The sequence below is a fragment of the Streptomyces sp. NPDC001868 genome, from assembly GCF_040297125.1.
Taxonomy (GTDB): Bacteria; Actinomycetota; Actinomycetes; order Streptomycetales; family Streptomycetaceae; genus Streptomyces.
In genome coordinates this window covers 1-57,671 of sequence record NZ_JBEOYO010000021.1, presented here as the reverse complement: position 1 = coordinate 57,671, position 57,671 = coordinate 1, and the positions used below count along the sequence as shown (strand labels likewise).

The 57,671-nt window shown below is 70.0% G+C and carries 40 protein-coding genes, 1 other RNA gene and 2 pseudogenes (1 of these 43 running past the window's edge); 21 read left to right on the top strand and 22 right to left on the bottom strand.

The genetic code is table 11. From position 1 onward, the window contains the following. On the bottom strand, window positions 1-949 hold the 5' portion of the coding sequence (locus ABT147_RS24245; protein WP_351409513.1) for a DNA/RNA helicase domain-containing protein. Its footprint begins 917 nt before the window's first position; 949 of the gene's 1,866 nt are visible here — the first part of the coding sequence; the start codon lies at window positions 947-949; its stop codon lies off the left edge, out of view. Window positions 950-1,108: 159 nt separating this feature from the next. Beyond that, window positions 1,109-2,200, bottom strand: a complete 1,092-nt coding sequence (locus tag ABT147_RS24240; RefSeq protein WP_351409510.1) for a beta family protein — start codon at window positions 2,198-2,200, stop codon at window positions 1,109-1,111. 297 nt (window positions 2,201-2,497) lie between these two features. Between ABT147_RS24240 and pglW the strand changes: the two genes are divergently transcribed. Both pglW and pglX read left to right on the top strand, forming a co-directional pair. Beyond that, window positions 2,498-7,201, top strand: a complete 4,704-nt coding sequence (pglW, locus tag ABT147_RS24235; protein WP_351409508.1) for a BREX system serine/threonine kinase PglW — start codon at window positions 2,498-2,500, stop codon at window positions 7,199-7,201. Continuing rightward, window positions 7,198-10,830, top strand: a complete 3,633-nt coding sequence (pglX, locus tag ABT147_RS24230; RefSeq protein WP_351409506.1) for a BREX-2 system adenine-specific DNA-methyltransferase PglX — start codon at window positions 7,198-7,200, stop codon at window positions 10,828-10,830. The genes pglW and pglX overlap by 4 nt, the downstream gene beginning before the upstream one ends. A 59-nt stretch (window positions 10,831-10,889) precedes the next feature. On the opposite strand, the gene ABT147_RS24225 is transcribed toward pglX, so the two are convergent. Next, on the bottom strand, window positions 10,890-11,099 hold the full coding sequence (locus ABT147_RS24225) for a DUF397 domain-containing protein (protein WP_351409504.1): 210 nt from the start codon (window positions 11,097-11,099) through the stop codon (window positions 10,890-10,892). Further along, window positions 11,081-11,923, bottom strand: a complete 843-nt coding sequence (locus ABT147_RS24220) for a helix-turn-helix domain-containing protein (RefSeq protein ID WP_351409501.1) — start codon at window positions 11,921-11,923, stop codon at window positions 11,081-11,083. Before ABT147_RS24220 ends, ABT147_RS24225 begins: the two co-directional genes overlap by 19 nt. A gap of 208 nt (window positions 11,924-12,131) precedes the next feature. On the opposite strand from ABT147_RS24220, the gene ABT147_RS24215 reads away from it, so the two are divergent. From ABT147_RS24215 to ABT147_RS24180, 8 genes are all read left to right on the top strand, one after another. Continuing rightward, on the top strand, window positions 12,132-12,383 hold the full coding sequence (locus tag ABT147_RS24215) for a hypothetical protein (protein ID WP_351409499.1): 252 nt from the start codon (window positions 12,132-12,134) through the stop codon (window positions 12,381-12,383). Next, window positions 12,380-12,610 (top strand): hypothetical protein, encoded by a 231-nt coding sequence (locus ABT147_RS24210; protein ID WP_502983145.1) that lies wholly within the window; start codon window positions 12,380-12,382, stop codon window positions 12,608-12,610. The genes ABT147_RS24215 and ABT147_RS24210 overlap by 4 nt, the downstream gene beginning before the upstream one ends. 185 nt (window positions 12,611-12,795) lie before the next feature. After that, window positions 12,796-14,688: a DNA/RNA helicase domain-containing protein gene (locus ABT147_RS24205; protein WP_351409497.1), complete on the top strand. Its 1,893-nt coding sequence runs from the start codon at window positions 12,796-12,798 to the stop codon at window positions 14,686-14,688. Window positions 14,689-14,780: 92 nt separating this feature from the next. Continuing rightward, the gene (pglY, locus tag ABT147_RS24200; protein WP_351409495.1) at window positions 14,781-18,671 is read left to right on the top strand and encodes a BREX-2 system ATPase PglY; all 3,891 of its coding nucleotides are present in this window, start codon (window positions 14,781-14,783) and stop codon (window positions 18,669-18,671) included. After that, window positions 18,668-21,568, top strand: coding sequence for a BREX-2 system phosphatase PglZ (pglZ, locus tag ABT147_RS24195; protein ID WP_351409493.1), 2,901 nt, complete (start codon window positions 18,668-18,670; stop codon window positions 21,566-21,568). Before pglY ends, pglZ begins: the two co-directional genes overlap by 4 nt. A gap of 40 nt (window positions 21,569-21,608) precedes the next feature. Next, entirely contained in the window at window positions 21,609-23,360 is a 1,752-nt protein-coding gene (locus ABT147_RS24190; RefSeq protein ID WP_351409491.1) for an AIPR family protein, read from the top strand. Window positions 23,361-23,406: 46 nt separating this feature from the next. Continuing rightward, window positions 23,407-24,732: a BREX system ATP-binding protein BrxD gene (gene brxD, locus ABT147_RS24185; protein WP_351409488.1), complete on the top strand. Its 1,326-nt coding sequence runs from the start codon at window positions 23,407-23,409 to the stop codon at window positions 24,730-24,732. Then, on the top strand, window positions 24,732-26,882 hold the full coding sequence (locus ABT147_RS24180; protein ID WP_351409486.1) for a DEAD/DEAH box helicase: 2,151 nt from the start codon (window positions 24,732-24,734) through the stop codon (window positions 26,880-26,882). The genes brxD and ABT147_RS24180 overlap by 1 nt, the downstream gene beginning before the upstream one ends. Before the next feature lie 161 nt (window positions 26,883-27,043). Here ABT147_RS24180 and ABT147_RS24175 read toward each other — a convergent pair whose 3' ends face one another. The 10 genes and pseudogenes from ABT147_RS24175 to ABT147_RS24130 form a co-directional block, all read right to left on the bottom strand. Next, window positions 27,044-28,711: an SWIM zinc finger family protein gene (locus tag ABT147_RS24175; RefSeq protein WP_351409484.1), complete on the bottom strand. Its 1,668-nt coding sequence runs from the start codon at window positions 28,709-28,711 to the stop codon at window positions 27,044-27,046. Further along, window positions 28,608-28,901: a hypothetical protein gene (locus tag ABT147_RS24170; RefSeq protein ID WP_351409688.1), complete on the bottom strand. Its 294-nt coding sequence runs from the start codon at window positions 28,899-28,901 to the stop codon at window positions 28,608-28,610. Before ABT147_RS24170 ends, ABT147_RS24175 begins: the two co-directional genes overlap by 104 nt. Before the next feature lie 366 nt (window positions 28,902-29,267). Continuing rightward, a complete protein-coding gene (locus tag ABT147_RS24165; RefSeq protein WP_351409482.1) occupies window positions 29,268-30,692 on the bottom strand; it encodes a DUF6177 family protein in 1,425 nt (474 codons plus the stop codon). 184 nt (window positions 30,693-30,876) lie between these two features. Next, complete coding sequence (locus ABT147_RS24160; RefSeq protein ID WP_351409480.1) at window positions 30,877-31,332, bottom strand: hypothetical protein; 456 nt, start codon at window positions 31,330-31,332, stop codon at window positions 30,877-30,879. 26 nt (window positions 31,333-31,358) lie between these two features. Beyond that, window positions 31,359-33,611, bottom strand: a complete 2,253-nt coding sequence (locus ABT147_RS24155) for a hypothetical protein (protein ID WP_351409478.1) — start codon at window positions 33,609-33,611, stop codon at window positions 31,359-31,361. Next, on the bottom strand, window positions 33,611-34,000 hold the full coding sequence (locus tag ABT147_RS24150) for a DUF6507 family protein (protein ID WP_351409475.1): 390 nt from the start codon (window positions 33,998-34,000) through the stop codon (window positions 33,611-33,613). The genes ABT147_RS24155 and ABT147_RS24150 overlap by 1 nt, the downstream gene beginning before the upstream one ends. A gap of 320 nt (window positions 34,001-34,320) precedes the next feature. Continuing rightward, an RNA gene (gene rnpB / locus ABT147_RS24145) (RNase P RNA component class A) lies at window positions 34,321-34,733 on the bottom strand. Window positions 34,734-34,887: 154 nt separating this feature from the next. Beyond that, window positions 34,888-35,667, bottom strand: a pseudogene (locus ABT147_RS24140) (DMT family transporter); the annotation flags it as partial. An 87-nt stretch (window positions 35,668-35,754) separates the two neighbouring features. Next, window positions 35,755-36,591 carry a helix-turn-helix domain-containing protein gene (locus tag ABT147_RS24135; protein ID WP_351409474.1) on the bottom strand — a complete coding sequence of 279 codons (837 nt, stop codon included), beginning with the start codon at window positions 36,589-36,591 and terminating at the stop codon, window positions 35,755-35,757. Window positions 36,592-36,686: 95 nt separating this feature from the next. Next, window positions 36,687-37,262 carry a Uma2 family endonuclease gene (locus tag ABT147_RS24130; protein ID WP_351409472.1) on the bottom strand — a complete coding sequence of 192 codons (576 nt, stop codon included), beginning with the start codon at window positions 37,260-37,262 and terminating at the stop codon, window positions 36,687-36,689. Window positions 37,263-37,438: 176 nt separating this feature from the next. Here ABT147_RS24130 and ABT147_RS24125 point away from each other — a divergent pair, with 176 nt between their 5' ends. Further along, a complete protein-coding gene (locus tag ABT147_RS24125; protein WP_351409470.1) occupies window positions 37,439-38,218 on the top strand; it encodes a MerR family transcriptional regulator in 780 nt (259 codons plus the stop codon). After that, entirely contained in the window at window positions 38,215-38,865 is a 651-nt protein-coding gene (locus ABT147_RS24120) for a hypothetical protein (RefSeq protein WP_351409467.1), read from the top strand. Before ABT147_RS24125 ends, ABT147_RS24120 begins: the two co-directional genes overlap by 4 nt. On the opposite strand, the gene ABT147_RS24115 is transcribed toward ABT147_RS24120, so the two are convergent. After that, entirely contained in the window at window positions 38,816-40,309 is a 1,494-nt protein-coding gene (locus ABT147_RS24115) for an RNB domain-containing ribonuclease (protein ID WP_351409465.1), read from the bottom strand. The two genes, ABT147_RS24120 and ABT147_RS24115, sit on opposite strands and share 50 nt — an antisense overlap. A gap of 177 nt (window positions 40,310-40,486) precedes the next feature. Here ABT147_RS24115 and yaaA point away from each other — a divergent pair, with 177 nt between their 5' ends. Continuing rightward, entirely contained in the window at window positions 40,487-41,293 is an 807-nt protein-coding gene (yaaA, locus tag ABT147_RS24110; RefSeq protein WP_351409686.1) for a peroxide stress protein YaaA, read from the top strand. Window positions 41,294-41,411: 118 nt separating this feature from the next. Further along, window positions 41,412-42,056, top strand: a complete 645-nt coding sequence (eda, locus tag ABT147_RS24105; protein WP_351409463.1) for a bifunctional 4-hydroxy-2-oxoglutarate aldolase/2-dehydro-3-deoxy-phosphogluconate aldolase — start codon at window positions 41,412-41,414, stop codon at window positions 42,054-42,056. A 37-nt stretch (window positions 42,057-42,093) separates the two neighbouring features. Here the strand turns inward: eda and ABT147_RS24100 are convergent, their stop codons facing one another. Genes ABT147_RS24100 through ABT147_RS24090 form a run of 3 tightly spaced genes read right to left on the bottom strand, consistent with a single transcriptional unit; the run spans window position 42,094 to window position 45,113 of the window. Next, window positions 42,094-43,464 (bottom strand): bifunctional RNase H/acid phosphatase, encoded by a 1,371-nt coding sequence (locus tag ABT147_RS24100; RefSeq protein WP_351409460.1) that lies wholly within the window; start codon window positions 43,462-43,464, stop codon window positions 42,094-42,096. A gap of 33 nt (window positions 43,465-43,497) precedes the next feature. Further along, on the bottom strand, window positions 43,498-44,241 hold the full coding sequence (locus ABT147_RS24095) for a zinc ribbon domain-containing protein (protein ID WP_351409683.1): 744 nt from the start codon (window positions 44,239-44,241) through the stop codon (window positions 43,498-43,500). Continuing rightward, window positions 44,238-45,113 carry a Nif3-like dinuclear metal center hexameric protein gene (locus ABT147_RS24090; protein ID WP_351409458.1) on the bottom strand — a complete coding sequence of 292 codons (876 nt, stop codon included), beginning with the start codon at window positions 45,111-45,113 and terminating at the stop codon, window positions 44,238-44,240. The genes ABT147_RS24095 and ABT147_RS24090 overlap by 4 nt, the downstream gene beginning before the upstream one ends. A 229-nt stretch (window positions 45,114-45,342) precedes the next feature. On the opposite strand from ABT147_RS24090, the gene ABT147_RS24085 reads away from it, so the two are divergent. The 3 genes from ABT147_RS24085 (at window position 45,343) to ABT147_RS47375 (ending at window position 47,431) form a co-directional block, all read left to right on the top strand. Beyond that, window positions 45,343-46,839 (top strand): hypothetical protein, encoded by a 1,497-nt coding sequence (locus tag ABT147_RS24085; RefSeq protein ID WP_351409456.1) that lies wholly within the window; start codon window positions 45,343-45,345, stop codon window positions 46,837-46,839. A gap of 131 nt (window positions 46,840-46,970) precedes the next feature. Further along, window positions 46,971-47,135, top strand: coding sequence for a hypothetical protein (locus ABT147_RS24080; RefSeq protein WP_351409453.1), 165 nt, complete (start codon window positions 46,971-46,973; stop codon window positions 47,133-47,135). A 53-nt stretch (window positions 47,136-47,188) separates the two neighbouring features. Next, window positions 47,189-47,431 carry a hypothetical protein gene (locus ABT147_RS47375; RefSeq protein WP_502983144.1) on the top strand — a complete coding sequence of 81 codons (243 nt, stop codon included), beginning with the start codon at window positions 47,189-47,191 and terminating at the stop codon, window positions 47,429-47,431. Window position 47,432: 1 nt separating this feature from the next. On the opposite strand, the gene ABT147_RS24070 is transcribed toward ABT147_RS47375, so the two are convergent. After that, complete coding sequence (locus ABT147_RS24070; protein ID WP_351409451.1) at window positions 47,433-49,703, bottom strand: MMPL family transporter; 2,271 nt, start codon at window positions 49,701-49,703, stop codon at window positions 47,433-47,435. A gap of 175 nt (window positions 49,704-49,878) precedes the next feature. Between ABT147_RS24070 and ABT147_RS24065 the strand changes: the two genes are divergently transcribed. Both ABT147_RS24065 and ABT147_RS24060 read left to right on the top strand, forming a co-directional pair. Then, on the top strand, window positions 49,879-51,051 hold the full coding sequence (locus ABT147_RS24065; protein WP_351409449.1) for a sensor histidine kinase: 1,173 nt from the start codon (window positions 49,879-49,881) through the stop codon (window positions 51,049-51,051). Continuing rightward, entirely contained in the window at window positions 51,026-51,688 is a 663-nt protein-coding gene (locus ABT147_RS24060) for a response regulator (RefSeq protein WP_351409447.1), read from the top strand. The genes ABT147_RS24065 and ABT147_RS24060 overlap by 26 nt, the downstream gene beginning before the upstream one ends. Before the next feature lie 119 nt (window positions 51,689-51,807). On the opposite strand, the gene ABT147_RS24055 is transcribed toward ABT147_RS24060, so the two are convergent. From ABT147_RS24055 to chsH3, 3 genes are all read right to left on the bottom strand, one after another. Next, on the bottom strand, window positions 51,808-52,767 hold the full coding sequence (locus ABT147_RS24055) for a 3-oxoacyl-ACP reductase (RefSeq protein ID WP_351409445.1): 960 nt from the start codon (window positions 52,765-52,767) through the stop codon (window positions 51,808-51,810). Window positions 52,768-52,803: 36 nt separating this feature from the next. Next, entirely contained in the window at window positions 52,804-53,880 is a 1,077-nt protein-coding gene (locus ABT147_RS24050) for a Zn-dependent alcohol dehydrogenase (RefSeq protein ID WP_351409443.1), read from the bottom strand. 84 nt (window positions 53,881-53,964) lie between these two features. Next, window positions 53,965-54,825, bottom strand: a complete 861-nt coding sequence (gene chsH3 / locus ABT147_RS24045) for an enoyl-CoA hydratase ChsH3 (protein ID WP_351409441.1) — start codon at window positions 54,823-54,825, stop codon at window positions 53,965-53,967. 363 nt (window positions 54,826-55,188) lie between these two features. Between chsH3 and ABT147_RS24040 the strand changes: the two are divergent. Beyond that, window positions 55,189-55,719 (top strand): annotated as a pseudogene (locus tag ABT147_RS24040) (response regulator); the annotation flags it as partial. Between the two features lie 237 nt (window positions 55,720-55,956). Further along, window positions 55,957-57,510, top strand: coding sequence for an MFS transporter (locus ABT147_RS24035; protein ID WP_351409439.1), 1,554 nt, complete (start codon window positions 55,957-55,959; stop codon window positions 57,508-57,510). Window positions 57,511-57,671 lie beyond the last annotated feature (161 nt).

Genomic DNA, 57,671 nt, shown 5'->3' with positions numbered 1-57,671 from the left:
GGAACAGGTTACGGACTCGGGCGTCGTCTCCTCCCGCGACCTCCTGCAGCGTCGTGGTGAAGGACTTGGATCCGGTGGCGTGCAGGGCGGAGAGGCCATTCCGGTACAGCTCTCCCAGCAGTTCGAGGGCTATGACACTCTTTCCGGATCCGGGCCCGCCAATGACGACGATGACTTCCTTGACCTCGGACTGCCTGGCCTTCTTCACCGCGCGCATGACGAGGGAGTAGGCGATCTGCTGCTCGTTGAGCAGGTTGAAGTGGCCACGCTCCGCGATCTCCTCGGCGGCGACGGCCATGAGCCGCTTGCTCGGGGAGACGGATTCCGGACGCAGGCCATCGGCCGCCTCCGCCCCGGAAACGGGCGCGAGCCGCTCGGCGAGGTACCTCTGGAACTTCGCTCGACTGGAGCCCGTGAAGAGTCGCCCGTGCGCGTCGGCGAGGAAGGTGAAGAGCTGGTGGACACCGTCGTCCGTGGCGTTGTGCAGATAGGCGGCACCGCTGATCCGGTGCTCGTGGCCGTGCAGCGACTCGGTGAAGTCGGCGATGTGGTCGCAGTAGCGTCGGACTTGGGCGACGGGGTGCAGACGGGCCACGTTGTCACGCATGCTCTCGATCAGCACGAGGTCTTCGGTGTCGGCGATGGAACTGGCTTCGGACCACTGCTTGAGTTCGACTGCCACATACGACGGTTCCCCGGTCGCGGGGTGGACGCCGCAGAGGAGGGCATCCACCCGGTAACTGGACAGCGGGACCGGGTATTCGACCAGGACCTCGACGTCTCCGAGCCCGGCGTCCACGAGCGTGTCGGCGAGAACGGGAAGGCTGTTCCGCCAGGATCGCTGCTCGCTCTCGCTTGTCTCGTATCCGTGCGCGACTCGGAATCGCCAGGACAACTTCTCCCCGAGTGTGCCGGCGGCGGATTCCTTGACGAGGTCATGGGCGGACATACGCAGCAAAGACAATGGAGGTTCCCGGCAGGATGAAGAGACCTGTGCGGGCCAAGGCGTGGCGCACATCCGTGCGAAAGCCCGGCGGGCCGCAAGAACGAGATTCACCCTAACGGGTGAAACCTCGATCGAGGGTGCGATAAACAGCCTGTGGCTGACTCATCGGGCCAGACTGTGCGCGACAAGACTCAGATGCTGGATATGCCCGATCTGAATCCATTTCTCAGCGCTGCCCGCATGGCGCGGCCCACTGCCGTACGCGCATGCGTGCAGCCAGCGCTCCGCCTCACTGACACCGGAGCCGCCCAGGCCCCGGAAGTCGTCCGACTCCACGATCCAGCGGGTCATGGCGCGAGCCCGCTCGACGTGGTCCGGACCTCTCGTGGGCGCCCTGGCGATGAGAAAACCGTCGGGTGTCGTATAGCGCAGCAGGCCCCATCCCGGGCCCGGCTGCCTGATGGCTGGGATGTTCGCTCGGCAGGCGTGCTCCACCGAATAGTCCCCGTAGTCGATGGTTCTCGGGAACTCGGGGCGGGCTTCTCGCAGCGAACGGTGGAGTTGCCGCTCGTATCGCTCGGCAGCACGGGTGGGCTGCACGTCGAGATCTTGCACGGCGCGAGGAAACGCGCCGGCGGCAAGGACTATCCGGCGCCATGCGACCAGGGAGCCGAAGAGGTCGAGGCCCGCGAGAGCTCTCTTGCCGGATTCGACCGCGTCCGCGATCGGACCCACGTCGAGGAGGAGATCGAGTCGTGAGGGAGGCAGGCACAAGCGGTCGATCAACTGCGAGAGCCGCGCTTGCCGGCCATCGTCGGGCGGTTCATCGAGCTGGACCCGTATGCCCAGACCCAGGCCGCTCAGGAAGGCAAGGTCGGCGGCGGACCGCTGGTGTTCCGGCGCTCGTTCCGGGCCGGTGACGAGCCGAAGGCTGCTCCTGGTCGCCAGCCGCCACAGGCTCTGGGCGGAGCCGTCGACGAGGCGTTCGACATGGGTCGCGTCCAGCCAGCCGCCCAGACCGTCCATGGCCTCGATGAGACCGTCGATGCGCGGAGTCAGCCAGCGTTCCAGTTCCAGTTCGTCCGGGTCGGGGTCGGGCACCATCGGTCGTCCTCGGGGACGCTCTGGCCCGGTGCGCGGCACGACCGTCCACAGGGGTGCCATCCGTCGCCTCAGGTGAAGATCCACGTGCGAGTAAGCCGTGACTGCTGCTCGTGTCAATGGCAGTACCGGTACATAGATCGGCTCGACCACCGCGGCGCCCCCGTCGATTCCGCTGTTCTGCCGTATCGCCCCTGATCGAAAGGGTGAGGTGCGTCAGTTGAAACGGAAAGAGCGCAATTCAGGCCAGGGATTCACATTTCTCCGCGATCCGCGTACGGCAGTTGGTCGAAGGACGCGCACATGTCCCGCAGTCGGGGCTCATCCGCAGGAGGTACCCGCTGTCGGTGGCCGCAGCTAGGATTCACCGGGTCCGCGACGTGGCGAAACGGTACGTAAGGCCGGGAGCGGACAGGTACGCGAGTCGGAGTCAAGAGGCGGGGACGGCGCATGCGGCAAGGCCGGTGGACCACGGTCACCGAGTCCGAGTTCGACCATGAACACCGTGGCCTGGAAGCCATCCGGGAGAAGCTGCCGGACGCCGATCCCTGGCGGGCGTGGTCGAACTTCACGTTCACCGCCCACACCGGTCACGTCCGCGAGGTCGACCTCCTCGTCGTCGCCCCCGGCGGCGTCTACATGATCGAGCTCAAGGACTGGCACGGATCCGTGACCAGTGAGAACGGCACCTGGGTGCAGACCACCCCTGGTGGCCATCGTCGCCCGCACGGCAACCCTCTCCACCTCGTCAACAAGAAGGCGAAGGAGCTGGCCGGCCTGCTCGGCCAGAACGGCAGGAGGGTGTGGGTCGGCGAGGCCGTCTGTTTCACCGACGGCGGACTGCGCGTCCGCCTGCCCGCCCACGACCAGAACGGCGTCCACACCGTGGACGAGCTGGTCACGATGCTGAAGCAGCCGCCGCGTGACGAGCGGCGCCGCATCACGGCCGTCGAGTCCCGCGAGATCAGGACCGCCCTCGAACGGATCGGCATCCGGCGCAGTGACGCCGAGTACAAGGTCGGCCCGTACCAACTGGACCGCAAGTCCTTCGACTCCGGCCCGACCTGGGCCGACTACAAGGCGGGCCACAGCGAGCTGCCCGAGGTCGCCCGCGTCCGCGTCTACCTCAGCGAGCGCGGATCGGACGCGTCGATCCGGCGTTCGGTGGAGAACGCGGCCCGCCGTGAGGCCGCCGTACTGCAACGGTTCAAGCACCCCGGCGTCGTCCAGCTCAAGCAGTACTACCCGTCCGGGCACACCGCGGGCCCCGCCCTGATCTTCGACTACGACCCGCGCACCCTCCGCCTGGACGAGTACCTGCTCCAGCACGGCAAGAGCCTCGACATCCTCGGCCGGATGGCGCTGGTCCGCCAGCTCGCCGAGACGATGCGCTCCGCGCACTCCGCCCGCATCCACCACCGGGCGCTGGCCGCCCGTGCCGTTCACGTGATACCCCGCGACCGTGGCCACCGCGGGCAGACGGTCGGTGAGGACGCCGCCTGGCTCACCCCGCGCCTGGAGATCTCCGACTGGCAGATCGCCACCCAGCGCGCCTCCGGTACGGACGGCGACAGCGGGCAGGGCATGACCCGCTTCGCGCCGACCGCCCTCTCGGCGATGCACCTGGCGGAGGGCTCCGACCCGTACTTCGCCCCGGAACTGACCGCTCTCAAGGCCGACCCGGTCTACCTGGACGTGTACGGCCTCGGCGTCCTCACCTATCTCCTGGTCACGGGCAAGGCTCCGGCCGCGAGCCAGGCCGAGCTGCTGGCGCGGCTGGAGGCCGGCGAGGGGCTGCGCCCCAGTTCGCTGGTCGACGACCTCTCCGAGGACATCGACTTCCTGGTGCAGGCGGCGACCGCCTACCGTCCCGGACAGCGCCTGTCCTCCGTGGACGAGTTCCTGGAGATGCTGGAGATCGTCGAGGACGGCCTGACCGCGCCCACCTCTCCGCCCGAGCCCGAACAGGCCGAGGAGGACTCGGAGAAGGACCCGCTGGAGGCCGTGGCGGGCGACGTGCTCGGCGGGCGCTGGGAAGTCCGCCGCCGCCTCGGCACCGGCTCCACCAGCCGGGCCTTCCTCGTCCGCGACCTCCAGGCGGAAGCGCGCAAGACCCGGCCGCTTGCCGTCCTCAAGGTGGCTCTCTCGGACAGCAGGGGCCAGACCCTGGTTCACGAGGCCGAGGTGATGAACCGGCTGCGCCCCGACTCCCGGGTGATCCGGCTCGTCGAGCCGGAACCCCTGCGCATCGGGCCCCGTACGGTCCTCGCGCTGGAGTACGTGGGCGACGAGCGCGAGGCCACCGACCAGGACGCCGAGACCGCCGACTCCGGCACCGGCACGCGTACCCGCCGCCGCGAGGAGACGGTCGCACGCCAGCTGCGTGAACACGGCCGTCTGAAGATGGACCAGTTGGAGGCGTACGGCGACTACCTGTTCGGCGCCGTGGACTTCCTGGAGGGCGAGAGCGTCTGGCACCGCGACATCAAGCCGGACAACATCGCCATCCGCATCCGCCCCAACCGCACCCGCGAGCTGGTCCTCATCGACTTCTCGCTGGCCGGCTACCCGGCGAAGGACTACGAGGCGGGCACCGACGGCTACCTCGACCCGTTCATCGGCACCCTGACCCGCACCGCGTACGACTCGCACGCCGAGCGGTACGCGATCGCCGTCACCCTGCACCAGATGGCCTCGCGCGAGCTGCCCAGGTGGGGCGACGGTTCGGTGCCGCCGAGGATGACGGACCCGAAGGAGTTCCCGTACCCGACCGTCCAGGCCGACGCCTTCGAGCCCGCCGTACGGGACGGTCTCGTCGCCTTCTTCCGCAAGGCACTCCACCGGGACGCGGCGAAGCGCTTCCCCGAGCTGAAGCCGATGCGGGACGCCTGGAAGAAGATCTTCCTGGACGCCTCGCAGACGGTGCCGTCCAGCCACCGCTCCCGACACCCTGAACCCACGCCGCAGGAGACTGTGGCGGGCGAGCGCGCGGCGACGATCGCGGACGCGGAGCCGCTCACCGCCGACGAGCAGCGCGAACGCCTGGCGGCGGCGGTCACCCGCGAAACCCACCTGTCCGCCGCCGGTCTCACCCCGGCGGCGGAGGCCTTCCTCTACAGCCTCGAGATCACCACCGTGGGCGGCCTCCTCGACTACAGCCGCAGCAAGCTCCTCAACGCCCCCGGTCTCGGCACCAAGACCCGCACCGAGGTGCAGCGCCGCCAGCGCCAGTGGGGCAAGCTGCTGCGCGAGGCACCGCTCTCCCCGCTCACCCCGAAGGGCCGCGCGGAGGCAAAGGAGGAACTCGCCCAGCTCACCGCCACCGAGTCGGCGGTCGCCGGAGCCCTGGCCGTGGGCGAGGGAGCGGCGGGTCTGAGCGAGTCCGCGTTGCGGTCGCTCAGCCTCGACCTCCTCGCCACGCTCTTCGTCCCGGAGCTGAACAACAACCGCTCCAACAGCAACAAGGTCGAGATGGTACGGCTGTTGCTGCGCCTGCCGGACGAGCGCGGCGAGCTGCCCGGCATCGGTGTCTGGCCCAAGCAGAAGGACGTCGCGGAAGCGCTCGGCCTGTCCGCCGGGCGCATCCCGCAGATGCTGAAGGAGGAGCGCAAGCGCTGGAAGAAGCACCCGGCGGTCCAGTCCCTCCGGGACGAGATCGTCGGCCTGCTGGTGGGCCTCGGCCGGGTCGCCTCCGCCGTGGAGATCGCCGACGCCCTCGCCGTACGGCGCGGTACGCAGCTGGCGGGCCGCGAACAGCGGCGCGCGCTGGCTCTGGCCGCTGTCCGGGCCGTTGTGGAGGTGGAGCAACTCCAGCCGGAGGAGGCGGAGTTCCAGCATCAGGCCAACCGCAAGGCCACAGAGGACGTCCTGGCGGCGGGCCTGCTCGCGCTGGACGTGCGGGAGGTCGACGCCCCGGACACCCCGACTGCTCCAGGACTCCTCGACTACGCGACCCGCCTGGGCAAGACCGCCGACCGGCTGACCCGCCTGGAGACCCTGCCGACGGCTACGACCGTGCTGAGCGAGCTGAGCGCGCTGACCCCGCCGCCCGGTGTCGTGGACTGGGACGAGCGCCGACTGGTCGAACTGGCCGCCGCCGCGTCGGTGAACGCGGCGGCCACGCCTCGCCTGGAGATCTACCCGCGCGACCTGTCCCTGGTACGGGCCCTGCGCCTCACCCAGGCCGGCCTGGTACGGCTGATCCCGGGCGTACCGGAGGCCCGTCAGCCGGGTCTGACGGGCGAGGACGTCCACGAGCGGGTCCGGGCCCGCTTCCCGGAGCTGGTCATCAGGACGGTCCGGGGCACGAGCACGCACGAGCTGCCAACCGGCGGCCCGCTGACCAAGGCACTGCGTGACGCCGGCTTCGACCTCACCCTGTCGACGCGCGAGGACACGCGGACGCTCCGCTATCTGCCGACGCGGATGGACAGCGCGTCCAGCTATCTGACCGGCGGGAACTGGCGTCAGTCGACGCAGGCCGGCGCGGTGACGCGCTACTCGGACGACCCGCTCGTGGCGAGCGGGGTCCGCGCGGACGAACGGCTGCTGGCCTCTGCCCGGCGCGACGGCTACCGGGTCCTGACCGTGCACCACGGCCGTACGGTCGAAGCGGTGCGGAGGCTGGCGGGCCACCGCATCGGCGCACAGGCGGTGTCCGTGACCGAACTCTTCCTGGAGTCGATGCACGCGCTGGTCCCCGCGGGTACCAAGCCGACGTGGGAGACGCTACTGAAGGCGGATGTGGCCAAGCCGGGCTCGCGGGGTGCGCTGAAGTTCGGCGAGTACGCGCGGACCGCGTGGGGCACGGTGGAGCCACAGGTACGGGAGCTACTCGCGCCGGGTGCGGGATCGGGTCCGGTCCTGCTGACCGAGGTGGCTGTGTTCGCCCGGTACGACGGGATGGGCGTCCTCGACCGGCTGGCGGAGGCTGCTCGCCAGGGCGGACGCGGGCTGTGGCTCCTGGTGCCACAGGCGGACCCGGGGCGTGAGCCGAAGCTGGGGCACACGGCGGTGGCGTACCAGGCCGGCCTGGGCGAATGGATCGACCTGCCGGACTCGTGGGTGAAGAAGGACTACCTGTCCGGGGTGACGGGCGTGAGTGTTGTGGGCGCGAACGTGAATGTGAACGGCAACGAGGGGGACGACAAGTGATCGACCGCAAGGCTCTGTTGGAAGACCTGAAGCAGCAGGTCAAGGCGGTCGAGACCGACCTCGGCAAGCAGGTCAAGGTGGTGGCGGAGGGCGAGAAACTCCGCGCCGAGTACGACCGCGCGCGCAAGCTGGGCCGTACGGCCGCCACCTGGAACTCCTGGCTGGACGAGCGGGTCACGCAGGTCGCGGTGGCGTGGGTACTGGGGACTGTCTTCGTGCGGTTCTGCGAGGACAACCGGCTGATTCCGGAGCCGTATCTGACGGCGCCGAAGGGGGATCGGCGTGACCTGGCGCTGGCTCGGTTCGAAGAGTACGTCGCGAGGTCGGACGACCCGACCTACCGGGGTTGGCTTGAGCAGGCGTTCGAGGAGCTGGGGGCAGGGCAGGCGGGGCGGTTGCTGTTCGACAAGCGGCACAACCCGCTGTTCCAGATTCCGTTGTCGCACGACGGTGCGCGGGAGTTGGTGGACTTCTGGCGAGGGCGTGATGAGCACGGTGTCCTCGTCCACGACTTCACGGACCCGCTGGAGGAGGACGGAGACGGTACGCGGGGCTGGGACACGCGATTCCTGGGTGACCTGTATCAGGACCTGAGCGAGGCCGCTCGGAAGACGTACGCACTGCTTCAGACGCCGGAGTTCGTGGAGGAGTTCATCCTCGACCGGACCATGGATCCGGCGGTGCGGGAGTTCGGGTACGAAGGCCTGAAGATGATCGACCCCACGTGCGGGTCGGGGCACTTTGTGCTGGGGGCGTTTCGGCGGCTGGTGCGGCTGTGGGGGGAGGGGCGGCCGGGCAAGGACGTGCATGAGCGAGTGCGGGAGGCGCTTGATTCCGTGCACGGGGTGGACTTGAACCCGTTCGCGGTGGCTATTGCTCGGTTCCGGCTGCTGACAGCGGCTATGGCTGCGAGTGGGGTGCCGACGCTGGCGGAGGCGGCCAAGTATGAGTGGCCGATCCATTTGGCGGTGGGTGACTCGCTCATCAAGCACCGGCACAAGCAGGGGAATCTGTTTGATGACTTGGAGGAGGAGGGCGCGGATGAGCTAGCCGACTTCAAGTATGCGACTGAGGATGTGCATGAGCACCCAGATATTTTGGGGCCGGGGCGGTATCACGTAGTGGTGGGGAATCCGCCATATATCACAGTAAAGGACAAGAAGCTTAACGAGCTTTATCGTGGGCTGTACGACGCATGTTCAGGGAAGTACGCCTTGTCGGTTCCCTTTGCTCAGCGGTTTTTTGAGTTGGCGAAGGCGGGGGACGCGGAGAGCGGGCTCGGGTACGGCATGGTCGGGCAGATCACCGCGAACTCCTTCATGAAGCGGGAGTTCGGTACGCGGCTGATCGAGACGTACTTTGGTCATGAGGCAGAGCTGACGGAGATCGTCGATACGTCGGGCGCACATATTCCAGGGCATGGGACACCAACAACAATCTTGGTTGGCAGGCGACGCGGAGGAAGCAACCGGTCAACAACCATCCGCGTCGTGCGCAGCGTGCAAGGCGAACCGTCAACGCCGGAGAATGCTGAAGAGGGCCATGTGTGGCGATCTATCGTCAAGCAAATTGACGCGCCCGGCTCTAACAGCCAGTGGGTCTCCGTTGACGACTTGAGCCGCGAACGCTACTTCGGGAAGCAGCCATGGATCCTGGCTGCTGGCGGTTTGGAGATCAATCAGGCGATCGAATCGAGTGGGGTAAACCGACTTGCAGTCGCCTTGCCCCGTGATATCGGTTTCGCCAGCTTTTCTGGAGCAGATGACGTCTTTTACCTGCCAACTGACTGGCATCGACGATTTTCGACACCCGAAGTTCTGAAGCGCCCAATGGTTGTAGGTGAAGATATCCGCGAATGGAGCACAGACCCTGGATCAGTGGCGCTCACTCCATACACACCTGCAGGCAAACTTGTAGAGCTAGACTCCGCTTCTCCGTGGGGGCGCCATACATGGATTTACAAGCAGATCATGGGACGTCTCACTGACTTCTCCGGAAAATCGCGCTTTGAGGCCAACATCCCGTGGTGGTCTTGGTACCGCTGGGTAGCAGATCGCTACAAGAATCCGAACACGATTGCATTCAGTCATGTCGCTACGCACATGCATGCATCATTTGACGATTCAGGTTTTGCTTACAATCAGCATGCACCAGTGATCAAGTTGCGGGAAGATGCCAGCAAGCAAGAGCATCTCGAACTAGTTGGGCTACTCAACAGCTCTACCGCTGGCTTCTGGCTCAGAATGGTGTGCCATGACAAAGGAAATCGGGGTGGCGAGCGCGGGACAGGGCGGTACGCGTGGGAAAGTTTCTTCGAGTTCAGTGGCACCAACCTCGAGAACTTTCCCTTGCCCGCTTCCTACCCCACGCCCCTTGCCATCGCGCTAGGCACCCTCGCGCAGCAACTCGCCGCATCGAGCCCCTCCGCTTTCGCCACCATGGCCACGCCTACTGCTTCCGCGCTCCGCGAGACCAGCGCCACATGGCACTCCATCCGCGCCCGGATGATCGCCCTCCAGGAGGAGCTGGACTGGCAGGTCTACTCGCTCTACAACCTGTATCTAGAAGACTTGCGTGTCTCAGAGGACCCCGAGTCACCCGACATCCCCGACCTCGCCCTCGGTGAGCGCGCCTTCGAGATCGTGCTCGCGCGGCGCGTAGCAGCAGGCGAGGCCAGTGATGAGTGGTTCAAGCGGCACGGGTCCACGCCCATCACCGAGATCCCCCTCCGCTGGCCTGCCGCCTACCGCGAGGCCGTCCAGAAGCGGATCGATGTCATCGAATCGTCCCGCGCCATCGGCATGGTCGAGCGGCCGGAGTACAAGCGGCGTTGGGCCACCGAAGGGTGGGACGCGCTCCAAGACAAGGCGCTCCGGAGCTGGCTGCTCGACCGCATCGAGGACCGTGCGCACTGGTTCGACGAGAACGGAATGCCCACCCTCGTCACGCTCTCTCGCCTCACCGACAACCTTTCCCGCGACGAGGACTTCGTCTCCGTCTCCAAGATCTACGCGCCCCACAAGGAACTGCCCTCCGTCGTCGCCGAGTTGGTGACCGACGAGCACGTGCCGTTCCTCTCGGCCCTGCGCTACAAGCCCGCTGCCCTCAAGAAGCGCGCGGACTGGGAGCACGTCTGGGATCTTCAGCGGCAGGAGGACGCCGCTCCGGACGAGCCGGCCAAGCGGAAGATCCGGGACACCATCCCCGTACCGCCGAAGTACACCTCGGCCGACTTCCTGCGCCCCTCTTACTGGCGGGCACGCGGCAAGCTGGACGTTCCCAAGGAACGGTTCATCTCCTACGCGCGCACGAACGTGCCGACCCCCGACCTGTACGGCTGGGCGGGCTGGGACCACCGGGAGCAGGCGATCGCGCTCGACACGTACATCGCCACCCACGAGGGCCTGACCACCGAAGAGGTCACCCCGCTCCTCACCGGGCTGCTGGAACTCCAGCCGTGGCTGAACCAGTGGCACAACGAGCCCGATCCGCTCTTCGCCCCGACGCCCGCCAAGTTCTTCGAGAGTGACCGGCAGATGGAGCAGGGCAAGCACGGCCTCACCGACGATGACCTGAGCGCCTGGCGCCCCGCCGCCGCGACCCGAGGACGCCGTACCGCCAAGAAGTAGCCCGCCAACTACGCCAACGGCCCGCGACCCGCGCAGATCGCGGGCCGTTGCCGGTCTGTTCAGTTGCCCAACTGTCCGCTTCTGACTGCCGTAACAAAGAAGGACCAGTCAGCAGCCGGGAACACGAGCACTGGGCCATGCGGAACCTTGCTGTCCCGCACTGGCACGGCAGCGGCGAAGTCATCAGAGACCTCGACGCACGCGCCACCGTCCTGGTTGCTGTAGCTGCTCTTGCGCCAGGAGGCGGCAGTCAGGTCGATGGATCGCACGTTGCTTCCTCCAACATCCGCAGGATGAACTTGCGCGACTCAGCCGGGGTGAGTGCCAGGTCGCGCACCGCATCGTACGTCTTCTGCAAACGCACAACTGGTCCTGATTCCTCGATGAGTTCGCCCCGGTATCCATTCTCGGTATACGCCACAGTCCTGCCCTCCGGAAGCAGCAGGTACCACATGTCGGCGCTCATGAGACCGTGCAGCCCTGCGCTCTGAAGAAGCACATGGACCGTCACGTTGGGACGCTCCGCAGCTTCCCCCAGGTACTCAAGCTGTGCCCGCCACTCCCCCACACCCCGCAACGGAGTCCGCAGCACCGCCTCCGACAGGATCGTCCGGAACGGCGGCGCATCCTCCCCCTCCAACAACTCCCGCCGCCCCATCCGAGCCTCGACCTGCTGCTCAAGCTCCTTCCCCTTGAGCCCGCCCGCCGCCAACACCTCCCGCGCATACCCCGGCGTCTGCAACAACCCCGGCAACACGCTCACCGCGAAGTGCCACAGGCTCACCGCCTCCGCCTCCAGCGCCATGTACCGCCGATACCGCTCGCGGAACTGCGTATGGTCCCCGGCGGCCAGCTCCCACAGCGCTAGCAACAGCCCCGGCGTCCCGTAGTGCTGGTCGAGGGCCTGGACGACCTCCGGGCTCCCCAGGGTCTCGCCCTTCTCCATCTTGCCGAACAACGACCAGTCCCAGCCGAGCCGTTCGCCGAGGGCCCGCAGGCTCGTCCCGCTCCCCGCCCGTAGGGTCCGCAACTCCTCGGCGAACCGCTGACGGGGTTCCTGGCTGCGGCCGGTGATGACGCGTCGCTGCGGCATACCGCTCCCTCCGGGACGTTCGCGTGACCGATGTGGAACGTGTGGAACCACCTCGGCACGACGGGGAAGCACGGTCCCGTCCACAGCCCGGTCGCCCACATCCGGACGCATCCTCGTAACGCCCGGACTACTCAGCGTAATTGGCCCAGCGCGGCCGCAACAAGAAATCAGTGGAAGCGCACCAACAACCACACCGACGAGGACCCACATGCCCCCCACACCCCACGCTCCCCACACCCCCAAGACCCAGGAAGCCCTCGACGCCCGCGACGCCCTCGCCGCCGCCCTCACTCAGGCCGGCATCCAGCTCCCCGCGATGGACATCCGCACCCCCTGGGCGGACGACCGCAAGGATGACCACAACGGCGAAGCCCCGTACGCCCTCGTCCACCTCGGCGTGTGCTCCGCCCCCGTCGCCCACTTGCTCGCGGACGTGATCACGAAGGGAATCACCGGGTGACGGGCGACGCCGACGGGATTCCCGGCGTCGGCGAGACCGTCCACGACACCGCCCGCGACCGCGTCGGGCAGGTCATGGGCCACGTAGGCCCGTACGTCCAGCTCCGTCCCCTCGCCGGTGGCCGCGAATGGGACGCCCACCCGAACCACCTCCGCGCCCTCACCCCGTCCGAGCTACTCAGCGCCCTCGTCGCCGAAGCGAACGCCCGCAGCAGACAACCCCGATGACAGCCCCAACCTGGCCGACTCCGTACCGACCCCCTCCCGGTGATCAACACGCTCACCTAGGATGACGAGAACCATCTCAGCGGCCCGACGGGCTTCCTGATCCGCCTCGCGAGAGTGCGCGGCGGGCCTCGAAGGACATGCCCCCACCCGCACGAGTCTTCTTCGTGCTGCCTGGGGGCATTTTCTTGCTGTTCCGTGAGTCCGCGTCGTCCGTGGCCGCTCGCATCCTCGAAGGGTCGCTGGCGCTGCATCTGACCGAGAACTTCCGTCACCTGCACGGCCGTAACGCCGGGCAGTCGGAAATAAGGTCCTGGGAACGCAGCCTCCCGGCTCTCGTCAACGCCCTCATGGACGCCGGGCTCGGCGACGTCGACGTCCTCATCGAATACAGCCTGCCCCTCACCAGCAAGCGCGCCGACGCCGTACTCGCGGGCGTGCACCCGACCACGGGCGAGCCGTCGTACGTCATCGTCGAACTCAAGCAGTGGAGCGCGGCCTACCCGGAGGAGGACGAGCCGCTGCTGTGCCGTATCGACGCGTATCCGAATCCCGTGCTCAACCCGGTCGAGCAGGTCCGGGGCTACTGCGAGTACCTGCTGTCGTTCAACGGCGCGCTGGAGCGGATGCCGAAGGCCCTGGCCGGGGTGGCGTTCCTGCACAACGCGACCGAATCCCGCATCGCGGGGCTGCGGGGCGTCAAGGAGGACCAGCACGGCCGGATGTACACCGGCGAACAGCGCGGCGCCTTCCTGGACTTCCTACGCTCCCGGCTCGCCGCGAAGCCCGGCGCGGAGGCGGCGGACGTACTGCTCGCCGGCAAGATCCGGCCGTCCAAGCAGCTCATGGCCGTCGCGGCGGCCGAGATCCGCGACCGCGAGCAGTTCGTCCTCCTCGCCGAGCAGCGGGTCGCCTACGAGATGGTGATGTCCGCCGTACGCAAGGCCAAGCGGTCCAACCACAAGCAGGTCGTCGTCGTGACCGGCGGTCCCGGTTCCGGCAAGAGCGTGGTCGCGCTCTCGCTCCTCGGCGAGCTGTACCGACGCGGGATGACCGCGTTCCACGCCACCGGGTCCGCGTCGTTCACCAAGACCATGCGCAAGATCGCCGGGGCGCGGAAGCCCGCCGTGCGGGACCTGTTCAAGTACTTCAACAGCTTCATGGACGCCGAGCCGAACGACCTCGACGTGCTGATCTGCGACGAGGCCCACCGGCTGCGCAAGACCTCCGCCAACCGCTATACCAAGGCGGAACTGCGCACGGGCCGACCGCAGGTGGCGGAGCTGATCGACGCGGCCAGGGTGCCGGTGTTCCTGCTCGACCAGCACCAGGTCGTGCGGCCCGGCGAGATGGGCACCAAGGCGGAGATCCAGCGGGCCGCCGCCGCCCAGGGCCTCGAGTGCACGGTCGTGGAACTGGACGGACAGTTCCGGTGCGGCGGCAGTGACGCGTACGAGAAGTGGGTCGTCGACCTGCTCGGACTGGAGGGCGGCACACCCAGTCCGTGGGAGCCGGACGGCAAGCTGGATCTACGGACCGCCGAGAGCCCGCAGGAGCTGGAGGACTTCCTCGTCGCCCGCCGGGCGGACGACTACAGCGCGCGGATGTCGGCCGGCTACTGCTGGAAGTGGACCAGGGAGGTCACTCCCGGCATGACCGAGCTGCCCACCGACGTCGTCATCGGACAGTGGGCGCGGCCCTGGAACGTGTACGGCGACCGGTCCGTGCTCGGTGCGCCGGGCTCGCCTCTGTGGGCCACCGATCCGGGCGGTTTCGGCCAGGTCGGCTGCGTCTACACCGCGCAGGGCTTCGAGTACGACTGGTCGGGCGTCATCATCGGGCCCGACCTGGTGTGGCGTACGGACCACTGGGTTGTAGAGCGGTCGGCGTCGAAGGACCCGATCTTCACGAAGGCGACGCCGGACAGCGAGATCAACCGACTGATCCGCAACACCTACAAGGTGCTGCTGACCCGGGGCATGGTCGGCACGATCATCTACTCGACGGACCAGGAGACGCGCGACAAGCTGCGCTCGCTCGTGCAGCCGGCGTCCGGGGTGGAGGCGCCCGCCCTCGTGTAGTCGCTCGTGTGCGAAAAGTGGTCATCCGTTGTCAGTGGTACGCCATACGATCGGATGAGCCCGCGCAGCCGCCCGTCGGAGAGTGATCGTTCATGGTCCAGCAGCCGCCCCTGCTCCGCGATGTCATCGACATCAAGGAGTCCATCTCCACGTCGGACTTCGTGCTTCAACTCTCGGAGGCGACGACCCCGGAGGGTGCCGAGCGCGCGCTGCGGGACTACGTGGTCACGGAACGGCTGCTGGAGAACTTCGACGAGGCGCTCGGGCTGATCCGGTCCGCGCTCGACGGGCACACATCGAAGGCGTCCTACCTGCACGGGTCGTTCGGTTCCGGTAAGTCGCACTTCATGGCGGTGCTGCACGCGCTGCTCAGCGGGGCCCCGGCGGCCCGTGGGCGGACGGACCTGGACCCGGTGCTCACCAAGCACGAGTGGCTGGGCACGGAGGGGAAGCGGTTCCTGCTCGTGCCGTACCACATGCTCGGGGCGAAGGCCCTGGAGCAGCGGGTCCTGGGCGGGTACGTCAGCCATGTCAAGAAGCTGCACCCCGAGGCGCCGACGCCACAGGTGTACCGGACGGACGCCCTGTTCGAGGACATCCGGGCGATGCGATCCCGCCTGGGGGACCAGGCGGTGATCGGGGGCCTCACCTCGGCGGACGGCGGCGACGGCGCGGCGGACGAGGAGGACGAGTGGGGCGAGGCGTTCGGCTGGACACCTCAGCTGCTCGACACCGCCCTGGCCGCCGAGGAGATCCACGAGGGCGGTCAGGCGCTCAACCTGGTCAGCCCCTCGACGCCGGCCGAGCTGCGGGCGCGGTTGGTCCAGGACGCGAGCACGCACCTGCTGCCGGGCTTCGCGAAGAACGCCGCCGAGGACGAGCACGGATTCGTCTCGCTCGACGCCGGCCTGTCAGTGATCGCCGAGCACGCCAAGGCGCTCGGTTACGACGGGCTGATTCTCTTCATGGACGAGCTGATCCTGTGGCTCGCGACCCTCATCCACGACCAGAAGTTCGTGGCCCGGGAAGCCGGCAAGATCACCAACTTCGTGGAGGGCGGCGACGCCCGCCGTGCGGTCCCGGTGATCTCGTTCATCGCCCGCCAGCGTGACCTGCGCGAGCTGGTCGGCGAGGAGGTGTCGGGGGCGGCCGAGGCGTCCATCCAGGACACGCTCAACCTGGCCTCGGGCCGGTTCGACAAGATCACGCTGGAGGACCGCAACCTTCCCCAGGTCGCCCACGCCCGCCTCCTCAAGCCCAAGGACGACGAGTCCGCCGCTCTCGTCACCGCCGAGTTCGAGAAGACCCGCAGGATCCGCCAGGAGGTGTGGGACACGCTCCTGGGCTCCGACCGCGGCGCGGATGGCATCGGCGCGGACGAGGAGAGCTTCCGGCTGACGTACCCCTTCTCGCCGGCGTTCATGGACACCCTCGTGCACGTGTCGTCCGCGCTCCAGCGCAACCGGACCGGCATGAAGCTGATGGGGCAGCTGCTCGCCGACCATCGGGCCGAGCTGCGACTGGGCGACCTCATCCCGGTCGGTGACCTGTACCCGCTGATCACGGCGGGTGGCGACAAGCCGTTCACCGACAGCCTGAAGGTGGTCTTCGAGGCGGCCGACAAGCTCTACCGGACCAAGTTGCGGCCGTATCTCCTCCTCACGCACAACGTGACGGAGGAGGACATCGAGCAGTACGCCCACCGGCCCGACAGCGTCACCGAGCCGGACCTGCTCACCCGGATCAAGCAGTTCGTCGGTGACAACCGGATCGTCGGCACGCTGCTGCTGTCGGCCCTCGCCCCAAGCGTCCCGGCCCTGTCGGACCTGACCATCCGCCGCCTGTCCGCGCTCAACTACGGCTCGGTGGTCGCCCCGATCCCGGGCCGCGAGTACGGCATCCTGAAGAACAAGGTCGCCGAGTGGGCGGGCCGCTTCCCCGAGATCAAGGAGACCGGCACCGAGGCCAACCCCGGTGTCCGGCTCGAACTGTCCGGCGTCGACGTCGACTCGGTGATCGCCAACGCCAACGTCAACGACAACCCCGGCAACCGTGAGGCCCTCGCCAAGCGGATCCTCGTCGAGGAACTCGGCATCGACCAGTCACAGTTGATCAACGAGTTGCAGTTCGCGTGGCGGGGCACCGAGCGCGGTGTCGAGGTGGTGTTCGGCAATGTGGCCGACGAGGACACGCTGCCGGACCACGACCTGATGCCCCAGCAGGACGGTCACTGGCGGATCGTCATCGACCTCCCGTTCGACGAGAGCGAGTGGGGACCGCGCGAGGACGCCAACCGGATGCAGCGACTGCGTGAGCGGCAGGGCGAGCCGTCCCGCAGTGTCGCCTGGCTGCCCACCCACCTCTCCCACCAGCGGTACGCCGACTTCCGTCGCCTCGTCGTCATCGACAAGGCCCTCTCCGACAGCCAGCGGTTCGACGGCCAGTACGCGGGCCATCTGAGCCCCGACAACCGGGCCCGTGCCAAGGGGCTCCTGGAGACCCAGCGGGAGTCGCTGCTCAAGAACGTGAAGGCCGCCTTCAAACAGGCGTACGGCCTCGCGGACAAGAAGGCCACCGATGTGGAGCTCGGCTTCGGCGAGCATCTGCAGTCGCTGCGCGAGGTCGAGGGGCTGACCCTGTCCTTCGGCCAGTCGCTGCGGGACGGCATCCGGCACATCGCCGGCAAGCTGCTCGCGAGCCAGTATCCGGACCACCCGGTACTTGAGGCGGGCGGCAGCAATCCGGTTGTCAAGCCTGCCGACGCGAGGAGGGTGTTCACCCATGTCCGGGCCGCTGCCGAGGCCCGCGACGGGCGGGCCGAAGTTCCCGCCGCCGACCGGCACCTGATGCGGGGTGTGGCCGCTCCCCTGCGGCTGGGACAGCAGAAGGAGGCGTACTTCGAGCTGTCGCACTACTGGGCGGACCACTTCCGGCAGCTCGCCAGCGGCCAGGGCGTCACCGGCGACCTCAGCCTGATCACCCTCACCGACTGGACGGACCGGCCGACGCCGCGCGGTCTTCCAGCCTTCCTCGCCCGGCTGGTCGTGGCCTCGTTCGCCGAGATGGACGACCGGGTGTGGGTGCGCAACGGCACCCCGCTCGACCCGGCACCCGCGCTGAACGAGATCAAGGACCATGACGCGCTGCGCAGCCAGCCACTGCCCTCGGAGGAGGACTGGGCGTCCGCCCGGCAGCGGTTCACGGCGGTCTTCGGCGAGCCGGCCCCCACGCTGCGGCGTGGCCGCATGGTCAACCAGCTCGCCCGGCAGATCGCCCAGCAGGCGGGCGCCCACCAGGAGGCGGCCCGTGAGCTGGTGACCCAGCTGGAGCGGCACGCCGGCTTCCTCAAGCTCGACGAGACCGCCGAGGGCGGGCGCCTCGCCCTCGCACGGCGGGCCGTCGAACTGCTCCAGGAACTCACGCGCTCGGCCGGTCAGGGTGCCGCCGGAGCCCGGAAGACCGTCGAGGCCCTGGCCGGCTTCGACTTCGGCGAGGTCGGCGCGGACCGGTTCGGGACCTCGATCAAACAGGCCCGAGCGGTGGCGCAGGCGCTGGACTCGGCGTCCTGGACCACCCTCGACCTGGCGACCTCGGAAGGCCCAGAGGGAGAGGCTCTGCTGGAGTCCCTGCGCAACGCCGCGCAGAGCGACCAGCGGACCAACGACCTGAAGGAGGCGCTGACCCGGACGCAGCGCGAGGTGCTGGCGCTGGTGAAGCGCAACCGCGCGACGCCGACTCCGCCGCCTGCTCCCCCGGCTCCGCGCCCCGGAGACGTACCGCTCGACACCCCGAGCAGTCACCCACCGGTCTCCGAGCAGACGCCGAGCACGACTCCGTCCACCCCGGGACGGGTGAAGCGCTCCGGCGGCGGGCGGACCACGGCGGCCCGCGCGGTGGCCGAACTCCAGGCGGAGATCGCGGAGCTGGCAGCTCGTGAGCCCGGCACCGCGGTCGAGATCACCTGGCGGGTCGTCGAAGGATGAGCACCGCGACGACCAGCACGGTGGCGGTGCGGCTGAACCTCGCGACGATCACCCAGTACCTCTCCGCCCAGAGCTCCCTCGCCGACGCTCTCGCGGGCCGGGACCGGCGGCGGGCCGTCCTGCTGCGCTCCACACCGCAGTGGGACGGACCCGCCGAACACGCCTGGGGCGACGGGCAGTCCGCCCGTATCGCGGCGGCGCCCTCCCCGCTCGCCGTGCACGAGCTGCTGCTCGGCCATCTGTCGGAAACGGCGACCGGGCCCACCCTGCTCGTCGTCCTGACCGACCGCGAACAGAACGAACTCGACCCCGCCATCCTGGCCCGCGCCCACAAGGCCCGCATCGACACAGTGGACAGCTGGGACGTGGTGCGGGACGCGTTCGGAGCGCATCAGGTCGACCAGCGGCTCAGGGACGACAAATGGGCCGCGGAGGCCCTGCTGGACGCGGCGCCGCCGAGAGGTGGCTGGCCCCGGCTGGGGGGCGGCATCCTGTCGCGCGGCACCGCGCTGTCCGCGCTCGCGCTGCGACGCCTGAGGCTGGGCAGCTACCAGGACGAGGCGGCCCGTCAGGACCACACCACGTCCGCCGACCGGCTCGACACGCACGCGCTGCTGGGCTGGTCCCTGCTTCCGGGACGTCCGGAGCTGTTTCTGGCGCTGCGCGGCCCCGAACGCGGCGGCCTGGCGCAGTTCCTGGGCGAGGACGACCGCGCCGGACTTCCGGGACGGGCGCTCCTGGCCCTGGTCGAGGCCGAGCACGGACCGGACGCCGTGGCGTTCGGACTCGTCTGCGCCGCGCTGTGGTGCCATGCCGAACCGGACGCAGCCGTCTACACGGCGCGCGGTCGCGCGGAGCGCTGGTTCGGAGAGCGCCCGCCGGCTCGGGGCGAGCAGCTCGACGCCATGGCGGCCGCCTTCGGCCGGGCCTCGGAGGACTACGTCGGCACGCTCCTCGCCGGAGCCGCCAGAGACGGTGGCGCAGGCGCGGAAGCAGCCCGCGAGGCCCGCCGGACCAGCGACACGGTACTGGAGCGTGCCTCGCTGCTGGTCCGCCAGTTCGGTGCGGAAGCCGCCGCCAGGACCAGCCCCCTCCTGCCGGCCGGTCTGGACGCAAGGTTCACCGCGGTCGGGGCGGCCCTGGCAACCGGTGAGCCGGGACCGCTCGACATGGCCGTGCGTTCCCTGAGCGAGCACCGGCGTGCGCAAGGACCGGAGGTCCGGTCACGGATCGAGCGGACCCGCATGGCGCAGCGGCTCGTCCTGTGGCTGGGCACCGAGCCGACGGTGGACGCGGCTCACGTCGGCGCGGCCATAAAGCGCCATGTCGACGAGACCGCATGGGTCGACCGGGCCCTGGAGCACATCGAGGCCGGCGGGGACCCCGACGACCGGCTGAGGGCCGCCTACGACACGCTGGCCGAGCGTGTACGGGAACACCGACACGAGATCGACCGCGACTTCGCCCGCGTCCTGGCGACCTGGACCGCCGCGGGCACCGATCCCGGCGGAATGCTGACGGTGGAGACGTTCCTGGAGCGGGTGGTGAAGCCGGTGGTGCGGAGCACCGACCGGCGCGTGCTGCTGATCGTCCTGGATGGGATGAGCGCGGCCATCGCCACCGAGCTGGGCGAGGAACTGCGTGCTTCCTGGGCCGAGTTCGATCCGGTGGCCGAGGTGGGGAAACCTCCGCGACGCCGTGCCATGGCCGCGGCTCTTCCCACTCTCACCTCCGTGTCCCGTACTTCGCTGTTCGCGGGCAGACTGACGCAGGGATCGCAGAACGACGAAGCGCAACTGTTCCCCGCCCTCCCGCTCTGGGGCGGGGCGCCCGCGGCCGTGTTCCACAAGGACGACCTGCGGGCCGAGAGCGCGGGAGACACGTTCGGACCCGCGCTCACCGAGGCGCTCATGGACGGCCGTACGCATGTCGCGGTCGTCCTCAACGCGATCGACGACCGGCTCGCCAAGGAACAGAAGCTGGGTGACGGGGCCTGGCAGACCGGGCACATCCCGGGCCTTCCGGACCTGCTGCGGATCGCCGCCTCGCAGGGGATGGCCGTGGTCATCACCAGCGACCACGGCCATGTCGTCGACCGGCACGGGGTGAAGGTGGACACCGGCTCGCCGTTGTCCGCCCGACACCGCGCCCCGGACGGCGAGACGGGCCCCGCCGAGGTCGCGTTGCACGGCACCCGGGTGGTCGCGCCGCAGCCGGGAGGATCGATCGTCGCCCTGTGGGACGCCGACTCTCGGTACACGGCTCGCAAGGCCGGCTATCACGGCGGTGCGTCCCTCGCCGAGTTCACGATTCCGGTCCTGGCCTTCCTGCGGTTCGAAGCGTCCCCTCCTCCGTCCTGGCGGGAGTTGGGGGATCAGCGACCGACCTGGTGGCTCCTGGAGGAGCCCACGCCGCTCCCCGCCACCGTCTCACCCGCCCCGGCGGCCACCGCGAAGCGGCCGACCCGGCAGAAGCCGACGAAGGTCCAAGCCCAACTGGCGCGTACGCACGACTCGTTGTTCGAAGTCGCCGTGGTCCCGGCGTCCGCCGAGGAGGAGACACTGGTGACCGCCACCCTCGTCGGTCCCGACGACGCACTCGTATCGGCCCTCTTCGCCTCGGAGGCGTTCCAGGGGCAGATCGGTCTGCTCGCGCGCAAACCGCCGATGGACAAGGTGGAAGGAGCGATCCGGGCCCTGCTCGACGCCGGGGGCACGCTGCCGGTGACAGCCCTCGCCCAGCGCGTGTCCTACCCGACCACCCGCGCCGACGGGTTCGCCGCCATCCTGCGCCAACTACTCAACTACGACGGAGTGCAGGTCCTGGAGACGCTGCCGGACGGGCGGACCGTCCGCCTCGATCTCCCCCTGCTCCGCGTGCAGTTCGACCTAGCCTGACGTTTCATCAGTCCTGTCGCCCACCGATGAGCCGGGAGCCATGAGCGCCAACGACCGTGTATTGATCAACCAGATGATCGAGGAGCGCCGCACCGCCCGCGCCGTCCCTCTCTCGTTCGACGCGGCCTTCGAGAGGTTCGCCAGTGAACACGCGCTGCACGGCTTCGGCCTCTCGGAGGAGGAGATCGAAGCCGGTGTGATCGGTGGGGCGAACGACGGTGGCATCGACGGCGCGTACGTCTTCCTCGGCGGCCGGCTCCTGCACGAGGACAGTGAGATCCTCCAGCCGGGTTCACCCGTCTCGAACATCGAGGCCGGAACCCAGCTGACGCTCTGGCTCGTCCAGGCCAAGACCAGCCCCGGCTTCTCCGAAGTCGCCTTGGACAAGGTGGCGTCCACCTGCGCGAACCTCCTGGACATGGAGGTCGACGAGGCCACCGTCGGGATCCTGTACACCGAAGACCTGCTCGCCCGCTTCAGGTTGTTCAGGACGGCGCTGCTGCGACTCCTCACCCGTCATCCGACCGTCCTGATCAAGTTCTCGTACGTGACGCGCGGCGAGGCGAGCGAGGTCCATCCCAAGGTCCAGGCGAAGGCCAAGATCCTGGAGGCGCAGTTCTCGAACGCCTTCGCCATCTCCACCGGCGAGGTGGAGTTCCTTGGCCCCGCGGAACTCTGGAAGCGTGCCAGCACCCTCCCCTCGTACACCCTGGAGCTCCCCTACCGGGAGAGCATCACCCACGGGACCAGCCATATCGCACTCGTCTCCCTGGGCGAGTACATCGACTTCCTCAGCGACGAAACAGCGGCGATCAAGTCCCACATCTTCGACTGGAACGTCCGCGACTACCAGGGAAACGTCGAGGTCAACCGGGAGATCACGGCATCTCTCCAGAACCCCGGAGCACCCGAGTTCTGGTGGCTGAACAACGGCATCACCATCGTGTGCTCACAGGCCACCTCCATCGGGAAACGGCTCAGCCTCTCCGACGTACAGATAGTCAACGGTCTCCAGACCTCGTACACGCTCCACGAGACGCTCAAGGAGCTCTACCTGAGCGATCCCGCCGACCCCGTCTTCGACAGGCTGGTGCAGGTCCGCATCCTCGTCACGGTGGACCAGGCGGCCCGTGACTCCGTCATTCGCGCCACCAACCGGCAGACCAGCGTGCCGGTCGCCTCGCTCCGCGCCACGGACGACATCCAGCGGCAGATCGAGTCGTACTTCCTCGAACACGACTGGTTCTACGACCGGCGCAAGAACTTCTACCGAAACCAGGGCAAGTCGGCCGACCGTATCGTCAGCATCCCCCTGCTGGCGCAGTCCGTGATGGCCATGGCGCTGGGTCAGCCCGACTATGCCCGCGCCCGGCCTTCGAGCCTGCTCAAGTCGGACACCGACTACCGCCGCGTCTTCTCCGACAAAACAGAACTCCCCGTCTATCTGTGGCTGGCCAAAGCGCAACGGCAGGTGGACGAGTTCCTGCAGTCGGCATCGGATCCCGTCGCCCGTTCACTGCACACCAACCTCCGCTTCCACCTCGCCCTGCTCGGTGCCGTGGACCTCGTGGGACGTGTGTTCAGCAAGCCGGAAGCCCTGAACAACGCCGCCCGGGAGGACGTCTTCCCGACCTCCACGCGCCTTGAGTCGTTGTGGACATCACTCCAGGAACAGTTCGACACATTCCAGCGGGAGAGCCGGTCGGGGCCTGACAAGACCGCGAAGAGCAGCGACTTCGTCACCTACCTCACGGCGAACCTGGGATACGGCAGCCTCCGCCGTCCCCGGTGACCTAGGAGCACGGTCCGCAACCCGGCGCAGATGGGACAATGAGCGAGTGATCGATCCGCGCCCTTCTCCCGTCTCCGCCGCCCGGCGGCGCACCGCCCTCGACGCGCTCCGGCGCGGCGCGGTGCCCGAGAGCGGCCTGGATCTCCTCGCCACCGGCCTCGACCGTTTCGAGGCCGCGCTCGACGCGGAACTCGACGCGGTCGCTTCGGGAGCCTCGGTCTTCAAGGCCGTGCGAGGCGAGTACGGTTCCGGCAAGACGTTCTTCATCCGTTGGCTCGGGGAACGCGCCAAGCAGCGCAACTTCGCCGTCTCCGAGATCCAGATCTCGGAGACGGAAACTCCGCTGCACAAGCTGGAGACTGTCTACCGGCGCCTCACTGAGCGGCTGTCCACCCCGAGCTTCCCGCCGAGTGCCCTGCGACCCGTGGTGGACGCCTGGTTCTACGCCCTGGAGGAGGACGCTCTCGCCGCCGGCGCTGACGAGGACGATCTGAGCAGCGCGGTGGAGGAACTGCTGGCCGCCCGGCTGACCGAGGTGTCGCGGCACGCCCCGTCCTTCGCGGCCGCACTGCGCGGATACCGGTCCGCGCTGGCGGAAGGGGACGAGTCGACGGCGGCCGCCGTCCTCGCCTGGCTCGGCGGCCAGCCCCACGTGGCGGCGGCGGCCCGCCGGTCCGCAGGGGTGCGCGGCGACCTGGACCACTTCGGGGCACTTGGCTTCCTGCAAGGGCTACTCACCGTCCTACGGGACTCCGGCCACCGGGGACTGTTCGTCGTACTGGACGAGGTGGAGACCCTCCAGCGAGTCCGGTCGGACGCCCGAGACAAGGCGCTCAACGCGCTGCGGCAACTGATCGACGAAGTCCATTCCGGGCGGTTCCCCGGCCTCTATCTGGTCATCACCGGCACACCCGCCTTCTACGACGGTCAGCAGGGCGTGCAGCGGCTCCCACCTCTCGCCCAGCGACTCGCCACGGACTTCACGACCGATCCTCGGTTCGACAACCCCCGGGCGGTCCAGCTGCGCCTGTCCGGGTTCACCCTGGAGTCGCTGACCGGCCTCGGGGTGACCATCCGTGATCTCTACGCGTCCGGGGCGGACTCCCCCGACCGGATCAAAGCCCTGGCGGACGACACGTACATCACGGCTCTCGCCCGTGCGGTGGGCGGAGCCCTCGGCGGCAAGGTGGGCGTCGCGCCCCGGCTCTTTCTCAAGAAGCTGGTCGGCGACGTCCTCGACCGTATCGACCAGTTCCCGGACTTCGACCCCCGGCAGCACTACCGGCTCACCGTAGGCGGCAGTGAACTCACCGACGTCGAACGGAACCTCGCCGCATCGTCGTCGGCCGACGACATCGACCTGGACCTGTGATGACGTCGGCCGCGGACCCCGTCGACAGGCTCGACCCCGTCATCCTGCATCACGTGGTCAACACCCTGGGCTGGCCCGACCTGCGACCTCTGCAACGAGCCTCGATCGATCCGGTGATGGACGGTGAGGACGCCGTGCTGCTCGCGCCCACGGCCGGTGGCAAGACCGAGGCAGCCTGCCTGCCAATCCTCTCGGCCATGTCCGCCCAGGGCTGGACCGGCACCTCGGTCCTCTACCTCTGCCCGCTCAAGGCGCTTCTCAACAACCTGGTGACCCGCGTCGACGGATACGCCCAGTGGCTCGGCCGCAGCGCGGCCCTGTGGCACGGGGACACGAAAGAGTCCCAGCGCCAGCGCATCCGTACCGACAGGCCCGACATCCTTCTGACGACACCCGAGTCGCTGGAAGCGATGCTGATCGGTGTGAAGACGGACCACGCACACCTGCTGGGCGGGATCCGAGCCGTCGTCGTCGACGAGGTCCACGCGTTCGCCGGCGACGACCGGGGCTGGCACCTCCTGGCGGTGCTCGAGCGTCTGCAACGCGTCGCGGGGCGTCCGATCCAGCGGATCGGACTGTCCGCAACCGTTGGGAATCCGCAGGAACTGCTCATCTGGCTGCAAGGGTCCGGCACAGGCCGACGCCCGGGACGGGTCGTCGCCCCGGACATCACGAGCCACGCGTCCGGCGAGGGCTCCGCGAGCGGCGTGACCGCGTCGCCGCCAGGAGACATCGAACTCGACTACGTGGGCTCCCTTTCCAACGCGGCCAAGGTTCTCGCAGTCCTGCACAAGGGCGAGAAGCGACTGGTGTTCTGCGACTCCCGACGGCAGGTCGAGGAACTGGGCGCCGCGCTCCGGGCGCGTGAGGTGACGGTGTTCCTTTCGCACGCGTCACTCTCGGCCGACGAGCGAGCAAGGTCAGAACAGGCCTTCGCCGAGGCACGGGACTGTGTCATCGTCGCCACCTCCACCCTGGAACTGGGCATCGACGTCGGCGACCTGGACCGGGTCGTCCAGATCGATTCGCCCGGCACTGTCGCCTCGTTCCTCCAACGCATCGGCCGTACAGGGCGTCGGCCGGGGAGTACCCGAAACTGCCTGTTCCTGGCCACGCGCAAGGACACCTTGCTGCAGGCTGCTGGTCTGCTCCTCCTCTGGGGCCGCGGCTGGGTCGAACCAGTCGTCCCGCCGCCCGAACCACGCCACCTGGTCGCTCAACAGTTGCTCGCCGCAACACTCCAGGAACACAAACTCGGCGACCAGCTGTGGTCCGAGCAGTGGAACGGCCTCGCGCCCTTCGACCGTTCGGCCGCCCCCATCCTGCGTCACCTGACGGAGGAGGGTTTCCTGGACACAGACGGCGGCATGCTGTTCATCGGCCCCGAGGCCGAGCACCGTTTCGGGCGTAGGCATTTCATCGAGCTGACCGCCTCATTCACCGCGCCACCGCAGTTCACGGTGCTGTCCGGGCGCACCGAGATCGGCCGGATGGATCCCTCCGTACTCACCGAGGAACGTCCAGGCCCACGACGGCTGCTACTGGCCGGCCGTAGCTGGCAGGTGACGTTCATCGACTGGGGACGGAAACGTGTCTTCGTGGAACCCGTCGAGAGCGGCGGAATCGCCAAGTGGTCGGGAGGCACGCTCGCCGGCCTGTCGTACGCGCTGACGCGGGCCATGCGGGATGTCCTCCTGGGTGCGGATCCGCCTGTCTCCCTCACCCGGCGAGCCGAGGCCTGCCTTCAGGAATGGTGTGACGAGGATGCGCCGCACTTGGTCCATCCCGGTGGCACGCTGGTGGCTCGGCAGGGCAATGACGTCCGTTGGTGGACGTGGGCGGGATATCGCGCCAACGCGACGCTGGGCGCAACGCTGCCGTCGATCGCCGACCCGGTACAGCGCCCGACGGACTGCTACCTGCGTCTGCGGGAGAACCTGAACCCGCATATGTGGCGCGCCGCGCTCGATTCCGCGAAGGCCGGACCCTCGCTGGTCCTCCCCGATGTCGACCAGAGAGCAGTGCGCGGGTTGAAGTTCTCGGCCGCGCTTCCCCAGCGTCTGGCCGTAGCCACATTGTCGGCTAGGCTCGCCGACTTCGACGGTGCACAGGCGGTGCTGTCGGAACCCGTGCGCTTCACCACGAATTAGACACGAGTCGCATCGTCACCCACTCACTCTGATGGGTGGCGAGCCGGGTCGGACAGCCGCTCCGTCGACACCGAGTCTCCACCGTCTCCGAGCATGTGTGGAGCGGCTCGCCGACCCATGCCGCACGTTGACCAGTTCTCCGCCATCGCCGATCCCCCGGCTCATAGCCCCTGTGCGTCCATCAGCCGCATCAAATTTCGCTTGCGCCTCTGGGAGGCGCGCAGGGCGGCGACGTACGCGGTGAACGAGTCCGGTGTGCCCAGGTGGCCGTGGCAGTCCCGGATACTCAGCAGCAGGCCGACGAATTGCTCGTAGACCGCGTTGCCGGTCTGCGTGGTCAGCGGCTCGGTCAGGCGGAGATAGACGTCGAGCGCGTCGGAGGGGCGGTCGGCGCGAACCTGGTCGGCGAGAGTGAGCCACTGTCGGTCGTCGGCGCCGATGTCGGTGGCGGCCTGCCAGGCAGCGGCCGCGTCCTTGTCGTCGAGCAGGGCGTCGACCAGAACGGAGCCGCCGTACCCGCCGTGTCGCCGTCGCTCCGCGTCAGCGCGCAACAGAGCCAGCGCGCCAGCGCGCTCGGCCGGCCAGCAGCCGGCGGCCCGTGCTGCGGCGCGTAACTGCTGGTACGCGAGCAGGGAGCGGCGGGCGCCGAAGTGGTCGCGGCGCAGGGCGACGGCATCGGGGAGCCGGTCCGCCTGCGTGTAGCGTTCGCAGACGTGGTCGACGAGGGCGGTGTCGACGGCGGCGAGGTCCGGGGCTTCCCGGAGGCCGCGCTCCGCCCAGCTCAGGGCCTCGTCGGGGCGCCGGGCGGTGTCCAGCTCGCGGGCGATGACCAGGTGCGTGTGGCCGTTCGGCGTCAGGTCGGCGGCGTGCACGGCGATCACCGTGTCGATGTCGCCTCCCGCCTTGGCCAGGCGTTCCATCAGGTACTTCTCGGCCCACCCGGCGCGGTTGTCCCGCCATGCCTCGACCACCAGCTTCCGCAGGACGGTCATGCCCGCGTCACCGAGGATGTCCTCGTAGTCGAGCGGATCGATGTCGGTGAGGCCGTCGTCGAGCGCTTGGCCGACCAGCCAGTGCGCCAGTTCCTCCGGGTCCGGACGGGCGGAACGGCAGGCTTCGAGATGGGCGTTGGCGAGGTCGGCACCGACCTGTCCGAGCCATCCGTCGGAGTCGTCGACGCTCTCCGCGGCCCCGGCCAGCAGCCGCATCGCCTCCCGTGTCAGCTCGATCGCGTCGGCGGCCCGTCCGGCGCCGGTGAGCGCCCCGATCGCGGACACCGCCTGCCCGGCCTGGTCGGCGTAGGCGCGGGCATCGGCGTACTCGACGTACCCGTACTGCGCGAACCGGCTTACGTCGAGCAGTTCACGGATGCGCGCCCGGACCCCGGCGTGGTCTCCACGGGCGGTCGCGGCCCGCAGCTCGAGGCGGCGCCGCAACTGCCGGTCCTCGCCGACCTGTTCCCTCACCAGGGCGAGCAACTCGTCCTTGGACAGCGCGGACAGCCATGAGTAGAGATCCTCTGTGCGGTGCCTGGCCGCCTTCCGCTGCCGCAGCAGGTTCTCTCGCTGGGCGAGCACGGTCAGGCCGAGAGCCACCAGATGCTTGCAGAAGTTGCCCTCCATTCCGTAGGGGCAGTCGCACTCACCGCCCAGCCCTCCGGGGGCGTCCAGCGTCAGCTCCACCTCGTACCGCTCCGTGCCGTGGACGCTCGCGGTCACCCAGCCGTCACCGACCTCGACCCCGGATACCGCGTCGAGGTAACCGAGCCCACGTTCGAAGGAGCGAGCGCCGGCCAGCGCTTTGAGGTTCGCCTTGGTGAGGTCGTCCATGGTTCCTTCCTGCCTCATGGTTTCCTTCCTGCCTAATGCGAGGTCTTCCAGGAGGAGGTCCAGCGCCGCATCCTCGTGCAGGGGCGACCCCCAACGCCTCCATGGTCGAAGCCAGTTCCGCGTCCCACGTCACCTCGACCGGCGTGCCGCTGAGCGAAGGCAGTGGTGCTCCGTGCGGTTCCGTGCCCATCGCGAGGTACTCGTAGTCCGCGGCGGTCATACGCCACGGCTCCGCCCCGTACAAGCCGTCAGCCGTCAGCCGTACGCCGTACGCCGTACGCCGAGATCCTCGTCGCTCGACTGCGCGCCGTCGAGCAGGAAGTCACCAGCGTCCTTGCGCAGCAGTCCGACACCGACATACGAGCGGGCCGGTCACCCACGAGGGTGGCCGAACGGGAAGTGATCAGCGTCGACGCGGTGGCACAGCTCCCTCGGCGAGCGATGCGACCACTACCGTGGGTTCGGGATCAACAGGGTGTTCTGTTCAAGGGCGTTCCGGTGCTGCACTGCCTGGATTGCGCTAGGCGACGCTTCGCTCCTTCCTCATCAGGCCGATTCATTCCGCTCCAGGAGCGGCCTTGAGGTGGGTGGTGAGGTGTTGGAGCGCGGTCCATGCGTCGGCGTCGGTTCCGTCACCCAGGGGGTAGTGCAGGGCAGGGTGCGCGTGCGTGCCGAGTTGTCGCGGGCGCAGGGCGACGGGTGGCCGTCGGGCGTGGGCGAGGCCAATGGCGTTGACGTCTCGGGCGCCGAGGGTGAAGGACACCGGGATGGGCGGGGCCTCCAGACGTGGGGTCAAGGTCAGGTCTGCGCGAGCTGCCCGGAGCGTGGTGAGCATAGACACCAGACCATGCTCGTCGACCAGCGCGGACGCTAGAGATTCGACGGCGTCCAGGGGAACGTCCGCAGCAGACATGTATCCGAGCGTGAGCGTGATGTCCTGGGCGACGCCGGCCTTCGTACGCGCTATGCGGAGGGTGGCGATGGATGGACGGTCCGGAGCGCCGATCGCGACCAGGTGGGTCGGAGTTGGTGACCGGTCTCGGGCCAGGTCCGTCAGCTGGCGCGGCGACCAGGGCAGGTTGACCGGCTCCGACGTGCTCCACCCCACCGGTGCCTCGCCTGTCAGGTGGCGCCAGGCGGTCTCCAGGCCGCGGCCGAGGAGCAGGTCGGCGGTTGGGGCCTGGACCGTCCGGAACGTGAAGGTCAGCTGGCGCTCGGAGGTCGGCTCGGTCTGCTGGGTGAAGGCGGGGGCGACTGTCGCGCCGGTCGGGGTGAACGTGCCCTGCTGCCAGGCGAGGGGGACCCCGGACAGGCCGTCGTAGTAGCCGCCGGCCGGGGCCTGGATCACCCACCGGTTGGGGGCTCCCCTGAGCGCTGTGCGCAGCGGGAGCGTGAGCCGGGCCTGAGGTGGAGTGACCAGGTGCAGGGCGCGGTTGGTGGCACTCGCGGTGCGCAGGACGTCGGAGAGCCAGGTGGTGAAGGGGAGGACGGGACGGTCGGAGATGACGACCGCTGTGGACTCGGTCAGGACATCGACCGAGGAAACGTCGAGAGCGGACGGAGCGACGACGTCCTGTGCGTCATTGCGCGGCTCCTCCTGCGGGATGGCCACCACACGTGTCGTACCCGCGGCGCGCGGCCACACCGTCCCGCCGAGCAGCGTGGTCAGGCGCCCGCACACCGAGCCCGCGAGGGGTTCTGCCTCGGGTACGGCTGCCGAGGCGCGAGCCTCAGTCCACCAGTACGGCGGCGGGGGTGCGGACACGTCACTGCCGAAGAGGCGTTCCGCTTCGCCGGGTATGTGGATCAGGAGCGGTGCCTCGACGGAGACCAGGGGACGGCCGACGCGTGTACACAGCTGGAGGACGCCGCCGTCACCGGTGGAGGTCAGCCCCAAGTCGGGACCGCCGGCGAAGAGGCCGGCGAGCAGGGTGCGGGTGTCCGGCATCTTCGGGGTCAGGGCGACGGCGTCTTTGGTCACAAGTGGGTCTCCGACGGCTGCGGGGTGGTCCGGGAACGTTCAGCGGGCGCGGTCTGGCGGAGGGCGGGGGCGGAGTGGCCGTCGTCCGAGTGCAGCCAGGAGCGTCGCTCGGCTGTGTCACTTCGAGGAATAGCTGTCTCTGCGACTCCTCGCAGGTGCGCCTACTCGCGGACAGTGGACAGCGTCAACCGTTGTTCTCGATCTCTGATGCCAATCCCAGAGTGAGTTGTGCGCTCGCCAGTAGGCGGGTGATTTCGAGCGGGCGGTTGGCGAATTCCGTTCTCACGACATCGATCGGATCGACCCGGCGGATCAGTCCGTCGCGCCCGGTAGCCTCGACGACGTAGCGGTACCCGGTGGGGCTTGCGAGATCGTCCACGAGGAGCCAGCGCGCGCCGTACGTCTGGATCAGGAAGTCGGCGACGAAGGACACCAGGTCCAGATGCAGGGTGACCCAGTCGGACTCCTCGAACTCGTCCAGGGGAGCGCGGGACACGTAGTCGTTCAGAGCCGGAATGACGCTCATCGGGTCACGCGAGTAGGTCTCCGCAGGGACCCCGAGCATGTCCGCGATATCGATGGCGTTCTGACGCCTCTCCTCCGCCCATTCCTCTAGATTCGGTTCGTTCACGTTCACCATCTGGTGCGCCTTTCGCGGCTTCAGAGCTACTTGGGGGGTGGTCCGTACTCGACGAAGATAATGCGGGCCTGGATCAGATAGTTCCGCAGGGCCTGTGACGGTGGCGCGTGGGTGAAGACCCAACGGGGATCGAACGCCGGGTCCTGGCGACGTAGCGCCAGGTCCTTGTTGATCTGCTCGATGATCCCGTTACTCAGGGGGACTTCGCCTTTCACAGGCTTCGTGCTGCCGTCCTTGAGAGTGATCGTGCGCCACTCCAGGTAGTGCTTGACCTCGACGGCCAGCGTACGGCCGCCCGGCATGTCCACCGGAACGTCGACATTGCGGCCCCCTGGCGTCTGCACAGGGTGGTACGGATGGTCGTTGGGTGACACGCGGTAGTGCCGCTCGGCCGCACCACCCACCATCTGACGGACGAAATCCTCTGCGCCTTTGTAGCGCGCCCGACCGTGGCGCATACGCTGCATTTCGCGCAGGGTGCGCTCCGCCCGGCCCGGCAGAAGCTCCGGACGAGTCAAGTCGGGTTCGCCATCAGGCGTGTCGGACCGGTGCGCTTGATCCGGGCCCTCACCCGATTCAGTAGGCGAGTCGTCCGACTTCTGCGGATCCGCGGGCTCGCGCTCGGCCGAGCCGTGGTCGTGCCCAGAACCGTGAGCGCCGTCGCCGTGACCTGTCCCTGCTCCTGCGCCGCCGCGCCCTCCTGTCCCGCCGCCGGTTCCGGACCGCTCAGCGGCTCCTCCCCCTGAATGTCTCCCTGCATCACCGTCGCGCGCGGCTGCATGGCCGCCGTCGGTCCGGCCTGTCTGCCCCGGTGCCTGTTCACCGGCACGCGCGGCGTCAGTGGTGTGTTCGGCTCGGGCGCCGACCCCGGCCGGCTCGCGCGGGCGATCCGCATGGGCGGGCTCGCCCAGTCCCGTACGGTCGTTCGCGGAGAGTTCGTGCGCGGCCTCATCCGCGTACTGGCGGACACTGCCGTTGGCGTTGAGGACGTCGCCGGTCCTGGTATCGAGGTAGACGCGCTTGCCTGCCTGATCGACGTACTCGACGGCGTGCTCGGGGACGGAGGCGGCGCGTTCGGCGTGCGGGGTCGGCTGATCGGGCAGCGTGTACCTGCCGCCGCTGCCTGCCAGGTCCAGCTGGGCCCCGGTGTCCAGGTTCTTCAGCGCGCTGAAGGCGTCGCCGACCTTCACGTAGGCGAACTTGCCCGCCTTGCCGACATACGTGAACGGGTCGACGGCCCGGCCCACCTTGCCCACGACCGACACCGCACGGGCCGCCGCACCGGTCCGGCCGGCGCCGGTGGCCGCCGCGCCCGCACCTTCGGTGCCCAGGAGGCCCAGGACGTTGAAGCTGACCGTGCCGGCCGCGCGGGCGGGATTGCTCTCCCACGTGTCCCAGGCGACGAAGCCCTTGACGGTCTGCTTGTAGGTGGTGCGGGAATCGCGCAGCCACGAGGGGAGTTTGTCGTCCGGGACCAGCCACCAGGTGCCGAGGGTGGCACCGGTCAGGAACGACGCGGTGCCGAGCTTGGCCAGGCCCGTCCACGCCTCGCCCGCCGCGTCCGAGCCGTCCGCACCGAACAGGGTGCCCACTCCGTGGACCGTGGCCATCACACCATCGGTCCAGAAGCCGTCCCAAACCTGACCGGACGTGTGCGTGAACCAGTCCCAGCCCTCGTACTCCTGCTCAACCGCCGCACCCCACGGGGTCTCCTTGGCGTGATCGAGGTCCTCGGCGCGATAGCCGTACATGTTCTCGCCGTGCGAGCCGTCGTCGACGGTGAGCGTGGTGCCGCCGACCAGCGCGGTGATCTTGTTGTGGCAGGCGAGTTCGGCGGCCTGGAAGGCGGCGACCGTGTTGTTGACGTCGTGCCACAGGTCGTTGTTGGTGTCGACCTTGTCCTTGTCCTTGCGCCAGTCGTCATCCCCGGCCACCGAGTCGACGAACGTCCGGGCATCCGCCTTGAGCGTCGCCAACTTCTCCACCAGCGGCCTGACTTCGACGCCGTACTCGTCCAGCGCCCCGGCGACCTTCTCCAGATCGTCCGCGAACGCGTCCGACTTCGCCTTCACCGGCTGCGTGGACGAGAACAGGTCATGAGCCTCCGGGGCACGGTAGAAGGCCGACAAGCCCTGGAAGGCGGTGTGTAGATCAGCGCCCGAGGCCCGGAACTGGCCCGCGTTCGCGTACAACAGCATCACGTCGACGCCCAGCGTGGGCAGGTCCCCGAGGAACTGCGGTATCCCGGAGGGGTCGATCAGATTCGCCTCGTCCGCCATCACTGTCCTTTGGCCGGTGAATCGACCCCGGGCAGCTCGACCTTCGGCTCCTTGGCCGCCTCACGCTGCGCGTTGCCCGCCAGAGTCAAGTCGCCCTCGATGTAGTGCCCGGTGGCTTCGGCGGCCCCGTTCAGCGATTTGGACGTGCGCTCGGCGATGTAGAGCAGGTCATGGCTCCACTGCTGCAGAAACTCACCCAGAGCGGCGCCCACCACCCCGACCGTGCTCGTGTAGGGCCCGTACTGGCTGGTGATCATCCCCGCTGTCGAGGCGGCCTCCTCCAGGTTTCCCTGCATCGCCGAACCCGCCTCCGACAGGTTCTTCGCATGTGTACCCGCCGTCTTCAGGACACCGCGCACCCCGACCGGATCTATGTCCCACCCCGTCACACTGCTCTCCCAACCCCCGTACGCACTGCGCGTCCCGCATGGACATGGATGAGGGATCTGCCGCCATCCATCACGCGAAGCTTCGACGACTCGCACATTTTATCGATCACCGAGCATGATCTCGCGTGGGCTTTGCAGACACAACGCCTCACCACAACAAGGGGCTGGATCCAGTCACCATCGGTGGCAGCGACCGGTGACGCACGGGATTCGTCGAGGAGGCGAGCCGTTCTCCGCCTGCTGCGCCAAGCCTCCAAGAGACTGGAGAAGGCCTCCGGCACAGATACAGGAACGCTCATAAGGCAAAGCCACAGGAGCGGCAGACGAGTCGGGCTGTACGCCGGGTTCTGTCACCCAACCGCCTCGCGGCGGCCGGGGAGACGGCCATCCATCTAGGGCCGGCGTTGCCGCCGGCCTCGTGCGGTCTACCCGCGGACTCGGGCGGGCAGCCCTCGAACGTCCGCGCAGGGCCACCCTTCTTGCGAAGAGGCGGCCCCTCTTGACCTTGCTCCGGGTGGGGTTTACCTAGCTGCCCAGGTCGCCCTGGGCACTGGTGGTCTCTTACACCACCGTTTCACCCTTACCGGGGACCGAGGTCCCCGGCGGTCTGTTTTCTGTGGCACTGTCCCGCGGGTCACCCCGGGTGGCCGTTAGCCATCACCCTGCCCTGTGGAGCCCGGACGTTCCTCGGGGAGGTCCGTGAGGACCTTCACGCGGCCGTCCGCCCGGCTCGTCTGCCGTGTGGACCATGCTACCCGGCGCCCACCGGTCCTCTGCGCCGTCAGTGCCGTCGGTGCCGTTGATGCCGTGGATGCCGTCGATGCCGTTGCCAGGAACGAGCCCGCCAGGATCAGGGCGAAGGACGCCAGGATCCCGGGAGTGAGGCGCTCGTCCAGGAACAGCGCTCCCGCCGCCACCGCCACCGCCGGGTTCACGTACGTGAAGACCGTCGCCCGGGTCGGGCCGACCTCTCGGATCAGTTCCAGGAAGGCTACGAAGGCCAACGCCGTGCAGATCACGCCCAGGGCCACCAGGGAGATCAGGGCCGGGGACGAAGGGAGCGTCGACGGTCGGGTCAGCGCCGCCGCGGGGGCGTAGACCACCGCCGACAGGAGCAGGACCGGGGCTATCAGCTGGAGGGTGGGGACCTGCTTCAGGTGGCGGGCCATGATCAAGGGGGCCGTCGCGTAGCCGATCACCGTGATCAGGACCTCGGTGAGGGAGAGGACGTTGCCGCCGGTGAGGTGGGGGATGGTGAGGACCGCCACGCCTCCCAGGCCCAACGCCAGGCCCGTCATACGGCGGGCGCCCAGTCGTTCCGTGTCGCCGAAGTAGCGGGCCAGGAGCACGCTCACGATCGGTACGCCCGCGATCAGGAGGCCGGCCGTGGAGCTGGAGAGGTGGCGTTCGGCGTCGGTCAGGGTCCACCAGGGGCCGATCACCTCGATCACGGCGAAGGCGAGCATCGGGCGCCAGTGGTCCGTCACCACGCGGGGCAGCCCCCCTTGGCGGATCGCGAAGGGAAGCAGCAGGGCCGCGCCCAGGGCACAGCGTACGAAGACGACCATGGACGGGGAGACCTCGTCCACCGCCACTTTGATCATCAGATAGGGGATACCCCAGAGGACTCCCATCAGGGAGAAGAGGAACCAGCCGCGTGCAGTCATGGGGTGAGTTTCGAGGCATGGGGCGCCATCCGTCTTGAACGCTGTTGCACGCCCACGCGCGGCCCTGCGGGGTCGGCCCCGGCGTCTCTACGGCCGCACGCTCGTCCTGTACGCCGCCGGCGTCACCCCCAGCACCTTCCTGAACCAGCGCGTCATATGGGCCTGATCGGCGAAGCCCACCTGGCCGGCCACCTCCGCCGGGCGGCCGCCCGCTTCCAGCAGGCCCCGGGCCCGGCTCACCCGGTGCTGGGCCAGCCAGGCGTACGGGGGCATGCCCATGGTCGTGCGGAAGGCGCGGAGGAGCTGGTAGCGGGAGAGGCCCAGGTCGGTGGCGAGGTCGGCGAGGGAAGGGGGAGCCACCAGCTCGTCGGCCAGGCGGTCCCGTACGGCCAGGGCGAGGCCGCTCGCGCCGGGGAGCGTGTCGGCGGTCGCGCGGGACGTGGAGTGGCGGCGGGCCAGGGCCGTGAGGAGCCAGGGGAGGCGGGACTCGGCCTCCAGGGGGTCGGGGCAGGTGCTCAGCTCGGTGTGGGCGGTGCGCAGGGCGGCGGCGAGTTCCGGGTCGTGGAGGAGGGGCTCGCGGAAGTGCGGGGTGCCGCCGAGGATGCCGTCGGTGAGGAGGGCGGGGGTCGGGTAGAGGGCGCGGTAGGCGTAGGTGCCGTAGGCCGACTCGCCGGTGTGGACCTCGCCGGGGGCCAGGACGACGATCGAGCCCTCCCCCACCCTGAGGCCGCCGCCCCGGTAGTCGATGCACGAGGCGCCGAGGACGCAGATGCCGATGCTGAATTCCTCGTGCGTGTGCGGGGCGTAGCGGTGGCGGTCGAAGCGGGCGGTGAGGAGGTCGAGGGGGCGGTCGGGGCGGCCGAGGGTGGCCCTGGTCCAGCTGGTGGTCTGTCCGCTTGCTCCGCCGCCGGCCACCTCACGCACCCCTCTCGCAGGCTGTATGGGGTGCAACATTCGGGTGGCCGGGTTTCATACCGCCCGCGTCGGCCGACATGCATGGCTCAGCCGACACTCATGGCTCAGATGAAGTCCGCCGTCTCCAGGTCGAAGGCGAAGGGGACAGGGAGAACGAGCGGCTTACCGAAGGCGCGCGTGCAGTGGTCGCGGTAGTCGTCCTTCTCCGGGCTGCTGAAGAGTGTGACCTGGGATGTGTCACGGTCGGCCAGCAGGTAGAGGGGGATGCCGCTGCGGGCATAGCAACGGCGCTTGATCTCACGGTCGGCCTTCGGCTTGGTGGATGTCACCTCCACCACCATGGCAACACCGTCGCAGGGCATCCAGGAGCCCGCGCTCCCGAAGGGATCCAGCTCGATGGGAGCGAAAGTGGCGTCAGGGACCACGAAGTTCTTGGGGCAAGCCTCCCCGCGCCTCAGGATCAGCCCCTTGTTCCCGGAGAAGTCCATGTCCGCCCGAGACCGCTTGATCACTTGCCTCACGATCCGGCTGATGTATTTTTCGTGCTCCCCGTCCGGCGGCGGCGTCCCTACGGTCTCCCCCTCGATCAGCTCCGCCCGGAAACCCTCCGGGGTGTCCAGGGCGAGAAACCACTCCAGCAGGACTTCCTGCGAGAGCGGCTCATGGGCCATGGCAGTCATGTCACGCCCCTCCTTCTTCGGTCGCTCGCCAGACTGGGACATCGGCTGATCACCTGGCCGTGAGATCGGGAACCGTTCCCTCGATCGTGGCACATGATCCCGGTCACCGTCAGTCGCCATCAGTCACCGAACCCGTCGCTTGACCCTGCCGCAGCGTCAACGTTTCTACTGGTCGTATGCGGATCGGAGAACTCGCCGCGGCCGTCGGGGTCACCCCACGAGCCGTACGGCATTACCACCACCTCGGGCTGTTGCCGGAGCCGGAGCGGCGGGCGAACGGGTATCGGGACTACACGTTGCGGCACGCGGTCGTGCTGGCGCGGATCCGGCGGTTGACGGAGCTGGGGCTCGGGCTGGCCGAGGTGCGGGATGTGCTCGCGGACGATGCCGGGCGCGAACTCGTCGAGGTGCTTGGGGAGTTGGACGAGGATCTGGCCCGGCAGGAGACGGAGATCCGGGAGCGGCGGGGGCGGTTGCGGGTCCTGATGACGGACGCGCGTGCCGGACGGCTGTCGGCCGAAGGGCCCGTGTCCCCCGAACTGGCCGCCCTCTTCGGGAAGTTCGGGCCCGCGCCGCAGTCCCCGATGGCCGTCAAGGACCGGGAGGTGTTCGCGCTCCTGGACACGACCGCGACGCCCGAGGCACGGGCGGAGATGCTGGCCGCGCTGGAGAGCATGATGGCGGCACCCGGCGCGGTGGAGCGGGCGCACGAAGCGTACGCGCTGCTCGACGCGCTCGCCGACGCCGAACCCGACGACCCCCGGGTGGCCGAGGCGGCCCGTCTGCTGGCCGACCTCATTCCGCCGGACATGGTCCCGCAGGACACCCCCATCGACGACGACGGCGGCAACACCGGCACCGGCAGCTTCCTGCGCGCCCTCTACGCCGACTTCGCCCCGGCCCAGGCGGAGGCCATCCGCCGCACGCTCCGGATACTGATGGAGGACCGCCGATGAGGAGCACTTACCGAAGTACCTACCGGAATGCCTACCGGATCGCCCACTCCCTCGTCCGTCATGAACTCCTGCTGCTGGGCAGCCTGTTGCGCTGGGTGGCGCGGCGGCCGCACGGGGTCGGGGAGGGCCGGCGGGCGTTCGGGTACGCGCGGGGGCAGGGGGCCATGATGTTCGGGTTCGGGTTCGTGTGTGTCGTCGAGACCGTGACCATGGCCGTCCTGCTGCACGACTTTCCGCTCGTCCACCAGGTCTTCCTCGTCCTCGACCTCTATACGATCCTCATCGTCGCCGGGCTCCACGCGGCGTCCGTGACCCGCCCCCACGTCCTCGACGGTACGACCCTGCGTCTGCGCCGCTTCGCCACCGTGGATCTGTGTGTGCCGCTCACCGCCGTGGCGTCGGTGCGACGCGAGCTGCGGACGACGCACGAGAAGCGGGACGGTGAGCTGAACATGGAGGTCGGTTCGCAGACCACCGTCACTGTCCAACTAGCCGATCCCGTCTCGTACTTGACCTTCTTCGGCCGACGCCGGGAGGTGCGGCTGGTCCGCTTCCACGCCGACGAGTCCGATCAACTCGTACGTCTGATCAGGGAGTTCACGCCGGAGCGAACCGTACCTTCGCCGCTCCCGGCTCGGCCTGCGTGAGCCGTACCCGCAGCCGCTCCCCCAGCGGGAGCGGGGAGCCAGGGGCTCCCACTACGCGGCCGACGACCGCCGGTGACTCCAACTGCACGGTACCGACGGTGAGTTGATCCTCCTCCACGTCCACCACGCACCCCTCGAAGACCTCCCCCACCCGGTCCTTGAGCAGCGCCGCCTCGACGATGTCCACGCACTCGCGCTCCACGCGTCCGGCGAGGCGGGTGCCCCCGGCCATCTCGTCGGGGAGGGTGTCGAAGGCCGCCAGGACCCAGTCGGGGGTCGGGGTGTCGGCCGCCGCCGCGAGGCAGATCTCCGAGGCGTAGCGGTCGACGAGGCGGCGCAGTGGGGCCGTGCAGTGGGCGTAGGGGGCGGCGACGGCGGAGTGCGTGGTGATGTCGGGGAGGGAGCCGTCGCGGAAGGGGGTGTAGTGCGCGCCGCGGAGCAGGGTCGTGCACTCCAGGAGGAAGGCGGCGTGGCGGGGGTCATGCGGGTCGAGGGAGCGGATCAGTCGCGCGTACGAGACGTGGTGCGGCCAGTCGATGCGCAGGGCCTTGGCCGTACGGCGGAGGCGGCCGACCGCGCCGTCCGGTGCGGCGGGGAGGGTGCGCAGGACGCCGGTGCCGTGGGCCAGCATCAGTTCGGCCGCGGCCATGCCGGTGAGCAGGGAGATCTGGGCGTTCCAGCCGTCTGCGGGGAGAGGGGCGCGGTAGGTCAACTCGTAGGTGCTGTTGACGGTGTCGACAGTGCTGTTGACGGTGTCGGTGCGCTCGGTGATCTCCTGCTCGGGGATATTGAGGGAGATGCCGCCGCGTTCCACTTCGAGGCGCTCGCGGCGCTGTCCGATCTCCTTCAGCAGGGCGAGGGGTTCCTCGGCGGTGCCCGCGTCGATCTCCTGCTGTACGCCGGCGTAGTCCAGCTTGGCGCGGCTGCGGACCAGGGCCCGGCGGACGTCGACGCTCTCGGTACGGCCGTCCGCGTCGAGGTCCAGGGTCCACAGGACCGCTGGGCAGGTGTGGGCCGGGAGGAGACTGGCGGCGCCCTCGGAGAGGCAGGCGGGGTGGAGGGGGACCTTGCCGTCGGGGAAGTAGAGGGTCGTCACCCGGCGGTGGGCCTCGGCGTCCAGGGCGCTGCCGGGGGTGACGAAGGCGGCGACGTCGGCGATGGCGTAGCGGACGCGGTAGCCGCCGGGGCCCGAGCCGCTGCCCGGCCGCCGCGACAGGTGCATGGCCTGGTCGAGGTCGGTGGAGGTGGGCGGGTCGATGGTGAAGAGGGGGATGTCCGTGGCGTCGTACGACGGGAGGCGCGGGGACTTCGCGGCGTGTTCCGCCTCGACGAGGACCTGGAGCGGGAAGACGTCGGGCACACCGAGTTCCCCGCGCAGCGCGCGCAGGGCCGCCCGGAGAGGGGCCTCGGCGGCGCCCTTGACGCGGAGGTGGCGGCGGGGCATGGGTCGAGCGTAGGGCGGGGCGGGCGGGGTGGCATCCCGACGGCGGCCGACCAGCCCGGGGGCGGTCGGGAAGGCGACCCGGCGGGCTTTGGGAGCCCTGCCTTCCCACCCCGTACGCTGTCGCGGAGCCCTGAACCGCCTGAGCCCCTGAGCCCCCGTGAACTAGGAGTAGTGACCGTGCTCGTCCTGCTGCCCCCGTCCGAAGGCAAGGCCCCCTCCGCCGGGGGCGCTCCGTTGAAGCTGGAGGGGCTGTCGTTGCCGGCGCTCAACGGGGCGCGGGAGGCCGTGGTCGGTGAGCTGGTGGAGTTGTGCGCCGGGGACGAGGACAAGGCGCGGGAGGTGCTCGGGCTGAGTGAGGGGCTGCGCGGGGAGGTCGCCAAGAACGCGGAGCTGCTGACGGCGGGGGCACGGCCGGCCGGGCAGGTCTATACGGGGGTGCTGTACGACGCCCTCGACCTGGCCACCCTGGAGACCGCCGCCAAGCAGCGGGCGGCGCGCCAGTTGCTGGTCTTCTCGGGGCTGTGGGGCGCGGTCCGGGTGACGGACCGTATCCCGTCCTACCGCTGCTCGATGGGCGTCAAGCTGCCCGGTGTCGGCGCGCTCGGCACGCACTGGCGTACGCCGATGGCGTCGGCGCTCCCCGAGGCCGCAGGCGACGGGCTCGTCCTCGACCTGCGCTCCTCGGCGTACACGGCCGCGTGGAAGCCGAAGGGCGAGGTGGCAGGCCGGACCGCGACCGTACGGGTGCTGCACGCGCCGACCCGGAAGGTCGTCAGCCACTTCAACAAGGCGACCAAGGGCCGCATCGTACGGAGTCTGCTGTCGGCCGGGATCGCGCCCAAGGGCCCGGCGGAGCTGGTGGAGGCGCTGCGGGACCTCGGGTACGTGGTGGAGGTGGAGCCTCCGGCCGGGGCCGGGAGTGGCGCCGGGCGCGGGGCCGGGAAGGCGTGGACGTTGGATGTGCTGGTGGACGAGGTTCACTGAACCTCACCCCTCCCCCACTCCCCATCCTCACTCCCCTTCCCCACCCCCCTCCCCCTTGCATATTGCAGCATGCGCAACGCTCGTTGTGCATGCTGATACCCGCGGGCAGGATGACGGCATGTCCACATCGGTGTCCCCGTCCTCGCGCGTGTCCGTCCTCGACCTCGCGCCCGTCCTGCCCGTGGTCGTCGTCGACGACCCCGTCGACGCCGTGCCGCTCGCGCGGGCGCTGGTCGCGGGTGGGCTGCCGGCGATCGAGGTGACCCTGCGGACGCCGGGCGCGCTGGACGCCGTACGGGCGATCGCGGCGGAGGTTCCGGCGGCGGTGGTCGGGGTGGGGACGGTCATCACCCCGGCGCAGGTGACGGAGTCGGTCGCGGCGGGCGGACGCTTCCTGGTCAGCCCGGGGTGGACGGACGTACTACTGGAGGCGATGCGGGCGTCCGGGGTGCCGTTCCTGCCGGGGGTGTCGACCGCGTCGGAGGTCGTGGCGCTGCTCGAACGCGGGGTGCGGGAGATGAAGTTCTTCCCGGCGGAGGCGGCGGGCGGCACGGCGTATCTGAAGTCGCTGGCCGGGCCGCTGCCGCGGGCGCGCTTCTGTCCGACCGGCGGGGTCGGGCCGGCCAACGCGCCGGAGTATCTGGCCCTCCCCAACGTCGGCTGTGTGGGCGGTACTTGGATGCTGCCGGCCGATGCCGTGGCCGCCCGGGACTGGGGGCGGATCGAGGGGCTGGCGCGGGAGGCGGCGGCGCTCAGGCGCTGAGCCGGCGGTGCCCGCCCAAGGCCTCCACCGCCACCGTTCAGCGCAGGTGTGACGTGTCGTTGAGGAGGCGGAGGGTGGCGTTGCCGTCCGCGTAGTAGGCCAGGGCCGACAGCGAGGCCGCCGAGAGTTCCATGCGGAACAGGGACTCCGGGGGTGCGCCGAGGGCCAGGCGTACGAGGGTCTTGATCGGTGTGACGTGGGAGACGAGCAGGACCGTACGGCCCCGGTGCGCCGCGACCAGCTCGTCCCGGGTGACGGCGACGCGGTGGGCCACGGCCTCGAAGCTCTCGCCGCCGCCGGTGGGTTCGGCGTCCGGGGAGGCCAGCCAGGCGTTCATGTCGTCCGGGTACCGCTCCCGCACCTCGCCGAAGCTCAGGCCCTCCCACGCGCCGAAGTCCGTCTCCCGCAGCCCGTCCTCGACCGTCACCCTGAGCCCCAGCCGGGCGGCGACGATCCCCGCCGTCTCACGGCAGCGGGCCAGCGGCGACGACACGACCTCCTGGATCGTCCCGCGGGCCGCCAGCGCCGCGGCGACCCGTTCCGCCTGATACCGGCCGACGTCGGAGAGGGAAGGGTCCGACCCGCCGCTCCCCGAGAACCGCTTCTGGGGGGTGAGGGCGGTCTCGCCGTGGCGCAGCAGTACGAAGGTGGCGGGGGTGCCGAGATCGGGGGCGGCGGAGGCGACGTTCGTCGCGGCGCGGAGGTCGGCGGCGGCTTTGGCCGACCGGGAACCACCGGAGGCGGCGGGAGCGGCGGCAGCGCCGCCGGAAGCATCGGGCACATCGGAAGCGCCGGCAGCACCGGCAGCACCGGCAGCACCGGCAGCATCCTGAACGTCAGGGCCCGCTCCCCGCGCTCCCGCCAGTGCCGCTCGCGCCCTCGCCGCGCCGGCTGTCGCGTCCCCGGGTGGGCCCGGCGGGTCCGAGGGCGTGGGCCTCGGAGTCGCTCCGGCCCGGGTGTGCAGCTCGGCGGTGGACGCCGACGGCGACCACCGCTCCCCCCGCTTCCCCGCGTCCATCGCCTCGTTGGCGAGGCGGTCGGCGTGCTTGTTCTGCTCGCGCGGCATCCACTCGTAGGTGACCCGGCCGGGCGGGAAGACGCGGGCGGCCTCGGCGGCGAGGGGCTTCATGTCGGGGTGCTTGATCTTCCAGCGGCCCGACATCTGCTCGACGACGAGCTTGGAGTCCATACGGACCCGGACGGACGCCTCCGGGTCCAGCTCGTACGCCGCCTTCAGACCCGCGATGAGCCCGCGGTACTCGGCGACGTTGTTCGTGGCGACCCCGATGTACTCGGCGGCCTCCACCAGCGTCTCGCCCGTCACCGCGTCGAGGACGACGGAACCGTAGCCCGCGGGCCCCGGGTTGCCCCGGGAACCGCCGTCGGCCTCGACGATGAACTCCCGCACGACACAAGCCCCTTGCTGGTCTCGATCGGGTCCCTAGAGGCCCGACTCGGACGTACGCACCAGGATGCGGCCGCAGTTCTCGCAGCGGACGACGGTGTCGGGCGTGGCCTTGCGGATGTCGTTGATGTCGGTGATCGACAGCTCCTGGCGGCAGCCCTGGCAGGTGCGCTGGTACAGCTTGGCCGCGCCGATGCCGCCCTGCTGGTCGCGCAGCTTGTCGTAGAGCTTGAGGAGGTCTGCGGGGACGGACGCGGAGATGACCTCGCGCTCCTTCGTCACCGTCGCCACCTCGGCGTCGATCTGCTCGAACGAGGCGTCCCGGCGCGCGGTCGCGTCGTCGACCTTGCCCTGGACGGCACCGACCCGCTCGGTCAGCTCGGCGACCCGCTCCTGCGTGGACTCCCGGCGCTCCATGACCTCCAGGACGATGTCCTCCAGGTCGCCCTGCCGCTTGGCGAGGGAGGCGATCTCGCGCTGGAGGTTCTCCAGGTCCTTCGGGGAGCTGACCGCGCCGGAGTCCAGGCGCTGCTGGTCGCGGACGGCGCGCTGACGCACCTGGTCCACATCCTGCTCGGCCTTGATCTGCTCGCGGGCGGTGTCGCTCTCCTCGGTCTGCGCGGCCACGAGCAGGTCGCGCAGCTGGGTGTGGTCCTTCGTCAGCGACTCGATCTCGGCGTGCTCGGGCAGCGACCTCCGCTTGTGCGCGAGCTGCTGGAGGCGTACGTCCAGGCCCTGGACGTCGAGGAGTCGGATCTGGTCGGCGGGCGCGGCGTTCAGTTGGGGGCTCCTAGGGAGTCAGAGAGGGGGGAGGATGCCGCGTGGGCGGTCCAGGGGTCGGTGACCGTCTTGGAGACGTGGACGCGCAGGTCCCAGCCTTCCCGGTCGGAGATCTCGTCGAGCTGGGCGGCGGCCAGCTCGCACCAGGGCCATTCGGTGGCCCAGTGCGCCGCGTCGAGCAGCGCGAGAGGTGTGTGGGTGCCTTCGGTGGTGCGGGCGACCGCCTCGGAGGCCGGGTGGTGGCGCAGGTCCGCGGTGAGGAAGGCGTCGACACCGGCCGCGCGTACGTCGTCGAAGAGGCTGTCGCCGGAGCCGCCGCTGACGGCGACCGTGCGGACGAGCGCCTCGGGGTCGCCGGCGACCCGGATGCCCTGCGCGGTGGCGGGCAGCCGCTCGGCGGCCCGCGCGGCCAGCTCACGCACGGTCAGGGGGTGGTCCAGCTCGCAGACCCGGCCGAGACCGCGCCGTCCGGTTGGGTCGGCGGGATCCGGTACGAGGGGGCGTACGACCCTGAGGTCCAGCGCGCCGGCGAGGGCGTCGCTGACTCCCGGGTCGGCGGTGTCGGCGTTGGTGTGGGCGACGTGCAGCGCGATGTCGTTCTTGATGAGGGTGTGCACGACCCGGCCCTTGAAGGTGGAGGCCGCCACCGTCGTCGTACCGCGCAGATAGAGCGGGTGGTGGGTGACCAGCAGGTCGGCGCCCAGCTTCACCGCTTCCTCGACGATCTCCCGCACCGGGTCGACGGCGAACAGGACCCGCGCGACCTCCTGGTCGGGGTCTCCGCAGACCGTGCCGACCGCGTCCCACCCCTCGGCCCTCTCGGGCGGCCAGAGGGCGTCGAGCGCGGCGATGACTTCAGACAGACGGGGCACGGACAAAGGCTACCTGCACCGCTCCCGTCCCAGACCTGCCGTGGGTCACTTGACCAGCCGCCCTCCCGTCCGGGGCGGCGGGACGCCCCTTCCGGCTCGTCCGGCAGCACACGCATCGCCGTTCCCTCAGGCGAATCGGGTGACGAGCACCCTTATGTGTGAAGGGGGTGCGGGTTGTCCCACGTCTGTGCGTGCGAAAACTAGCTTCGTCGCCGGAGGTGATCGAACGATGACGGCCTGTGCATCCCCACCACCCACGACGGGCCACGGGAACGAGACGGGACAGGGACAGGGGCAGAGACCGGAACCAGTGCAAGGACAGGAGCAGGGACAAGAACAGGGACAGGGACAGGGGGACGAAGGGACGGACGCGCCCGAGGAGAGAGGCGGGAGCGGAGGGCCCGGCGGACCCGGAGGACTCAGAGGGGTCGGCGGGCTCGGCGGGTTCGGCGGGCAGGTCGGGTCCGCGCCGGTGCCCGGCTGTGTGATCACCGCCGACGGCACGTACGCGGCGCGCCTCGCGCTCGACGGCGAGTCCTGGTTCCCCGAGCGCTGGACCCTGGACGGCCCCGAGCCGTACGCCGTACCCCTGCCCGGCAACCAGCCGGAGGAGCCCGGCACCGAGGTGCTCCCGATGACCGACGGCCGGGTCCTCATCCACCGGCTGGCCGCCGACCGGCATCTGTTCTCGCTCCTCTACCCGACCGGGCCCGGCACGGGTGAACTACCGCTCGGCGCCGTCGAATGCGCCGACCCGGCGGCCGAGTTGCGGCTGCTGCCGCCCGCGCCGTGCGGGGAGCGGGCGTACGCCCTCGCCCTGGGCCGGAGCGCCACGACGGTGTGGCTGGTGGCGGGCGGAACGTTCGGCCCGGAGATGCTGGCGCAGGTGCCGGGCCGGTGTTCGGGCGGGGTCTGGCTGGACGGGACGGGACGGATGCTCGCCCTGGACCAGGAACAGGAATGGGACGGCCGGACGAAGTCGGTGGTGGTCGATCTGGAGCAGGGTGGCGCGGTCTCGCCGCTGCTGCAGATCGCGGACGACAGCAACGACCGGGTCCTGCTCGCCGACCCCGACAGCGGACTGCTCCTGATCCGCTCGGACGCGCCCTCCCCCGGCCACGACCGGCTCGGCTGGGGCGTGTTGGGCAGTACGCTCCCGGTCCGCTTCCCGGAGTGTCTGCGGGTTCCCGACGGTCACCGCGTCACCCCGTTCGCCATCCAGCCGGGCCAGATCCTGACCCCGGAGAGCTGCGGGGTCGCGCTGCGGGTGGACGGCCCCCGGGGCAGCTGGGTCGGCGTCTGGCGCCCGGCGGCACGACAGATCCTCCATCTGCCCGCCCCCGAGGGCTGGTTGGCCGGGGCCGGGCTGTGGAGCCGGGAGGGAGTGCTGCAACTGCCGTACTCGACAGGGGCGGTGCGGTGCGGGGTGGCTCGGGTGGGGGTGCCTTGGGAGGAGGTACAGGAGGACGTACAGGAGGCGCAGGAGGAATCCCGGGAGGGGGCGCGGGAGCGGGAGAGAGGGCCGGGCTGTGCGGAGGCCGTGGGGTACGAGGCCGTGGACGCGTCGCCCCAGCCGAGCGGGCTGAGTGGGGAGCCGTCCGGTGTGGCGGCTTCCGGTTCGGAGGCGCCCGGTGTGGAGCCGTCCGCGCCCGTCGCCGCTCGCCCCGTGCCGTTGCAGCAGGCGCCGTTGGAGGGGCGCGTGCCCGAGGAGGTGACCGTCGGGTGAAGGCGATGTGCGGGCCGCGGGCGAAGTGGGCGCGGCACGGGCGACACGCCCTCGGGCGCCTTCGAGACGCACGGGGTCGCCCGTTAAAATCACCCGCCGGTAAGAAGATCATTCGACGGGGAATACTTCCAATGAGCGACGTGCACACCACCCAGCCGCCCACGGCCAACCCCCACGAGGCGGACGGCCACGGCAGACACCGGGGCCAGTTCTCGGCCCACGAAGCCGAGAAGACGACCCCTCGCGGGCGCCACCGCAAGCCGGCCGAACACACGGAGTCGACGACGTCCGCCTGAACGGCGGCACGCATCCCTCCGGTCGCTTCTGGAGAAACGTCAATTCGACACCGGTGGCGACCACCACGGCCTCCGGCCCCGCCCGTCATGTGATGGGCGGGGCCGTTGCGCGCCCGCCAGGGCGCGTATCGACCGGCGTCTTCGAGGCCCTGCTGGAGGGCCTGATCACGGAAGCCGCGAAGCGGGGTGAGGTGGGCCTGTCCCTGGTCGGCATCGACTCCACCACCGCCCGAGCCCACCACGACGCGGCCGGGGTCCCGCTGAGGTGCCGGACGCCAAGGGCGGGCAGGAGTTGAGTCAACGGTCGACCAGCCGTGGACGCGGGGCCTCACCCGTGGACTCCGCGTCGGTGTCATCGGTGCCGACCGGGCCGCGGGGAAGCATCCGGTCCAGCCACTTCGGCAGCCACCAGTTGGTCCGGCCGAGGAGTGTCATGGTCGCCGGTACCAGCACCATGCGTACGACCGTGGCGTCGATGAAGATCGCGGTGGCCAGGCCGAGCCCGAACATCTTGGTGGAGGGGTCGTCGGCGACGGCGAAGGACAGGAAGACCGCCACCATGATGAGGGCGGCCGAGGTGATGATCCGGGCGGTGCGCGAGACGCCCTCGACGATCGCCGTGCCGTTGTCGCCGGTGCGCAGGTACTCCTCGCGTACGCGGGAGAGGAGGAACACCTCGTAGTCCATCGACAGGCCGAACAGGATGGCGAAGAGGAACATCGGGATGAACGACACGATCGGAACCGTCGCTTCCAGCCCGATGAGTGCGCCTCCCCAGCCCCACTGGAAGACCGCGACCATGATGCCGTAGGCCGCGCCGATGCTCAGCAGATTCAGCAGTACCGCCTTGAGCGGTACGAGTATCGAGCGGAAGACCAGCATCAGCAGCAGGAACGACATCGCCAGCACGGCGGCGACGAACACCGGCAGGCGCTCACTGGTGCGTCGGCCCACATCGGACAGGCTCGCGGCGGCGCCGCCGACGTGGGCCCTGGCCGGGCCGTGCCCGATCGCCGTGGGCAGCACGTCGGTGCGCAGCCGGGCGATGGTGTCGGCCGTGGCCTTGTCCTGAGGGCTGGTGGTCGGGAACACCACGAGCGTCGCGATGCCGGTGGCCCGGTCGATGTGCGTCGGCGCGACGGATGCGATGCCCGGATCCGCCGCGACCGCCCCGACGAGTCGGTCCAGCACTCCCGGATCACCGGTGGGGTCGGCGGCGATGACGAGGGGACCGTTGGTGCCCGGGCCGAACCCCTCGGCGACGAGGTCGTAGGCCCGGCGCTCGGTACGGCTGTGGGGCAGTGAGCCGTCGTCGGGCAGGCCGACGCGCAGGCCGAGCACGGGCAGCGTCGCGGTCAGCAGCAGCCCCGCCGCACCGACCGCGTACGGCACCGGGTGCCGGCTGACGTGCCCGATCCAGCGACGCCACCCGGCGGCGTGAGCGGCGCCTGCCGCCGGGTGGCGCCGCCGTGCGAGTCGGCCCGGCTTCCTGGTCCGCAGTGCCCGGCCGATCCGACCGGCCCGGCCCAGACGCGGGCCCGCCGCGCCGAGGAAGGCCGGCAGCAGCGTCACCGACGCGAGCACCATGATCAGGACGACGATCGAGACGGCGAGCCCGCCCACCGTCATGAACGGCACGTTCGCGACCGCCAGGCCGAGGATCGACACGACGACGGTGCCGCCGGCGAAGACCACCGGCCGCCCCGCCGTGGCCACCGCTCGTCCGGCCGCCTCGTGCGGATCGAGCCCGCCCGCGAGGTACTCCCGGTGCCTGGCGAGCACGAACAGCGCGTAGTCGATGCCCACTCCGAGCCCGACCATGCTGCCCAGGACCGGTGCGAAGGTCGGCACGTCCGTGACCCCCGCCAGCACCGTCATCGTGGCGACCCCGACGGTCAGTCCGAAGACCGCCATGCCGATCGGCAGCGCGGCGGCGACGAGCGAACCGAACGCCAGGAACAGGATCACGGCCGCGGCGAGGAGACCGATCAACTCGCTCACGCCGCCGTCGGGGTCGGAGAAGGCGTAGAAGAGGTTCCCGCCCATTTCGACACGCAGGGGCAGTTCGGCGCGCAGCCGGTCGCCGAGACCGACGAGGGCGTCGAGGTCTTCGGCCGACAGCCGGCTCTGGTCGGGGTACTGCACCCGGACGACCGCGATCCGCCCGTCGGCCGAGACGAGGCCGCCGCGCACGGCGGTGTCCCCGCCCGCGTCGAGCGCCCCCGCCGGGTCGCTCGTGCCGAGCACGTGCGGCAGCCGCTTGACCTCGGCCCGCAGCCGCGTGAGAGCGGTGCGCGCGCCGTCGTCGTCGAAGAACGTCGCAGCGCCGTCGAGGGGGGTGACGACCACTTGGGCGGTCATCCCCTCCTGGCCGGTGCCGGCCCGCTCGATCAGTTCCGCGGCCCGCTGGGAGTCCAGTCCCGGAGCGGTCATCGAGTCCGCGGTGCGCCCGCCGAAGGCGATCGCGGCGAGGACGGCGAGCGTGGCGGCGATCAGCCATGCCGCGATCACCCGCCAGGGATGGCGGGCGGCGCTCGCGCCCAGGCGCAACAGGGCTTTCGACAGCATCGGGTCCTCCAACCACCTCGTCGGCCGTCCTTGTACGGCCGCCGATGCCGAGGCTCGTCGCCACGGCGCTCCGCGGCATCGGCCCGCGGGCCGCGGATCCGTCGGCCCCGGGGCGGAGTGACGAACCGTCCTTTCGGCCGATGCGCGGCACGCCGCGGTCCCTACGCTGAGAACCGTGCTGCGAGAAGACCTGCGAACCCTGTGGACCGAACCCCGGCCGCCCGACGCGCCCGCCCGGGTGTGGCGGGACTGGGCTCTGCTCGCCGTGAGCCTTGCCGGTGTGGTGCTGGAGGCCACCCTGCGCGAGAACGTCGTGTGGCGGCCGGTGGCGGTGGTGTTCGCCGTATGGCTGTGCCTGCTGCCCCTGTGGCGCCGGACCCGCCCCCTGGCGATGGTCACGCTGGCGTTCGGCTCGGTGATCCTGCTTCAGGTGGCCTGGCTCGTCGCCGCTCCGCGCGAGCCCGTCGGCCTGTACACCGGCGCGGTCGTGCTCGTGCTGGTGTACGCGCTGCCCCGGTGGGGATCGGGACGCGAGATCGTGCTGGGCGGCGCGGTGATCCTCACGGCCGGCGCGCTGTGCTCCGTCACGGACGAGACCCCGGTCGTCGAGAACGTCATGGGCTTCGTCTTCCTGCTGCTGCCCGGCGTGTTCGGGGCTGCCGTGCGGTTCTGGGTGACCGCTCGCGAGCGGCAGTTGGACCAGGTGCGCTCCCGCGAGCGCGAGCAGCTCGCCCGGGAACTGCACGACACGGTGGCCCACCATGTGTCGGCCATGGTGATCATCGCCCAGGCGGGCGGGGTGCTCGCGGGCGCCGACCCGTCCGCCGCCGTCAAGGCATTGGAGGGGGTCGAGGAGGAAGGGGCGCGGACGCTGGAGGAAATGCGCGCCATGGTCGCCGCGCTGCGCGACCGCGGGGTCGGCGGCGAGCTGGCGCCCCCCGCCGGAGTCGCGGATCTGGAGCGCCTGGTGCGCACCCCGGGTGGTCGCCTCAGGGTCGACCTGGGGCTCGACGGCGAACTGGACGCGCTGCCCCCGGCCGTGGACGCGGCCGTCTACCGGATCGTGCAGGAGTCGGTGACCAACGCGCTGCGCCATGCGGTCGACGCGACCGAGCTCGTCGTCCGGGTCGCCGCGGAACGGCACTCGGTACGGGTGAGCGTGCGCGACAACGGCCGGCGCACTGGCCGGGGTCGCGACGGATACGGACTTACCGGACTGCGCGAGCGTGCGACCCTGCTCGGCGGCACACTACGGGCGGGCCCGGGTACCGACCGGGGCTGGCACGTCGAAGCCGAACTGCCGAGAGCGAGGAGCGAGAGCGGTGTCCATTCGCGTCCTCGTCGCTGACGACCAGACGATCATCCGTACCGGGTTGCGGATCATGCTGAACGCCCAGCCCGGAATCGAGGTGGTCGGCGAGGCCGCCGACGGGCGGGAAGCGGTACGTCTGGCCCGCGAACTGCGCCCCGACGTCTGCCTGTTCGACATCCGCATGCCCGTGCTCGACGGGCTGGAGGCCACCCGGCTGATCGCCGGCCCGGGCGTCGCCGACCCGCTGGCCGTGGTCGTCATCACCACGTTCGACCTCGACGAGTACGTCTACGGCTCGCTGCGTGCCGGCGCCCGCGGATTCCTCCTCAAGGACACGGGACCGGACCTTCTGGCACAGGCCGTACGGTCGGCGTCCGACGGTGAGGCGCTCATCGCGCCCAGTGTCACCGTCCGTCTCCTCCAGGCATTCGCGGACCTGCCCGCCGGCCGGCCCGTGGCCCAGCCGGTCTCCCCCGTCACCGCCCGCGAGGAGCAGGTGCTCCTCGCCGTCGCCCGCGGGCTGACCAACACCGAGATCGCCGACGCGCTGCACATCAGCCTCAGCACGGTGAAGACGCATCTGGCCAGCCTGATGGCCAAGCTCAACGCCCGCAACCGGGTCGAGATCGCGATGTGGGCCTACGAAACGCGCCGTATCCTCCCCGCAACCTGAGCCGGGTGCCGGCCCATGTCCCATGAGTCCCCGCCCGGACGCCGGTGCACCGGTCGGCTCACGTCGGCTCCACGTGCCTCACCAGGACCACCCGATGATCACGACTCGATACGCGCCCCTTACGGGGCCCCGTGCCGCAACCCCAGCACCTCCGCCGCCGCGAACGTCTCGCCCTTCGGCCGGTCCGCGTAGTACGGCGTGAGCAGGCCGTCCAGTTCGTCGTACGTGAACGCGTCCTGCTTGGTGTCGAACTTGGCCTGTACGCGCGGGCGTTCGACGACGGCGACCATGCCGCCGTGTACGACGAGAAGCTGGCCGTTCACCCGGGCGGCGGCGGGTGAGGCGAGGTAACCGACGAGGGGGGCGACGTGTTCGGGGGCGAGGGGGTCGAGGTCGCCGGGCGAGGCGGCCTCTCCGAACACGTCCTCGGTCATCCGCGTCCTGGCCCGGGGGCAGATCACGTTCGCCGTGACGCCGTACTTGGCGAGGGCGAGCGCCGTGGACGTGGTCAGTCCGACGATGCCGCCCTTCGCCGCCGCGTAGTTTGGCTGCCCGGCGGAGCCCGCGAGGAAGGCCTCCGAGGACGTGTTCACGATCCGCCCGTACACCGGACCGCCGCCGCCCGCCTTCGCCCGGTCACGCCAGTACGCGGAGGCGAACCGTGTCGTGTTGAAGTGCCCCTTCAGATGCACCCGGAGGACCGCGTCCCACTCCTCCTCCGACATCGAGAAGACCATACGGTCGCGCAGGATGCCCGCGTTGTTGACGAGGATGTCCAGCTTCCCGAACTCCGCGACCGCCAACCCGACCAGTTCCCGGGCCTGTTGGTGGTCGGACACATCGCCGGCGTGGACGACCGCGCGCCCGCCGGCCGCGCGGATCTCGTCCGCCACCTCCTCGGCGGGCCCCGCGGACACCTCGCCGGAACCGTCCCGGCCCGGCCGTCCGTAGTCGTTCACGACGACGGCCGCGCCGAGCCGGGCGAGCTCCAGCGCCTCGGCCCGGCCGAGCCCGCGCCCCGCGCCGGTGACGATCGCGGACAACCCTTCGAGCGGCGACCCTTCGAGCGGCAACGCCATGGCCGGTCCCTTCTCCTCGCGTTACTCCGGCGGTCGTCAGATCTCGATGCAGGTCCGGAGGGCGACCCCGGTCCGCATCTGGTCCAGGGCCTCGTTGATGTCGGTGAGCGACACCCGGTGGGTGATCAGGCCCGCGAGGTCGATGCGGCCGGCCCGCCAGAGGGCGATGGCCCGCTCGTAGGAGCGCAGGACGTCCCCGCCGCCGTACATGGAGGGCAGGATCCGCTTCTCGTCGAAGAACAGCTCGAACATGCTGAGCTGGAGGAAGTCGTCCAGCGCGCCCGCGCCGACCACGACGAGGGTGCCGCCGCGCCGGGTCGTCTCGTACGCGGTGCGGGCGGTGGCCGAGCGGCCGACGACCTCGAAGACGTAGTCGAAGCCCTCGCCGGCGGTGACGGACTGCTTGGCGTCGGCCAGCTCCTCCGGTGAAATCGCTTTGGTGGCACCGAACTTGAGCGCCGCCTCGCGTCGCGAGACCACCGGGTCCACGGCGACGATCTCGGCGGCGCCCTTGAGCCGGGCGCCCTGGATCGCCGAGATGCCGACACCGCCGCAGCCGATGACCGCGACCGACGAACCGGCCTCCACATCCGCGGTGTTGAGGGCCGCGCCGAGCCCGGTGGTGACACCGCAGCCGATGAGGGCGGCGATGTCGAAGGGCACGTCGTCCGGTATCGGCACGGCGCAGCCGGCGTCGACGACGACCTCCTCGGCGAAGGTGCCGGTGCCGGCGAAGCCGAAGACGTCCCCGGCGGGCCGCTTGAAGTTGGGCGTGCCGGCGTTGAGGAATCCGGCGAGGCACAGGTGTGTCTGGCCGCGCTTGCACGCCGGACAGGTGCCACAGGCCGGGAGCCAGCAGACCACGACCCGGTCGCCCGCCTTCAAGTGGCTGACGCCCTCCCCGACTTCGACTATCTCGCCGGCCCCCTCGTGCCCCGGGACGAACGGTCCGGGCTGCGGCAGCACCCCGGCCATCGCGGACAGGTCCGAGTGGCACAGCCCCGTGGCCCGCACCCGGATCCTCACCCTGCCCGGCCCGAAGCCCACGGCCTCGACGTCGTCGAGCACGTCGAGCTTGTCCTGGCCGATCTCGTGCAGTACGGCTGCGCGCATGGTGCGGCTCCCCTCAGGAGTACCTGACTTACGGCCCTACCGAGCTGCTCGTCCGTACCGAGCTGCTCATTCGTACCGAGCTGCTCATTCGTGCTCGACGAGCGTGTCCGCCAGCACCGGCGCGTCGTCGCGCTCGACGGCGGCCACCGTCACCCGCACCGCGTGGTCGTCCGGCGCCCACATCCGGATGCGGAGGGTCTCGCCCGGGAAGACGACGCCCGCGAAGCGCGTCCCGTACGAGCGGACCCGGCCGACGTCCCCGCCGAGCACCGTGTCCACGACGGCCTTCAGCGTGATCCCGTAGGTGCACAGCCCGTGCAGGATCGGCCGGTCGAACCCGGCGCTCCCCGCGAACTCCGGGTCGGCGTGCAGCGGGTTCCAGTCGCCGGAGAGGCGGTAGAGCAGTGCCTGGTCCTCGCGGACGACCCGCTCGACCTCCTTGTCGGGCGCGGTCGTCGGCGGTTCCCGCCGGGCGGACGGCCCGCGCTCGCCGCCCCAGCCGCCCTCTCCCCGTACGAAGATCTGCGCCTCGTTCGCCCACAACGGGCCCTCGGCGTCGGCGACTTCGGTCCGCATCACCAAGACGGCCGCCTTGCCCTTGTCGTACACCGCCGCCACGCGCGAGGTCGCGGTCGCCCGCCCCTCGGCCGGGATCGGCCGGTACGACTCCACGCGCTGGCCGCCGTGCAGGACCTTGGCGAGGTCGACGTCGACGCCGGGTGCGTTCAGGCCGCCGATGACGTCCGGCGAGCCCGCGCCCGCGACGGTCGCGAAGCTCGGCAGGACGTGCAGCCGGGACTCCAGCGTGTAGCGCAGCTCGTCGGGGTCGGTCGCGGGGATACCGGCGCCGATCCCGAGGTGGTAGAGCAGGACGTCCTTACGGGTCCATGCGATCTCGGCGGAACGGGGCTCCGTCGCGAGCGCCTTGGCTGCGTCGATGGGCATGGGGCTCCTGTGTGCGGTGGTGACGACGATGGCTGTGGGCGATGGCTGTGGCAATGGCGATGGCTGTGGCTGTGGGTGACGCGACGGGTGACGGGGGCGGAGAGTGGCCGGCGGAGGGTGGGTGGTTTCGCTGATGAACCTCGGTACGACCGTCCGCACCAGCGGTCGCACCGAGGTCGTCACGGCGGACCCGGAACCCGCCCACCTAGAACGCGTTCCAGTCCGGCGACCCTCTGTATAGCCGAGCCACGGGCACATGTGAAGACTCCTGACAGTACGTCAGATACGTGCGGCGCCGTCCGGCAAGGTGCGCGCACGGGTCCGAAACACCCCTCTTCGCCCTACTCTTGGGCCGTGAACGAGATGCCCCGGGATCACCGGCCCGCCAAGTCCATCAGGGTGCTGCTCGCCGAGGACCCGGGGATGACGCGGGGCGCGCTGGCGTTACTGCTGGGGATGGAGGCCGACATCCAGGTCGTGGCGCAGGTGGGGGCCGGTGACGCGATCGTGGACGCGGCCTTGGTCCATCGGCCCGATGTCGCGCTGCTGGACGTCGAGCTGCCCGGGACGAGCGGTCTGGACGCCGCCGCCGAGTTGCGGGACCAGGTGCCCGACTGCCGGGTGCTGATCCTGGCCACGTCCGGGCGGCCGGGGTATCTCCGCCGGGCCATGGACGCCGGCGCCGCCGGCTTCCTGGTCAAGGACGGGCCGGTGAAGGACCTGGTCCGGGCCGTCCGCCGGGTGCTGACCGGCGAGACCGTCGTCGATCCGGCGCTCACCGCGACCGCGCCGAGCACCACGCCGAGCACCGCGCCCAACCCGCTGACCGACCGGGAAGGCGCCCCCCTCAACTCCTCCGCCGATGACGACACGGAGGCGATGCGGAGGGCCAGGCAGCAGGGGCCGCTGTAGGCCTTCGCTCCGCCGGGCAGCGCCGGCCGGCCCTTGCCCCAAGCCCGTGCCGCTCCCCCGCGAGGAGAACGCCGCACGCGACAGCCGTGACTCTGACGGTACGTCACTTCTTCATGGGCGGGTCAAGTTTTCATTAGTCACGCGAAACAACGGAATAGTTGCCCCGGCGCACGAGGTTCAGACGACACATACCCTCACCCGGCCAGGAGGCCTTGCTCCATGACGCAGCCGCACACACCGCCGCCGACCGATCGGTCCACCTCGGGAGCCACGGAAGCGACCGGAGCCGCACCGGCCTCCGGAGCGATCGTCCCGGTGCTGGCCTTCGCGGGCATCGTGGTGGCGGTCATGCAGACCCTGCTCGTCCCGGTGATCAAGGACCTCCCGCAGCTGCTGGACACCTCGCCCAGCAACGCGACCTGGGTACTGACCTCCACCCTGCTCTCCGGTGCCGTGGCCACCCCGATCATGGGCCGCCTCGGCGACCTCTTCGGCAAGCGCCGTATGCTGCTCGCCAGCCTCGCCGTGATGGTGGTCGGCGCACTGATCAGCGGTTTCACCAGCGCGCTCGTCCCGATGATCGTCGGCCGTACGCTCCAGGGCTTCGCCATGGGCGCGATCCCGCTGGGCATCGGCCTGATGCGCGACGAACTCCCCCGTGAACGCCTCGGCTCCGCCATGGCCCTGATGAGCTCGTCCATCGGCGTCGGCGGTGGACTCGCGCTGCCGCTCGCCGCCGCGGTCGCCCAGAACACCGACTGGCACGTCCTCTTCTTCGGTGCGGCAGGCCTGGGTGTCCTCTCCATCGTGCTGACCCTCGTCGCCGTACCCGAGACGAAGACCCGTGCGGAAGGCACCTTCGACCACCTCGGCGCGCTCGGCCTCTCCACCGGCCTCGTCCTCTTCCTCCTGCCGATCACCAAGGGCAGCGACTGGGGCTGGACCTCCACGACGACGCTCGGCCTGTTCGCCGCGTCGGCCGTGGTCATGCTGCTGTGGGGCGTCCTGGAACTGCGTATCCCCGCCCCGCTGGTGGATCTGCGCACCACCGCCCGTCGCGAGGTCCTGCTCACCAACCTCGCCTCGATCATGGTCGGCGTCTCCTTCTACGTGGTCTCCCTCGTCCTGCCGCAGCTCCTCCAGCTCCCCTCCTCCACCGGCTACGGCCTCGGCCAGTCGATGATCGTCGCGGGTCTGTGCGTGGCGCCGCTCGGGCTGACGATGATGTTCACCGCGCCGGTCTACGCCCGGATCTCCGCCAAGTACGGGCCCAAGACCACCCTCATCCTGGGTCTGCTGATCATCGCGGTCGGCTACGGCGCCGGGCTCGGCCTGATGAGCGCCGCGTGGCAGACCGTGGTCGTGTCGGTGGTCCTGGGCGCGGGGATCGGGCTCGCCTACTCGTCGCTCCCAGCGCTGATCATCGGCGCGGTGGACCCGTCCGAGACGGGGGCGGCTACCGGGCTCAACACGCTCATGCGATCGATCGGTACGTCCGTGTCGAGCGCCGTCATCGGGATGGTGCTGGCCGACACCGCGACGCAGGCCGGCGGGGTCGCGATCCCGACCATGCACGGGTTCCGGGTCTCCTTCCTCATCGCCACGGGCGCGGTTGCCGTCGGGCTCATCCTGGCCGTCTTCCTCCCGAGCCGCCGTCCCTCGATGACGCTGCGCGCGAGTGGGGACGGTGGGGGTGAGGGAATCGGTTCGGGTGGAGGTGGCCTCGCGGCCGACGCGGTCTCCAAGGAGGACCGGGCGGCTGTCGCCCGCTAGGGCGAGTGTGGGCCGGGGGCCCTGATCACCCGCTCGCCCCAGAGGGCCGCGGGCCCTTCGATCCCATCCGCGGGTCCGGTGGGGGCTGGTCGCGCAGTTCCCCGCGCCCCTGAAAAAGCAGGGGCTGCGCCCCGTGCTTTTTCAACGGCCCGCAGGGGCCG

Coding starts and splice junctions, on each gene's coding strand:
- pglW (WP_351409508.1), top strand. CDS start 2,498: ATGCGGCAAGGCCGGTGGACCACGGTCACCGAGTCCGAGTTCGACCAT.
- ABT147_RS24220 (WP_351409501.1), bottom strand. CDS start 11,923: ATGCCGCAGCGACGCGTCATCACCGGCCGCAGCCAGGAACCCCGTCAG.
- ABT147_RS24215 (WP_351409499.1), top strand. CDS start 12,132: ATGCCCCCCACACCCCACGCTCCCCACACCCCCAAGACCCAGGAAGCC.
- pglY (WP_351409495.1), top strand. CDS start 14,781: ATGGTCCAGCAGCCGCCCCTGCTCCGCGATGTCATCGACATCAAGGAG.
- pglZ (WP_351409493.1), top strand. CDS start 18,668: ATGAGCACCGCGACGACCAGCACGGTGGCGGTGCGGCTGAACCTCGCG.
- ABT147_RS24190 (WP_351409491.1), top strand. CDS start 21,609: ATGAGCGCCAACGACCGTGTATTGATCAACCAGATGATCGAGGAGCGC.
- ABT147_RS24180 (WP_351409486.1), top strand. CDS start 24,732: ATGACGTCGGCCGCGGACCCCGTCGACAGGCTCGACCCCGTCATCCTG.
- ABT147_RS24175 (WP_351409484.1), bottom strand. CDS start 28,711: ATGGACGACCTCACCAAGGCGAACCTCAAAGCGCTGGCCGGCGCTCGC.
- ABT147_RS24170 (WP_351409688.1), bottom strand. CDS start 28,901: ATGGGCACGGAACCGCACGGAGCACCACTGCCTTCGCTCAGCGGCACG.
- ABT147_RS24160 (WP_351409480.1), bottom strand. CDS start 31,332: ATGGTGAACGTGAACGAACCGAATCTAGAGGAATGGGCGGAGGAGAGG.
- ABT147_RS24155 (WP_351409478.1), bottom strand. CDS start 33,611: ATGGCGGACGAGGCGAATCTGATCGACCCCTCCGGGATACCGCAGTTC.
- ABT147_RS24130 (WP_351409472.1), bottom strand. CDS start 37,262: ATGACTGCCATGGCCCATGAGCCGCTCTCGCAGGAAGTCCTGCTGGAG.
- ABT147_RS24125 (WP_351409470.1), top strand. CDS start 37,439: ATGCGGATCGGAGAACTCGCCGCGGCCGTCGGGGTCACCCCACGAGCC.
- ABT147_RS24120 (WP_351409467.1), top strand. CDS start 38,215: ATGAGGAGCACTTACCGAAGTACCTACCGGAATGCCTACCGGATCGCC.
- ABT147_RS24115 (WP_351409465.1), bottom strand. CDS start 40,309: ATGCCCCGCCGCCACCTCCGCGTCAAGGGCGCCGCCGAGGCCCCTCTC.
- eda (WP_351409463.1), top strand. CDS start 41,412: ATGTCCACATCGGTGTCCCCGTCCTCGCGCGTGTCCGTCCTCGACCTC.
- ABT147_RS24085 (WP_351409456.1), top strand. CDS start 45,343: ATGACGGCCTGTGCATCCCCACCACCCACGACGGGCCACGGGAACGAG.
- ABT147_RS24080 (WP_351409453.1), top strand. CDS start 46,971: ATGAGCGACGTGCACACCACCCAGCCGCCCACGGCCAACCCCCACGAG.
- ABT147_RS24070 (WP_351409451.1), bottom strand. CDS start 49,703: ATGCTGTCGAAAGCCCTGTTGCGCCTGGGCGCGAGCGCCGCCCGCCAT.
- ABT147_RS24055 (WP_351409445.1), bottom strand. CDS start 52,767: ATGGCGTTGCCGCTCGAAGGGTCGCCGCTCGAAGGGTTGTCCGCGATC.
- ABT147_RS24050 (WP_351409443.1), bottom strand. CDS start 53,880: ATGCGCGCAGCCGTACTGCACGAGATCGGCCAGGACAAGCTCGACGTG.
- chsH3 (WP_351409441.1), bottom strand. CDS start 54,825: ATGCCCATCGACGCAGCCAAGGCGCTCGCGACGGAGCCCCGTTCCGCC.
- ABT147_RS24035 (WP_351409439.1), top strand. CDS start 55,957: ATGACGCAGCCGCACACACCGCCGCCGACCGATCGGTCCACCTCGGGA.